At 72.3% G+C, this 56,739-nt stretch carries 51 protein-coding genes and 1 pseudogene (1 of these 52 only partly in view); 13 read left to right on the top strand and 39 right to left on the bottom strand.

Annotated features, from left to right (window positions below; genetic code table 11):
* Positions 1-849, bottom strand: the start of a protein-coding gene (locus AFL01nite_RS15735; protein ID WP_146827318.1) for an esterase-like activity of phytase family protein. The gene continues 1,374 nt to the left of window position 1, outside the view; 849 of the gene's 2,223 nt are visible here — the first part of the coding sequence; its start codon is at positions 847-849; its stop codon lies off the left edge, out of view.
* A gap of 278 nt (positions 850-1,127) precedes the next feature.
* On the opposite strand from AFL01nite_RS15735, the gene AFL01nite_RS08855 reads away from it, so the two are divergent.
* Complete coding sequence (locus tag AFL01nite_RS08855; RefSeq protein WP_146827317.1) at positions 1,128-2,087, top strand: putative endonuclease domain-containing protein; 960 nt, start codon at positions 1,128-1,130, stop codon at positions 2,085-2,087.
* Positions 2,088-2,174: 87 nt separating this feature from the next.
* Here the strand turns inward: AFL01nite_RS08855 and lepA are convergent, their stop codons facing one another.
* Together lepA and AFL01nite_RS08845 are read right to left on the bottom strand one after the other, a co-directional pair.
* Positions 2,175-4,034 carry a translation elongation factor 4 gene (gene lepA, locus AFL01nite_RS08850; RefSeq protein ID WP_146827316.1) on the bottom strand — a complete coding sequence of 620 codons (1,860 nt, stop codon included), beginning with the start codon at positions 4,032-4,034 and terminating at the stop codon, positions 2,175-2,177.
* Between the two features lie 45 nt (positions 4,035-4,079).
* Positions 4,080-4,421, bottom strand: a complete 342-nt coding sequence (locus AFL01nite_RS08845) for a hypothetical protein (protein ID WP_146827315.1) — start codon at positions 4,419-4,421, stop codon at positions 4,080-4,082.
* A gap of 145 nt (positions 4,422-4,566) precedes the next feature.
* On the opposite strand from AFL01nite_RS08845, the gene rpsT reads away from it, so the two are divergent.
* Positions 4,567-4,827, top strand: a complete 261-nt coding sequence (gene rpsT / locus AFL01nite_RS08840) for a 30S ribosomal protein S20 (RefSeq protein WP_146827314.1) — start codon at positions 4,567-4,569, stop codon at positions 4,825-4,827.
* 51 nt (positions 4,828-4,878) lie between these two features.
* On the opposite strand, the gene holA is transcribed toward rpsT, so the two are convergent.
* From holA to nirB, 9 genes are all read right to left on the bottom strand, one after another.
* Entirely contained in the window at positions 4,879-5,856 is a 978-nt protein-coding gene (gene holA, locus AFL01nite_RS08835; protein ID WP_186813881.1) for a DNA polymerase III subunit delta, read from the bottom strand.
* A gap of 14 nt (positions 5,857-5,870) precedes the next feature.
* The gene (locus tag AFL01nite_RS08830; protein WP_146827312.1) at positions 5,871-8,090 is read right to left on the bottom strand and encodes a ComEC/Rec2 family competence protein; all 2,220 of its coding nucleotides are present in this window, start codon (positions 8,088-8,090) and stop codon (positions 5,871-5,873) included.
* Positions 8,071-8,796 (bottom strand): ComEA family DNA-binding protein, encoded by a 726-nt coding sequence (locus AFL01nite_RS08825; RefSeq protein ID WP_146827311.1) that lies wholly within the window; start codon positions 8,794-8,796, stop codon positions 8,071-8,073. Before AFL01nite_RS08825 ends, AFL01nite_RS08830 begins: the two co-directional genes overlap by 20 nt.
* Before the next feature lie 91 nt (positions 8,797-8,887).
* Positions 8,888-9,730, bottom strand: coding sequence for a DegV family protein (locus AFL01nite_RS08820; protein ID WP_146827310.1), 843 nt, complete (start codon positions 9,728-9,730; stop codon positions 8,888-8,890).
* Between the two features lie 16 nt (positions 9,731-9,746).
* Positions 9,747-13,610: a bifunctional nitrate reductase/sulfite reductase flavoprotein subunit alpha gene (locus AFL01nite_RS08815; protein ID WP_146827309.1), complete on the bottom strand. Its 3,864-nt coding sequence runs from the start codon at positions 13,608-13,610 to the stop codon at positions 9,747-9,749.
* Between the two features lie 2 nt (positions 13,611-13,612).
* A complete protein-coding gene (locus AFL01nite_RS08810; RefSeq protein WP_222593458.1) occupies positions 13,613-14,332 on the bottom strand; it encodes a sirohydrochlorin chelatase in 720 nt (239 codons plus the stop codon).
* Positions 14,314-15,456, bottom strand: a complete 1,143-nt coding sequence (locus AFL01nite_RS08805; RefSeq protein ID WP_146827308.1) for a uroporphyrinogen-III synthase — start codon at positions 15,454-15,456, stop codon at positions 14,314-14,316. Before AFL01nite_RS08805 ends, AFL01nite_RS08810 begins: the two co-directional genes overlap by 19 nt.
* Entirely contained in the window at positions 15,453-15,803 is a 351-nt protein-coding gene (gene nirD / locus AFL01nite_RS08800; protein WP_146827307.1) for a nitrite reductase small subunit NirD, read from the bottom strand. Before nirD ends, AFL01nite_RS08805 begins: the two co-directional genes overlap by 4 nt.
* Complete coding sequence (nirB, locus tag AFL01nite_RS08795) at positions 15,800-18,364, bottom strand: nitrite reductase large subunit NirB (RefSeq protein WP_146827306.1); 2,565 nt, start codon at positions 18,362-18,364, stop codon at positions 15,800-15,802. The genes nirD and nirB overlap by 4 nt, the downstream gene beginning before the upstream one ends.
* A 191-nt stretch (positions 18,365-18,555) precedes the next feature.
* Between nirB and AFL01nite_RS08790 the strand changes: the two genes are divergently transcribed.
* Positions 18,556-19,881, top strand: a complete 1,326-nt coding sequence (locus AFL01nite_RS08790; RefSeq protein WP_146827305.1) for an MFS transporter — start codon at positions 18,556-18,558, stop codon at positions 19,879-19,881.
* Between the two features lie 10 nt (positions 19,882-19,891).
* Here AFL01nite_RS08790 and AFL01nite_RS08785 read toward each other — a convergent pair whose 3' ends face one another.
* The 6 genes and pseudogenes from AFL01nite_RS08785 to AFL01nite_RS08765 form a co-directional block, all read right to left on the bottom strand.
* Positions 19,892-21,490, bottom strand: coding sequence for an ABC transporter permease (locus AFL01nite_RS08785; RefSeq protein ID WP_146827304.1), 1,599 nt, complete (start codon positions 21,488-21,490; stop codon positions 19,892-19,894).
* Positions 21,487-22,377: an ABC transporter ATP-binding protein gene (locus AFL01nite_RS08780; protein WP_146827303.1), complete on the bottom strand. Its 891-nt coding sequence runs from the start codon at positions 22,375-22,377 to the stop codon at positions 21,487-21,489. Before AFL01nite_RS08780 ends, AFL01nite_RS08785 begins: the two co-directional genes overlap by 4 nt.
* Before the next feature lie 27 nt (positions 22,378-22,404).
* Entirely contained in the window at positions 22,405-24,732 is a 2,328-nt protein-coding gene (leuS, locus tag AFL01nite_RS08775; RefSeq protein WP_371862820.1) for a leucine--tRNA ligase, read from the bottom strand.
* Positions 24,706-25,200, bottom strand: a pseudogene (locus tag AFL01nite_RS15790) (class I tRNA ligase family protein); the annotation flags it as partial. The pseudogene AFL01nite_RS15790 and the gene leuS, both read right to left, overlap by 27 nt.
* A gap of 79 nt (positions 25,201-25,279) precedes the next feature.
* Positions 25,280-25,954 (bottom strand): potassium channel family protein, encoded by a 675-nt coding sequence (locus tag AFL01nite_RS08770; RefSeq protein ID WP_146827301.1) that lies wholly within the window; start codon positions 25,952-25,954, stop codon positions 25,280-25,282.
* The gene (locus tag AFL01nite_RS08765) at positions 25,947-27,302 is read right to left on the bottom strand and encodes a TrkH family potassium uptake protein (protein WP_246119653.1); all 1,356 of its coding nucleotides are present in this window, start codon (positions 27,300-27,302) and stop codon (positions 25,947-25,949) included. The genes AFL01nite_RS08770 and AFL01nite_RS08765 overlap by 8 nt, the downstream gene beginning before the upstream one ends.
* 49 nt (positions 27,303-27,351) lie before the next feature.
* Between AFL01nite_RS08765 and AFL01nite_RS08760 the strand changes: the two genes are divergently transcribed.
* The 4 genes from AFL01nite_RS08760 to AFL01nite_RS08745 are packed head-to-tail and all read left to right on the top strand — an operon-like array spanning position 27,352 to position 32,461.
* Positions 27,352-29,139: a CDP-glycerol glycerophosphotransferase family protein gene (locus tag AFL01nite_RS08760; RefSeq protein WP_146827299.1), complete on the top strand. Its 1,788-nt coding sequence runs from the start codon at positions 27,352-27,354 to the stop codon at positions 29,137-29,139.
* A gap of 2 nt (positions 29,140-29,141) precedes the next feature.
* Positions 29,142-30,104, top strand: coding sequence for a glycosyltransferase (locus tag AFL01nite_RS08755; protein WP_186813880.1), 963 nt, complete (start codon positions 29,142-29,144; stop codon positions 30,102-30,104).
* Positions 30,097-31,266, top strand: a complete 1,170-nt coding sequence (gene glf / locus AFL01nite_RS08750; protein WP_146827297.1) for a UDP-galactopyranose mutase — start codon at positions 30,097-30,099, stop codon at positions 31,264-31,266. Before AFL01nite_RS08755 ends, glf begins: the two co-directional genes overlap by 8 nt.
* Positions 31,259-32,461, top strand: coding sequence for a CDP-glycerol glycerophosphotransferase family protein (locus tag AFL01nite_RS08745; RefSeq protein ID WP_146827296.1), 1,203 nt, complete (start codon positions 31,259-31,261; stop codon positions 32,459-32,461). The genes glf and AFL01nite_RS08745 overlap by 8 nt, the downstream gene beginning before the upstream one ends.
* A 9-nt stretch (positions 32,462-32,470) precedes the next feature.
* Here the strand turns inward: AFL01nite_RS08745 and AFL01nite_RS08740 are convergent, their stop codons facing one another.
* Positions 32,471-33,739, bottom strand: a complete 1,269-nt coding sequence (locus AFL01nite_RS08740) for an HNH endonuclease signature motif containing protein (protein WP_146827295.1) — start codon at positions 33,737-33,739, stop codon at positions 32,471-32,473.
* A 105-nt stretch (positions 33,740-33,844) separates the two neighbouring features.
* On the opposite strand from AFL01nite_RS08740, the gene arr reads away from it, so the two are divergent.
* Entirely contained in the window at positions 33,845-34,258 is a 414-nt protein-coding gene (arr, locus tag AFL01nite_RS08735; RefSeq protein WP_146827294.1) for an NAD(+)--rifampin ADP-ribosyltransferase, read from the top strand.
* 4 nt (positions 34,259-34,262) lie between these two features.
* Here arr and AFL01nite_RS08730 read toward each other — a convergent pair whose 3' ends face one another.
* Positions 34,263-34,853 (bottom strand): TIGR03086 family metal-binding protein, encoded by a 591-nt coding sequence (locus AFL01nite_RS08730; protein ID WP_146827293.1) that lies wholly within the window; start codon positions 34,851-34,853, stop codon positions 34,263-34,265.
* A gap of 75 nt (positions 34,854-34,928) precedes the next feature.
* Between AFL01nite_RS08730 and AFL01nite_RS08725 the strand changes: the two genes are divergently transcribed.
* Positions 34,929-35,270 carry a DUF2200 domain-containing protein gene (locus AFL01nite_RS08725; RefSeq protein WP_146827292.1) on the top strand — a complete coding sequence of 114 codons (342 nt, stop codon included), beginning with the start codon at positions 34,929-34,931 and terminating at the stop codon, positions 35,268-35,270.
* 1 nt (position 35,271) lies between these two features.
* On the opposite strand, the gene AFL01nite_RS08720 is transcribed toward AFL01nite_RS08725, so the two are convergent.
* Complete coding sequence (locus AFL01nite_RS08720) at positions 35,272-35,853, bottom strand: TIGR03086 family metal-binding protein (RefSeq protein WP_146827291.1); 582 nt, start codon at positions 35,851-35,853, stop codon at positions 35,272-35,274.
* A gap of 59 nt (positions 35,854-35,912) precedes the next feature.
* Here AFL01nite_RS08720 and AFL01nite_RS08715 point away from each other — a divergent pair, with 59 nt between their 5' ends.
* Entirely contained in the window at positions 35,913-36,305 is a 393-nt protein-coding gene (locus tag AFL01nite_RS08715) for an ASCH domain-containing protein (RefSeq protein WP_146827290.1), read from the top strand.
* 4 nt (positions 36,306-36,309) lie between these two features.
* On the opposite strand, the gene AFL01nite_RS08710 is transcribed toward AFL01nite_RS08715, so the two are convergent.
* Positions 36,310-37,896, bottom strand: coding sequence for an FMN-binding glutamate synthase family protein (locus AFL01nite_RS08710; RefSeq protein WP_146827289.1), 1,587 nt, complete (start codon positions 37,894-37,896; stop codon positions 36,310-36,312).
* Between the two features lie 125 nt (positions 37,897-38,021).
* On the opposite strand from AFL01nite_RS08710, the gene AFL01nite_RS08705 reads away from it, so the two are divergent.
* Positions 38,022-38,363, top strand: coding sequence for a YciI family protein (locus AFL01nite_RS08705; protein ID WP_146827288.1), 342 nt, complete (start codon positions 38,022-38,024; stop codon positions 38,361-38,363).
* Here the strand turns inward: AFL01nite_RS08705 and AFL01nite_RS08700 are convergent.
* From AFL01nite_RS08700 to AFL01nite_RS08675, 6 genes are all read right to left on the bottom strand, one after another.
* On the bottom strand, positions 38,343-38,894 hold the full coding sequence (locus tag AFL01nite_RS08700; protein ID WP_146827287.1) for a nucleotidyltransferase family protein: 552 nt from the start codon (positions 38,892-38,894) through the stop codon (positions 38,343-38,345). The two genes, AFL01nite_RS08705 and AFL01nite_RS08700, sit on opposite strands and share 21 nt — an antisense overlap.
* Positions 38,887-39,687: an ABC transporter permease gene (locus AFL01nite_RS08695; protein WP_222593457.1), complete on the bottom strand. Its 801-nt coding sequence runs from the start codon at positions 39,685-39,687 to the stop codon at positions 38,887-38,889. Before AFL01nite_RS08695 ends, AFL01nite_RS08700 begins: the two co-directional genes overlap by 8 nt.
* Entirely contained in the window at positions 39,684-40,472 is a 789-nt protein-coding gene (locus AFL01nite_RS08690) for an ABC transporter permease (protein WP_146827286.1), read from the bottom strand. Before AFL01nite_RS08690 ends, AFL01nite_RS08695 begins: the two co-directional genes overlap by 4 nt.
* Positions 40,462-41,298 carry an ABC transporter ATP-binding protein gene (locus AFL01nite_RS08685; protein WP_146827285.1) on the bottom strand — a complete coding sequence of 279 codons (837 nt, stop codon included), beginning with the start codon at positions 41,296-41,298 and terminating at the stop codon, positions 40,462-40,464. The genes AFL01nite_RS08690 and AFL01nite_RS08685 overlap by 11 nt, the downstream gene beginning before the upstream one ends.
* An 8-nt stretch (positions 41,299-41,306) precedes the next feature.
* Positions 41,307-42,368: an ABC transporter substrate-binding protein gene (locus AFL01nite_RS08680; RefSeq protein ID WP_146827284.1), complete on the bottom strand. Its 1,062-nt coding sequence runs from the start codon at positions 42,366-42,368 to the stop codon at positions 41,307-41,309.
* Positions 42,369-42,497: 129 nt separating this feature from the next.
* On the bottom strand, positions 42,498-42,974 hold the full coding sequence (locus tag AFL01nite_RS08675) for a nucleoside deaminase (RefSeq protein ID WP_146827283.1): 477 nt from the start codon (positions 42,972-42,974) through the stop codon (positions 42,498-42,500).
* 107 nt (positions 42,975-43,081) lie between these two features.
* Between AFL01nite_RS08675 and AFL01nite_RS08670 the strand changes: the two genes are divergently transcribed.
* Positions 43,082-44,011, top strand: a complete 930-nt coding sequence (locus AFL01nite_RS08670; RefSeq protein WP_146827282.1) for an XdhC family protein — start codon at positions 43,082-43,084, stop codon at positions 44,009-44,011.
* Here AFL01nite_RS08670 and AFL01nite_RS08665 read toward each other — a convergent pair.
* Genes AFL01nite_RS08665 through AFL01nite_RS08615 form a run of 11 tightly spaced genes read right to left on the bottom strand, consistent with a single transcriptional unit; the run spans position 43,980 to position 56,439 of the window.
* Complete coding sequence (locus AFL01nite_RS08665; RefSeq protein ID WP_146827281.1) at positions 43,980-46,706, bottom strand: molybdopterin-dependent oxidoreductase; 2,727 nt, start codon at positions 46,704-46,706, stop codon at positions 43,980-43,982. The genes AFL01nite_RS08670 and AFL01nite_RS08665 overlap by 32 nt on opposite strands.
* On the bottom strand, positions 46,703-47,479 hold the full coding sequence (locus AFL01nite_RS08660) for an FAD binding domain-containing protein (protein WP_146827280.1): 777 nt from the start codon (positions 47,477-47,479) through the stop codon (positions 46,703-46,705). Before AFL01nite_RS08660 ends, AFL01nite_RS08665 begins: the two co-directional genes overlap by 4 nt.
* A 1-nt stretch (position 47,480) precedes the next feature.
* Positions 47,481-48,320 (bottom strand): MurR/RpiR family transcriptional regulator, encoded by an 840-nt coding sequence (locus AFL01nite_RS08655; RefSeq protein WP_146827279.1) that lies wholly within the window; start codon positions 48,318-48,320, stop codon positions 47,481-47,483.
* Positions 48,317-49,552, bottom strand: a complete 1,236-nt coding sequence (locus AFL01nite_RS08650; protein WP_146827278.1) for an allantoate amidohydrolase — start codon at positions 49,550-49,552, stop codon at positions 48,317-48,319. The genes AFL01nite_RS08655 and AFL01nite_RS08650 overlap by 4 nt, the downstream gene beginning before the upstream one ends.
* Complete coding sequence (locus AFL01nite_RS08645; protein ID WP_222593456.1) at positions 49,549-50,763, bottom strand: pyridoxal-phosphate-dependent aminotransferase family protein; 1,215 nt, start codon at positions 50,761-50,763, stop codon at positions 49,549-49,551. Before AFL01nite_RS08645 ends, AFL01nite_RS08650 begins: the two co-directional genes overlap by 4 nt.
* Entirely contained in the window at positions 50,760-52,109 is a 1,350-nt protein-coding gene (allB, locus tag AFL01nite_RS08640) for an allantoinase AllB (protein WP_146827277.1), read from the bottom strand. Before allB ends, AFL01nite_RS08645 begins: the two co-directional genes overlap by 4 nt.
* 10 nt (positions 52,110-52,119) lie before the next feature.
* The gene (pucL, locus tag AFL01nite_RS08635) at positions 52,120-53,025 is read right to left on the bottom strand and encodes a factor-independent urate hydroxylase (RefSeq protein WP_146827276.1); all 906 of its coding nucleotides are present in this window, start codon (positions 53,023-53,025) and stop codon (positions 52,120-52,122) included.
* Positions 53,026-53,027: 2 nt separating this feature from the next.
* Positions 53,028-53,333 (bottom strand): hydroxyisourate hydrolase, encoded by a 306-nt coding sequence (locus AFL01nite_RS08630; RefSeq protein WP_146827275.1) that lies wholly within the window; start codon positions 53,331-53,333, stop codon positions 53,028-53,030.
* Positions 53,330-53,821: a 2-oxo-4-hydroxy-4-carboxy-5-ureidoimidazoline decarboxylase gene (gene uraD / locus AFL01nite_RS08625; RefSeq protein ID WP_146827274.1), complete on the bottom strand. Its 492-nt coding sequence runs from the start codon at positions 53,819-53,821 to the stop codon at positions 53,330-53,332. Before uraD ends, AFL01nite_RS08630 begins: the two co-directional genes overlap by 4 nt.
* A gap of 48 nt (positions 53,822-53,869) precedes the next feature.
* Positions 53,870-55,390 carry an AtzH-like domain-containing protein gene (locus AFL01nite_RS08620; protein ID WP_246119652.1) on the bottom strand — a complete coding sequence of 507 codons (1,521 nt, stop codon included), beginning with the start codon at positions 55,388-55,390 and terminating at the stop codon, positions 53,870-53,872.
* Positions 55,387-56,439: an acetamidase/formamidase family protein gene (locus AFL01nite_RS08615; RefSeq protein ID WP_146827273.1), complete on the bottom strand. Its 1,053-nt coding sequence runs from the start codon at positions 56,437-56,439 to the stop codon at positions 55,387-55,389. The genes AFL01nite_RS08620 and AFL01nite_RS08615 overlap by 4 nt, the downstream gene beginning before the upstream one ends.
* Before the next feature lie 82 nt (positions 56,440-56,521).
* Between AFL01nite_RS08615 and AFL01nite_RS08610 the strand changes: the two genes are divergently transcribed.
* On the top strand, positions 56,522-56,739 hold a 218-nt coding region (locus AFL01nite_RS08610), incomplete at its 3' end, for a DUF1275 family protein (protein ID WP_246119651.1).

Below are 56,739 nucleotides of genomic sequence, written 5' to 3'. Positions count from 1 at the left end.
GGCGTCGGTGTCGGCCTCGTACGACCAACGCTTCGCGGTGTAGCGGTTCCGGCGGGTGTCGAACTCGTGCACCCACCGGCGTCGCGGCTGGCTGTCGTCGGTGCGGGCGCCCTCGAGGATCGGGTACAGGTACCGGCCGTCGGCACTGGCCGCCATGGCCTCGAACCCCTTGCTGTTGGGCAGGTTGGGCGTCGCGCCGGCGGGGTTCGACGGCGACTGCACGCCCGGCAGCGGCACCGGCTTCTCCAGCAGCACGCCCGTGGCGTCGACGTGCAGCAGGAACGGGCCGAACTCCTCACCGATCCAGAACGTGCCGTCCTTCGCGCGGACGATTGACTCGACGTCGAAGTCGGCTCCCGTGAGCAGCCGGTCCTTCGTCGCCTCGTTGACGATCTCGAAGCCGGCCTTGCGCCGCGGGTCGCGCAGCGAGACGTGGCGCTCGACCTCGATCTCGCCGGCGCCGCCCTGCGCGGTCTGCCACCGCGGGCGGACCTGGTAGATCCGCAGCAGGAAGTCCGCGGAGTTGGCCTTCGAGCCGAAGCCGTTGTCCGGCAGCGCCCAGAAGGTGCCGTCGCGGTTCTCGATCATCGCCGAGAACCCCGGGATGACCTGCCCGGCGAACGGGCCGGTCCGGCCGTTGGCCGCGGTGGCCTTCGCCCCGGACGGCGGGCCCTCCTCGAGGTGATCGGCCGAGAGCGTCGCCCGGGCGACGAGCGTCGGCACGACCGTGGTGCCGCGGTTGCGCGACGCCTCGGCCGCTCGGGCCGACGTCACGGAAGCCGCCACCATCGTGGCGGCGAGACTGCTGGTGAGCAGGATGCGGGCTGCTCGTCCCCCCAGATGCGTCATGGCGCCGACGCAACCGCATCACCCCGACCCTGGCGGAAGGAGCAGGTGAAGCCCGGGTGAACCTTCCGGCACGCCGCCCCCACGTCGACCCCTCCCCTCCCCACTCCCCCTCTCCACTTTTGGAACTGGATCCACGTCGATCTCGCCGTGGGACGTGGATCCAGTTCCAAAAGTGGGTGCGGCGAGCGGCATGCACAGGCACGGCGGGCGGCGCGCCCGTGTCCACAGGCCGTTCGCGAGGACTCCCGCTCGGGCCCCGGCCCTCGGACGCTCGAGTCATGCCACCGGTTCCCGACAGCCTGCGCGGACGCGCCTTCACCACGGCCGAGGCCCTGGCCGCCGGGGTCACCCGCCGGATGCTCGAGGGACCAAGGTTCGAGGCGGTGCACCGCGGACGCGGGATCTGGGCCGCGTCGGGCGAGCCGCGCGACCTGGCGTTCCTGCTCCACGCGGACCGACTCGTGCTTCCGCCGGACGCGGTGGTCAGCCACGTCACCGGTCTGCGCCTCCACGGCGTCGACATCGGTGGGTCGCGACGACACTGGTCGACCAACGCTCCTCGGCGGAGCAAGCTCGCATCGGTGGTGCTGCATCGCCGGCAGGCGCCACTGGCTGCGACGATCGTCGGTGGCTTCCCCGTACTCCCGCCCGAGCGCTGCCTCGTCGATGCGGCCATCGAACTCAGTCACCGCGACATCGTCCGGGCGGCTGACGCCCTGATCGCCGCGGGTGCCATGACGCCGGAGTCGTTCGCGCGGTTCGCCCTGACCCGGCACCTGCACGGTGTCCGCCGGTCACGCGCGAACGCGGGTCGCACGCGGGAGCGGGTGGCGTCCTTCCGCGAGACCGACCTGCGGCTCCTGCTCGCCGTGGCGGGCCTGCCCGAGGCGGAGGTCAACCTCGACATCTTCGACGCACACGGAACGCATCTGGCCTGCGGCGACCTCGTCTACGTCCAGCGCCGGATCGTGCTCGAGTACGACGGCTGGTACCACGACCGGACGGCCTCCCAGCGACGGAAGGACCTCATCCGGAGGGAGAATCTCGAGGCCGACGGCTGGCTGGTGATCGTGATCGTGTCGGGAGACCTGGACCACCCGGCCCATCTCATCGGGAGGGTGTGGCGCGCGCTCGCGTCGCGCGGACACACCGGACCACCGCCACGGTTCCATCCCTGGGAGCTCGAGGAGCTCGCTCGGCACCCGAAGGCTCAGCGCTCCGGCTCAGCCGCACGATGAGGCACTTTTGGTCCCGGATCCACGTTCTCCGGCCGGATCGACGTGGATCCAGTTCCAAAAGTGGTGAAGGAGCGCGCCCGGCCGGGGTCAGGTCTGCTTGGTCTCGCCCGTCGAGAGCGCGGCGATGAACGCCTCCTGCGGGACTTCGACGCGGCCGACCATCTTCATGCGCTTCTTGCCCTCCTTCTGCTTCTCGAGGAGCTTGCGCTTGCGGCTGATGTCGCCGCCGTAGCACTTGGCGAGCACGTCCTTGCGGATCGCGCGGATGTTCTCGCGGGCGATGACCCGCGCGCCGATCGCGGCCTGGATCGGCACCTCGAACTGCTGGCGCGGGATGAGCTCCTTGAGCTTGCCGGCCAGCGCGACGCCGTACGAGTACGCGTTGTCGCGGTGCACGATGGCGCTGAACGCGTCGACGACCTCGCCCTGCAGCAGCACGTCGACCTTGACCAGGTCGGCGGCCTGCTCGCCGGACAGCTCGTAGTTGAGTGAGGCGTAGCCCTTCGTGCGCGACTTCAGCGCATCGAAGAAGTCGAACATGATCTCGCCCATGGGCAGCGTGTAGCGGATCTCGACCCGGTCCTCGGACAGGTAGTCCATCCCGCCGAGCTTGCCGCGGCGCGCCTGGCACAGCTCCATGATCGTGCCGATGTAGTCCGTCGGCGCCAGGATCGTCGCCGAGACGACGGGCTCGAAGACCTTCTGGATCTTCCCTGCGTTCGGGTACTCGCTGGGGTTGGTGACGACGTGCTCGCTGCCGTCCTCCATCTCCACGCGGTAGACGACGTTCGGTGCGGTCGAGATGAGGTCGAGGTTGAACTCGCGCTCGAGCCGCTCGCGGACGATCTCCAGGTGCAGCAGGCCCAGGAAGCCGATGCGGAAGCCGAAGCCCAGCGCACCCGACGACTCGGGCTCGTAGACCAGGGCCGCGTCGTTGAGCTGCAGCTTCTCCAGCGCGTCGCGCAGCGTCGAGAAGTCGTCGCCGTCGATCGGGTACAGGCCGGAGAACACCATCGGGTTGGGGTGCTGGTAGCCGCCGAGGGCCTCCTCGGCCGGCCGCGACGCGGACGTCACGGTGTCGCCCACGCGGCTCTGACGGACCTCCTTCACGCCGGTGATGAGGTAGCCCACCTCACCGACGCCGAGATGGTCGGCCTTCATCGGCTCGGGGCTGATGACGCCGACCTCGAGCATCTCGTGCACGGCGCCGGTGGACATCATCTTGATCTTGTCGCGGTGGCTGAGCTTGCCGTCGAAGACGCGGACGTAGGTGACGACGCCGCGGTACGTGTCGTAGACCGAGTCGAAGATCAGCGCGCGCGGCGGCCCGTCGGGGTCGCCCTGCGGCGGCGGGACCTCGTCGACGATGAGGTTGAGCAGCTCGCGCACACCCTGGCCGGTCTTGGCCGAGACGCGCAGGACTTCGTCGGCGTCGCCACCGAGGATGCCGGCGATCTCCTCGGCGTACTTCTCGGGCTGGGCGCCGGGCAGGTCGATCTTGTTGAGCACCGGGATGATGTGCAGGTCCGCGGCCATCGCCAGGTAGAGGTTCGCCAGCGTCTGGGCCTCGATGCCCTGGGCCGCGTCGACCAGCAGGATCGCGCCCTCGCACGCCTCCAGCGAGCGGCTGACCTCGTACGTGAAGTCGACGTGGCCGGGCGTGTCGATCATGTTCAGGACGTACTGCGTGCCGTCGTCGTCACCGTCGGACTTGGTGAACGGCATGCGCACGGCCTGGCTCTTGATCGTGATGCCGCGCTCGCGCTCGATGTCCATCCGGTCGAGGTACTGGGCGCGGGCCGCACGGTCGTCGACGACGCCGGTCAGTTGCAGCATCCGGTCCGCGAGCGTCGACTTGCCGTGGTCGATGTGCGCGATGATGCAGAAGTTCCGCAGCAACTCGGGCGGCGTGCTGCCGGGGCGAGGGGCGGGGGTGGGGCGCGTCATGGTGACTCCATTGTCCACGACCCGCGCACGGGTCGTGACAACCGATCAGCGCCAGGCGTACGCGATGACGACGTTGACCACGACGAGCGCGGCCACCACGTGGCCCCACGGGTTCGGCGCGGGCAGCTTCTGCTTCATGAACGCCAGTGCGGTCGCGACCGCCGCGATGACCAGCTTGACGCCCACCTTGGCGTTGTTGGGGTCGTCCACCGCGTCACTGGCCGAGGCGATCCCCGTGAGCACGATCCCGATCACCAGGGCGGTGGCGACGGCGTGCGCCATCCCCTTCGGGACGCGCGGGGCGCGCAGCGAGAGCGCCCACAGCACGAGGGCGGCGGCCCAGCAGGCGATGTGGACCCAGACGAGGATGTCGTAGAACGTGTGCACGGTGCGAGCCTACGAGACGGAGCGGATTTGAGGCAGGGGCGCTGTCGCTGGTAGAGTTGGTCCTTGCGTGTCCAGCCCACCGTACGACGGGCTCGGGCGCGACCAAGACTTCTCATCACCGGAACGACGAAAGAACAGGTTTGCCGTGGCGAACATCAAGTCGCAGATCAAGCGCAACCGGCAGAACGAGGCCGCTCGCGAGCGCAACAAGTCCGTGCGCTCGGCCCTGAAGACCTCGGTTCGCCGCTTCCAGGAGGCCCTCGAGGCCGGCAAGACCGACGAGGCCAAGGCTCTCGCCGCCGACACCGCGAAGAAACTCGACAAGGCTGCTTCGAAGGGTGTCATCCACAAGAACCAGGCCGCGAACCGCAAGTCCGCGATCGCCAAGAAGGCCGCCGCTCTCTGAGCCGCTGAGCAAGGCCCCGCACCCCCTGGGTGCGGGGCCTTTCCCATGCCCTCAGGAGGTGCGGGAGCGGGCCACCGCGACGTCGATGATCATCCGCTCGACGGCGTGGGCGGGCTCGGCCGAGCCGCCCTTGACCTGCAGGTCGGCGTGCGCGACCGCGTCGAGCGCGTGGCGCAGCGAGGTCTCGTTCCAGCCGCGGGCACTCTGGCGCAGGGCGCGGATCTTGAACGGCGGCGCCCCGATCTCGCGCGCGAGGTCGGCGTCGCGCAGGCCGGGAGCGGCCGTGACCACCCGGGCCAGCTGGCGCAGCCCCGAGGCCAGGGCCGCCGTGATCAGCAGCGGAGCGACCTTGGCCGCCTCGGCCCACCGGGCCCGCTCGAGCGCCAGGTCCAGCCGCCCGTCGAGCGCGGCGTCGGCGATCTCGTAGCCGCGTACCTCGGCCCGTCCGCCGAAGTACCGGCGCACCACGGCGGCGTCGAGGCGCTCGCCCTCGGCCAGCGTGGTGACGAGCTGGTCGACCGCCGCGGCCAGGGATCGAAGGTCGGACCCGACGGCGGCCACCAGCACCGCGGCGCCCTCGTCGTCGATCGCCCGGCCCAGGTCGCGTGACTCCTGGCGGACCCAGGCGATGAGGTCGCGCTCGTACTTCGGGGCCTGCTGGGCCACCTCCGAGACGGCCGGGGTCTTGCGCAGCTTGTCGAGCAGGCCCTTGCCCTTCACTCCCCCGCCGTGGATCAGCACGACGGAGGTGTCGTCGGACGGCGCTGCCGCGTACGCGAGGAGCTCGCCGGCGACCTGCTCGCCGAGGTCCTGCAGGTCGGTGAGGACGACCGCGGTGGCCTCGCTGAACAAGGAGGCGCTCGTGAGGGCGGTGAACTCGCCCGGTGCGAGGGACGAGGCGACCGCCTGGGCGACCTCGGCCGCGGGAACGGCGGCGCGGATCTGGTCGACCGCCTGGCGCCTGGCCCGGTCGGACAGGAACTCGGAGTTGCCGGTGATCAGCAGGATCTTGCCGAACGGGTTCGCCACGTCCCGAGGATAGGTCACCGCGCCGACACGATGAGCCGCCCGTCGCGATCGACCACGGCGACCGTGCCCGACCGGTCGGTGCGCCACACCGCGGCTCCGACGTCGGCCAGGGTCGCCAGGGCCGCGGGCGCGGGGTGCCCGTGCGGATTGTCGGCGCCCACGCCGATCAGCGCGACCGCCGGAGCGGCCCGCCGCACCAGCTCCGGCCAGTGGTCGGCGCTGCCGTGGTGGGCGACCTTGAGGACGTCCGCGGCCAGGTCCGGGTGCAGCCGCGTGACGCCACGCTGGGCCTCCTCCCCCAGGTCGCCGGTGAACAGGACCCGGCGGCCCCGCACGGTCGCGCGGACGACGACGCTGGCGTCGTTGCGCGCCTCGGCCGGCACGCGCTCGGCGTCCTCGCGGGGCCACAGCACCTCGAGCAGGACGCCCCGGACCGTGACCCGGTCGCCGGCGAGGAGTCGGACCCGGCGTCCGGCCGGCACGTCGGGGCCGCCCGACGGCCCGTCGGCCAGCACGTCGACCCGCCGCCCCCGGACGGCGCCGCGCCAGCCCTCGACGTGGTCGGCGTCGCCGTGGGTGAACAGCAGCAGCGCGATGCGGTCGATCCCCAGGGACGTCAGGCAGCGGTCGATCGGTGCGGGCTCCTGGCCGACGTCGATGACGATCGCCTCGCCCGGAGCCGTGGGCACGACGAAGCCGTCGCCCTGCCCCACGTCGCACGCCACCACGACCACGCCGTCGGGCGGCCAGCCCGGCGACGGCGGCCGCAGCACGGCCAGCAGGAGGCCGAGGGTGACGCCGACCGCCAGGGCGGGCCGCCGCGCCAACCGCCACAAGCACCAGCCGGCGATGACCGCCACCGGGACGAGCGTCCACGCCGGCCACGGCCAGGAGACGGCCGCTCCGGGGGCGCTCGCGCCGATCCGGGCCACACCGACGATCACCGTCGCCGCCACCCACGCGACGGTGCCCGGAACGGCGCCGACGGCCGGGACGACGAGGTCGGCCAGTCCGGCCGCCAGCCCCGCGACGGTGGCCGGCGCGACCGCGGGCGCGACGACGACATTGGCGAACACGGCCACGAGGGACACCTCGCCGCTCAGCGACGCCACGACGGGCAGGCAGGCGAGGTGGGCGGCGATCGGGACGGCGACGGCGGTGGCCACCGGCCCCGGCAGCCACGCCAGCCGACGGGCCAGCGGCGGAGCCAGCACGATGATGCCGGCGGTGGCCGAGACCGACAGCACGAAGCCCGGTCGCGTCGCCAACCACGGGTCGAGGACCAGGAGCACGATCACCGCCCAGGCCAGCGCACGCAGGCCTGCGCCGGCCCGCCCGACCAGCAGGCCGGCGAGCGCCACCGAGCCCATGACCGCGGCGCGTTGCACGCTCGGCTCCGGTCGGGCGACCAGCACGAAGGCGACCACGGTCAGCACCCCCGCCACCAGCAGGACCCGTCGTGTCGCGCCCAGCGCCCGCAGGCCCAGCAGCACGACGCCGAGCACGATCGTCAGGTTGGCCCCGGAGACCGCGAGCAGATGGGTGAGACCCGTCCGCGCGAACGCGTCCCGGGTCTGGTCCGTCAGGCGGGACTCGTCGCCCGCCACGAGCGCCGGGACGAGAGCCGCGGCCTGGTCGTCGCGATGGTCGACGCCGTCGCGGATGCCGTCGCGCACGACCTCCGACCCGCGCCACCACCACGGGCCCGAACCGATCGGGCGCCAGTCCAACACGCGGAGGAGGGCCGCCTCGTCGCTGCTGTCCGCGGGCTCGAGGTCGGCGCGGACCGCCAGCCGGGTGCCGGTGACGAAGCGATCGGCGGGCCCGTCGACGAAGGCCGTGGCGCGCACCCGCACCCGCCACGTCCGCTCCCCCGACTCGACGACCCGGACCGTCACGGGCACCACGACTCCCGTCCCACCCGCGGTGGCATGGGCCCGGCCGTCCTCCCGGACGACGACCTCGGCGCGGACGACGGGTCCCGCCTCCGCCAGGCGGGCGACGGGCGAGGCCTCCACGGCGGCCCCGCGCCACCCGCAGCACACCGCCGCCAGGACGAGGCATGCCGCCGGGAACGCGATCGCGGGCCGTCGCCGTCCCCACGTGCCCAGCAGCGCCACCACCGCAGCCACGCCGAACGCCCAGCGCACGTCGACGTGCGTCAGGGCCGCGGCCGTTCCCCACACCGCGACCCCGGCCGGGACGACCCGCAGGTCAGACCGAGACGAGGTCACGCAGCTCGGCCAGCGTCGCCTCGCCGATGCCCTTGACGTCGAGCAGGTCCTCGACCGATCGGAACGGCCCGTTCTCCTCGCGCCAGGACACGATCGCCTGCGCGGTCACGGGACCCACGCCGGGCAGCTCGTCCAGCGCCACCAGGTCGGCCGTGTTGAGGTTCACGAGTGCCGCCGGCGTCCCCGACGGACCACCAGCAACCGCGGGCGGTGCCGCTCCGGACGGACCGCCCACCACCACCTGCTCACCGTCGTTGAGGACCCGCGCCAGGTTCAGGCCGGTGGTGTCGGCCTTGCCCTTGAGCCCGCCCGCCGCGGTGATCGCCTCGTGGACGCGCGATCCCGGCGGGAGCGTCACGATCCCGGGCCGCCGGACCTTCCCCGCGACGTCGACGACGAGCTCGGCACCGGGGCTCGCGGTGGGCGCGGCGTCGGCGACCTGCACGCGTGCCGCCGCCGGCACCGGCACCTCCTGCGGGCGCCCGGCCAGGAGCCACCACACCGTGAGGACCGCGGCCACCCCGGCCGTCACGCCGGCGAACCGGACGTGCGCCGGGCGCAGCGCTCTCCGCACGGCGCTCGGGCGACGCCGCCGCCCGGGTGGCGGCTGATCGGGATCGGGCAGGGAGGCGTCGAAGGTCGCGGCGAGCTCGGCGAGTCGCTGCCGGGCGACCTGGGCGCGGGTCTCGGGCGGGACGGGAGCCATGCCGTGACCCTAGGAACTTCGGATCACCGCACGGAAGCACCCGCGAAGGGGCTGTGGACGACGCAACCGCGAACCCGCCCGCTGTGGACGGTCAGCGAGCGCTGACGGTGACCGCGATCATCCCCGGCCCCACATGGGCGCCGATGTCGGCACCGACCTCGTCGACGGCGATCTCGGCGCGACCGAGCGTGCGCGCCAGCGACTGGGCCACCGACATCGCGACGGACTCGCTGGCCAGGTGCAGCACCCCGATGTCGTAGGGCCCGTCGTGCGACTGCGCCGCCTCGATCCCGAGGGCCTCGAGGCGGGCCAGCGCCTTCGACGACGTGCGCACCTTCTCCAGGGGGGTCACGACGCCGTCCTCGAGGGTCAGGATCGGCTTGACCGCCAGCGCCGAGCCGATCAGGGCCGCGGCTCGACCGATCCGGCCACCACGGCGCAGGTACTCGAGGGTGTCGACGTAGAGCAGGACGCGCGCCGACTCGGCGGACCGGCGGGCCGCCTCGGCGACCGACTCGGGCGAGGCGCCGGCCGCCGCCGACCGGGCGGCACACCCGGCGGCGAACCCGGTGGCGACGCCCACCTGCAGGGTGTCGACGACGTGGACGGGGACGTCGACCCGCTCGGCGGCGAGCCGGGCCGCGTCGACCGTGCCCGAGACCTTGGAGCTGAGGTGGACCGAGACGATCGCGTCGGCGCCGGTGGACGCGAGGGCCCGGTAGACCGCCTGGAACGTCTCGGGCGACGGGCGCGACGTGCTGACGGGGACCGAGTCGGTCAGGGCGTCGGCGATCATGTGGGACGTCACGTCGACGCCCTCGGTGTAGACCCGGGCGCCGATGATGACCGTCGTGGGCACGACCGTGATGCCCCCCCGGGCGGCGTCGTCGGGGTCGAGGGACGCCGTCGAGTCGGTCACCACGGCCACGGTCATGGCCGAAACCCTACTGTCAGTACACGTCCTTGGCGTAGCGGCCGACGGCGGCGAGATCGGCCAGCCACCGGCGGGCGCCCTCGCGGTCGAGGCCGCCGTGCCGCTCGGCGACGTGCAGCAGGGTCGCCTCCACGTCCTTGGCCATGTGCACCCGGTCTCCACAGACGTACACGTGGGCCCCGTCCGCGAGCCAGCTCCACAGCTCGGCCCCGTGCTCGCGCATCCGGTCCTGCACGTAGATCCGCCGGTCCTGGTCGCGTGAGAACGCGGTGTCGAGGCGGGTCAGGACGCCGTCGCGGCGCAGGCCCTCGAGCTCGTCGCGGTACAGGAAGTCGGTGGCCGCGTTCCGGTCGCCGAAGAAGAGCCAGTTCCGGCCGGCGTGCCCGGCCAGCGCGCGGTGGCGCAGGAACCCGCGGAACGGCGCGATGCCGGTGCCGGGGCCGACCATGATCGCGGCGGCGTCCGGGTCCGCCGGGGGTCGGAAGTGCCGCTGGCGCTGGACGTGCACGGTGACGCCGTCGGCCGCCCGGTCGGCCAGGTGCGTCGAGCAGACTCCGTGGCGCCACGACCCGTGCACGCGGTGCCGCACCACCGACACGGTCACCTGCGCCTCGCGCGGGTCCTCGAGCGGGCTCGACGAGATCGAGTACTGACGGGGCGCGAGCGGGCGCAGCGCGCCGAGCCACTGGTCGAGGCGGGCGAGGGTGGGGTGCTCGCGCAGCACGTCGACCGCCTGCCTCCCCCACGACCACGCGTCGAGCGCCTGGCGGTCGTCGGGGTCGGGCAGTCCGGCCGGAAGGACGCCGTGGTGCCGCTCGGCGACGAGCCGCAGCACCTCCGGCGTGATCGCCACCGGGTCGTACCGCTCGGCGAGTGCGTCGAACAGCGGCACCGACTCACCGTCGACGTCGACCGGGGCCTCGCCGTCGAGGCCGGTGAGGGTCAGCCACGCGTCGACGTAGGCCGGGTCGACCCGCGGCGCGACGGCGAGGGCGTCCCCCGGCTCGTACGCGAGGGTCCCCTCGGGCAGGTGGAAGCCGAACCGCCGGACCTCCTTCGAGGACCCGGGCGTCGTCAGCAGCTCGTTGCGCGTGAGCCGGGTGAGCAGCGTCGTGGGCTTGACCGTGACCGGTGCCTCGATGGCGGAGGCGCCCAGGGCACGGCCCACGGCGTCGAGCCAGCGCGCGGCCGGCGCGTCGACGTCCGGCTCGCAGTCGATGCGGTCGGCGAGGCGCTCGGCCCCGAGCTCGGCGAGGCGCGCGTCCAGTCGGCGCCCGAAGCCGCAGAAGTCGGCGTAGGCCGAGTCGCCGAGTGCCAGGACGCTGTACCGCAGGCCCGCAAGGTCGGCCGCGTCCCCAGCGGCGAGGTCGCGCCAGAACGCCTCGGCCTCGCTGGGCGGGTCGCCGTCACCGGTCGTGCTGGTGACGAACAGGACCGAGCCGCGCAGGTCGCCCGGGCGCACCGTCGCCAGGGACCGGTGGGCGGCCGCCACGCCGCCCACCGTGAGCGACCGCACCAGCTCGGGCACGAGCCCCTCGACGCGACCGGTCTGCGACGCGGACAGCACCGTCACTAGGCCCTCGTCAGCCGCGTCCGCGGGCGGGGCGACGGCCGCGAGCACCTCCGCGAACCAGTCACGCAGCGCCGGTGAGACGGGCGCGGACGCCGGCAGCGAGGGGGCGCCGTGCGTGATCGCGGCCAGGTAGCCCGCCAGCCAGGCCGTCTCGGCCTCCGTCGGCTGCGCGTCGGGCGGGGGCGGCTGCGGCAGCCGGATGGGCGCGCGCTCGAGCCGGACGGCGCAGACCTTGTACTCCGGCTGGAGGGAGTCCGGATCGACCGCGTCGTTGGTGAGGGCGTTGACCGCCAGCCCCTCCCCCGTCAGCTCGCCCCAGTGCATCGGCGCGAACGACGTGCCGGGGAGGACGCGGTCGGTGACCACGGCCGGGAGGACGGCCTCACCGCGTCGCGAGACCACCCGCACGGACGACCCGTCGCCGAGGCCGAGGCGCGCGGCGTCGGCCGGGTTGACCTCGATGAACGGGTCCGGGTTGAGCCGGTTCAGCCGCGCGACCTTCCCGGTCTTCGTCATGGTGTGCCACTGGTGCGGCAGCCGACCGGTGTTGAGCACGACCGGGAACTCGTCGTCGGGCAGCTCGGCGGCGTCCAGGTGCGGCCGTGCGTGGAACACCGCGCGGCCGTCGGCGGTGGCGAACCGGATCCGCCCGTCGTCGACGTAGCGCACCGGGTTGCGCCGCGCCCCGCCCGGCGGGCAGGGCCACTGCAGCGGCCCTCGCCGCAGGCGCGGGTAGTCGGCGCCACGGAGGTCGTAGCCCGTGGCGGGGTTGGCGAAGGCGCGGATTTCCTCGAAGACCTCCTCGGCACTGGCGTAGGAGAAGGCGTCGCCGAACCCCAGCCGCGCGGCGATGTCGGCGATCAGCCGCCAGTCGGGACGCGCGTCACCGGGCGGCGACCCGGCCGGCCGGCACAGCGTGAGGTTGCGCTCCGAGTTCACCATCACGCCCTCGGACTCGGTCCAGAGCGCCGCGGGCAGGGCGATGTCGGCGTGGGCGAGCGTCTCGCTCGCGGCGTACGCGTCCTGCACGACCACGACGTCGGCCGCGGCGAGGCCCGCGAGCACGGTCGATCGGTTGGCGACCGAGTGCACCGGGTTGGTGCAGATGATCCAGGCCGCACGCACCTCACCGGCCGCGAGCTGCTCGAAGAGGTCGATCGTGCCGCGACCGACGTCGCTGCGGATCGCTCCGGCCGGCAGCCCCCACGCCTGCTCGCAGAACGCACGGTCGTCGGCCGAGACGACCGAGCGCTGGCCCGGGAGCCCCGGTCCCATGTAGCCCATCTCGCGCCCGCCCATGGCGTTCGGCTGGCCGGTCAGCGAGAACGGACCGGAGCCGGTGCGGCAGATGGCGCCGGTGGCCAGGTGCAGGTTGCAGATCGCGTTCGTGTTCCAGGTGCCGTGCGTGGACTGGTTCAGGCCCATCGTCCAGCAGCTCATCCAGTCGCCGGACGCGGCGATCCACGCGGCGACCGTGCGCAGGTCGTCCTCGGCGATCCCGGTCAGCGCGGCGACGCGGGCCGGCGGGTAGTCGGACAGCATCGCCTCGACCTCGTCCCACCCGCGGGTGTGCGTGTCGATGAAGTCACGGTCGACGGCGTCGGCCTCGACCAGCAGGTGCAGCAGCCCGTTGAGGAACGCCAGGTCGGTGCCGGGGCGGATCTGGCAGAACAGGTCGGCCTTGTCGGCGGTGGCGGTGCGCCGCGGGTCGACGACGACGAGCCGGGCACCGGCCTTGACCCGCTCCATCATCCGCAGGAAGAGGATCGGGTGGGCGTCGGCCATGTTCGACCCGATGACCAGGAACACGTCGGCATGGTCGAAGTCGTCGTAGGAGCCCGGCGGGCCGTCCGACCCGAGCGACTGCTTGTAGCCGGTGCCGGCACTGGCCATGCACAGCCGCGAGTTCGACTCGATGTTGACGGTGCGCAGGAAGCCCTTGGCCAACTTCGTGGCCAGGTACTGCGCCTCGAGCGACATCTGGCCCGAGACGTACAGCGCGACGGCGTCGGGACCGTGCTCGTCGATCACGGCGCGGAACCGGGCGGCGGCCTCGTCGAGCGCGGCCTCGATGCCCACCTCGACGCGGTCCGAGCCGCGGTCGGAGCGCACGGACGCCTTCTCCATCCGACCGGGCGCGTTCAGCAGGTCGGCGGTGGTGGCGCCCTTGGTGCACAGGCGCCCGCGGTTGGCCGGGTGGTCGGCGGTGCCGACGGCACCCGTGACCCGCGGCTCGCCGTGGCGGCGCTCGATCTGCAGCGTCAGGCCGCACCCGACGCCGCAGTACCCGCAGACCGTCTCGACCATGCTCAACCCGCTGCCGCCAGCCCGCGCCCCAGCGCCTCGGCGTACCGCCGGACCACGAGCGAGACGAGCCGCGGGTCGGGGCGACGCTCGTCCAGCAGCGGCGCGGTGACCGCGTCGGCACCGGTGCGCGCGATGGCGTCGTGGAAGTGACCCGGGGCCAGCAGGTGGGTGGCGACGACGACGCGACGGCCATGCCGCCGCACCCGGGCGACGACGTCCGACAGCTGCGCACCGCAGTGGCCGACGTGCCCGAGCTCGACCGGACGGCGCAGCCGGGCCGACAGGGCCGCGGCGGTGGCGCGCAGGTCCTCGAGCGCGCGGGGATCGCTGGACGCCGACGCCCCGAGGACCACGACGTCGTCGGCGGCGAGTCCCTTTTCCGCGAGGCGGGACACGAGCAGGTCGGTGACGACGGGGTCGGGTCCGAGGGGCCGCGCGGCGACATGGCCGGGGCGCGCTGCGACGGCGGACGCGATGTCGTGGTGGACGTGGTAGCCGGCCGACAGCAGCAGTGGCACGACCACGGCGGGACGGTCGGCCACGCGGTCCGTGACCTCGGGCAGTGCGGGCTCCTGCACGTCGACCCAGGTCCCCACGACCTCGGTGCCGTGCATCGCACGACGCACGGCCTCCACGAGGTCGGCCACCGCGGCGGCGCCACGGGCCGACCGGGTGCCGTGGCTGCAGGCGATCAGCACCGGACTCATCGGACGGACGACCATGACAGCTCCTCCCGCTCGAGCGGCGCCAGGCGGAAGCCCCGCTTGACGACGGTCTTGACCAGCTCGCGGTCGCCGAGCGCCTCACGCAGCCGACCCACCGCGACGTCGGCGGCGTGGGGGTCGGCGGTGGCCCGCGGCAGCACGGCCAGGACCTGGTCGCGCGTGAACACGGCGCCGGGCTCCGACGCCAGCAGCCGCAGCACCGCCAGGGCGGCGGGCGAGAGGGCGAGGACCTCGTGATCGAGGGTCGCGGCCGTCCCGTGTACCCGCAGCCGGCCCCCGACGACGTCGACCCCGAGGTCCTCGCGGCCGAAGTGGACGACGATCGATCGCACGAGCGCGCCGAGGCGGCCCCGGTCGGGCACGAGCGGCTGGAAACCGGCGACCACGAGCGGCTCGGCGGTGACCGGTCCGACGGCGGCGAGGACGAGCCGGCCCGTGCGCGCGAGCTCCAGCAGCGCCGGCAGCTCGCCGAACTCGCGCACCACCGTGAGCCAGGCGCTCGCACCGGGCGCGGAGGTGAAGACGATGGCGTCGAAGCCGCCGGCCCCGGCGTCGCGGACCGAGCGCTCGACCGCCTCGGGGTCCGGCGGCGGCCCCCACCGGTAGACGACGAGCGTCACCGTCGAGGCGCCGGCGGCGATCACGGCCGACTCGAGGCCGTCGTCGCCGGCTCCGTGGTGCTGGACGGCGATGCGCTGGCCGTCGACCCCCTCGGCCACGAGGTACTCGGCCATCTCGCGCGACGTCTCGGACTCGGCGATCCAGTCGGCCACGAGCCCCGCGGCCTGGATGGCGCCGCGGGCCTTGGGCCCGCGCGCGACGATCCGGGCCTGCGACAGCACGTCGTGCAGCGGCTCGAGCAGGCCCACCGACTCGGCGGTCTCGAGCCAGCTGCGGAAGCCGATCGCGGTCGTCACCACGAGCACGTCCGGCGGGTCGTCGATGAGCTGCTGCGTGCGCCGCACGAGCGTCTCCTCGTCGATGTGCGCCTCGACCCCGAGCGTCGCGGCCGTGTGCACCTGAGCGCCCCGGCGGACCAGCGCGCTGGCCAGGTCGGTGGCGCGGCGCTGGGCGGTGACGAGGATGCGGGTGCCGGCGAGCACGGGTCCGTGGGGCGTCACGCGTCACCCCGTCGCAGCCACACGACGTCGTCGACCACCCGGACGTCCCACCGGCCCAGCGTGACCTCGGGGTCGTCCAGGCACTGCCCGGTCCGCAGGTCGAACACCTGCTTGTGCAGCGGCGAGGCGACCGTCGGCACGTCGCCGCGCGAGCCCACGAGCCCGCGCGCCATGACGTTCGAGCCCGTGAACGGGTCGCGGTGGCCCACGGCGAGGATCTCGTCGGCGAGACGGAAGATCGCGACCTGCTCGCCCTCGACGAGGGCTGCTGCGCCACGGTCGATCCAGAGCCGGTCGACCGTGCACACCGCGATCCACGCCGCTTCGGGCACCAGTGCGGCACTCATGCCGAGACCTCCTTCGTACGGACGGACAGCTCGGTCCCGGCGATCACGACGGGTCCGGCGGGTCGGCGCTGGCCGCGCTCCTCGACGTACGCCAAATCGGGATCCGGCGTGTCCGGGGCGTTCACGAAGGACCCGAACTGGGCCAGCTTCTCGGGGTCGGCCAGGGTCTGGGCCCATTCGTCGGCGTAGTTCTCGACATGCGCGGCCATCTGCGCGTCCAGCTCCTCCCCCAGACCGAGCGAGTCGTTCAGCACGACGTCGCGCACGTGCTCGATGCCGCCCTCGATCGACTCGATCCAGGGCGCCGTCCGCTGCAGCCGGTCGGCCGTGCGCACGTAGTACAGCAGGAATCGGTCGATGGCCCGGACGAGCTCCTCGGTGGTGAGATCCTCGGCGAACAGCTGGGCGTGCCGGGGCGTGAACCCGCCGTTGCCGCCGACGTACATGTTCCAGCCGTGGTCGGTGGCGATCACGCCGACGTCCTTGCCGCGGGCCTCCGCGCACTCGCGCGCGCACCCCGAGACGCCGAGCTTGATCTTGTGCGGCGACCGCAGGCCGCGGTACCGGTTCTCCAGGTCGACGGCCAGCCCGACGGAGTCCTGCACGCCGTAGCGGCACCAGGTCTGGCCGACGCACGACTTCACGGTGCGCAGGCTCTTGCCGTAGGCGTGACCCGACTCGAAGCCCGCGTCGACGAGCCGCTTCCAAATGGCCGGCAGCTGCTCGATGCGGGCGCCGAAGAGGTCGATCCGCTGGCCGCCGGTGATCTTCGTGTAGAGGCCGAACTCGGCGGCGACCTGACCGATGACGATGAGTCCCTCGGGCGTCACCTCGCCGCCGGCGATGCGCGGGACGACCGAGTAGGTGCCGTCCTTCTGCATGTTGGCCATGACGTGGTCGTTGGTGTCCTGCAGCCGCGCGTTCTCGCGGTCGAGCACGTGGCCGCGGCCCAGGCTCGACAGGATCGAGGCCGCGACCGGGCGGCAGATGTCGCAGCCGCTCCCCCGGCCGTGCTTCTCGATCAGCTCGCTGAACGAGCCGATGCCGGTGACGGCGACGATCTCGTACAGCTCGCTGCGGCTGACGTCGAAGTGCTCGCACAGGGCGTTGCTGACGGTGATGCCCTGGGACTCCAGTTCAGCGTTGACGATCTGCTTCACCAGCGGCACGCACGAGCCGCAGCTGGTGCCCGCCTTGGTGCAGGACTTCACCCCCGCGAGGTCGGTGCACTCGCCGCCGCTGATCGCGCAGCGGATCGTGCCCGCCGAGACGTTGTTGCACGAGCAGACCGTGGCCGTGTCGGGCAGCGCGCCGGTCGAGGGCGGCTCGACGCCGTCGGGCATGAGCCACGCGGCCGGGTCGCTGCCGAGCTCGTTGTCGACCATCGGCCGCAGGCTCGTGTACGCCGAGGCGTCGCCGACGAGCATGCCGCCGAGCAGGGTCGAGGCGTCGTCGCTCATGACGAGCTTCTTGTAGACGCCGGCCAGCGGATCGGCGTAGACGACCTCGAGGCTGCCGCCCTTGGCGGCGAACGCGTCGCCGAAGCTGGCGACGTCGACGCCCATGAGCTTGAGCTTCGTCGAGAGGTCGGCGCCGGTGAAGGCGGCCGCGCCGCCGAGCATCCGGTCGGCGACGACCTCGGCCATCGTGTAGCCCGGGCCCACGAGGCCCCAGACCCGGTCGGCGATGCACGCGACCTCGCCGATCGCCCAGATGTGCTCGTCGCTGGTGCGGCAGGCCTCGTCGGCCATGACGCCACCGCGCGGGTGCACCTCCAGCCCGGCCTCCCGGGCGAGCTCGTCGCGGGGGCGCACGCCGGTGGCGAAGACGACGACGTCAGCGGGGATCGTCTCGCCGTCGGCGAAGGTCATGCGGCCGACCTTCTTGGTGCCGCGACCGGTGCGCACGGACGTGGTGGCCGTGGACGTGCGCACCTCGACCCCGAGGCCCTCGATCAGCCGGCGCAGCGCCTGGCCGCCGGCGAGGTCGAGCTGGACGGGCATGAGCCGGTCGGCGAACTCGACGACCGTGCACTCGGCGCCGAGCTCGCGCAGGGCGCCCGCGGCCTCGAGGCCGAGCAGGCCGCCGCCGATGACCACGCCGCGGGCCGGATGGCCCAGCTGCTGCCCCCGGTCGCGCACCCAGGTGCGCAGCTCGGTGACGTCGTCGACCGTGCGGTAGACGAAGCAGCCGGGCAGGTCCGCCCCGTCGACCGGCGGCACGGACGCGTAGGAGCCGGTCGCGAGCACGAGCTCGTCGTAGTGCTCCTGCTTGCCGTGGACCGTGACCGTGCGGGCCTCACGGTCGATGCCGGTGACCCTCGCGTTGCGGTGCAGCCGGACCCCCGGGGCACGCCACAGGGCCTGGTCGCCCAGCAGCAGCTCGTCGGGGTCGGCCACCGTGAAGAAGGAGGTCAGCGCGACCCGGTCGTACGGCGGCCGGCTCTCCTCGCCGAACACGTCGACGTCCCACTGGGCGGTGGCACCCCGCTCGACGAGGGCCTCGACCAGACGACGGGCGACCATGCCGGCACCGACCACGATGAGTCTCTTGCGTTCCATGCCTCCAGCGTCGTCGGCCCAGGTTTCCGGCCCGAACAATGCATGTAACGGACGATGACATCCCTGTCACGACCGCACCGTGGCCGCTGTGAGCAGAACGTTCCCGCCCGGTTACCGGCAGGCGCGGTCGGGTGAAACGCGCCGTTCCTACCGTCGTCGGCATCCGACCCCGCCCTGCGTCAGGAGCGCTGATGACCACCGTGAACAACACCGACCTCTCGACCGGCCTCGTCCACCGCAAGGGGCGCTGGATCGACGGCTGGAACCCCGAGGACGAGTCCCAGTGGGAGGGCCCGGGCCGGGCCATCGCCCGCCGGAACCTCGTCGTGTCCGTCTTCGCCGAGTTCTTCGGCTTCATGATGCTCGGCGTGTGGAGCATCGTCGTCCCGAACCTCGGCGACGCCGGCTTCGACTACACGAGCGACCAGCTGTACTGGCTGATCGCGCTGCCCGGCCTGACGGGTGCGGCCATGCGGATCCTCTACACGTTCATGGTCCCGGTGTTCGGCGGCCGCAACTGGACCGTCATCTCCTCGCTGCTGCTGCTCATCCCGGCCGCGGGCCTGGCCTGGGCCGTGAGCGACCCCTCCACCCCGTTCGCCGTGATGCTGCTGATCGCGTCGCTGGCCGGCTTCGGCGGCGGCAACTTCGCCTCCTCGATGGTCAACATCTCGTTCTTCTACCCGCAGCGCGAGAAGGGCAAGGCGCTCGGCATCAACGCCGCCGGCGGCAACCTGGGCACCGGCATCGTGCAGCTGGTCGTGCCCCTGATCATCACCTCCGGTGCCGGCATCGCGCTGGAGCGCGCCGGCCTGATCTTCATCCCCGCGGCGATCCTGTCGGCGCTGGCGGCCCTCCTGCTCATGAACAACCTCTCCAACGCGGCGTCCGACCTGCGCAGCTACGCCCTGGCCGTCCACAACCACCACACCTGGGTGATCTCGTTCCTGTACATCGGCACGTTCGGCTCGTTCCTAGGCTTCTCGCTGACGTTCCCGACGCTGATGAAGGCCATGCACCCCGACGTGCCGATCGCCGTCGCGTTCCTCGGCGCCGCCACCGGCGCGCTGATGCGCCCGTTCGGCGGCGCGCTGGCCGACCGCCTCGGCGGCACCCGCGTGACGATGGCCTCGTACCTCGCGATGGGCGTCGGTGTCGTCGGGCTCGTGCTGACCCTCGACGACGCCGGATTCGGGCTCTTCCTGGGCCTGTTCCTGCTGCTCTTCGGCGCCGCGGGCATCGGCAACGGGTCGGTCTACCGGATGATCCCGATCGCCTTCCAGATCGGCGTGCGCGACGTCGAGGGACGGGCCCGCGGGCACCGCGCCGCCGCCGGCTGCATCGGCATCGCCGGCGCCGTCGGAGCCCTGGGCTCGTTCTTCGTGCCGCGGACGTTCGCCGAGCTGGGCATCACGGGCGGGCTGTGGGCCTTCGCCGCGGTCTACGCGGTGATGCTCGTCGTGGCCTGGGGCGTCTACGCCCGACCCGGCACCGACACCCACGCGGCCCGGGTCTGAGACGCGCGGGTCACGGCGTCGTGACGTCGCGGCGCCGGAAGGCCCACAGGCCCCACCCGACCGCGCCGGCCGCCAGGGCGAGCTCGACCAGGCCGGGAACCGGGTCGAAGTCCTCGACCGGCACCTCCGGCAGGTGCGAGAACGGCGAGACGGCGTCGACCCAGCTCGGCAGCCGGAGCGTCTCTCCCAGGAGGACCTGGACGACGACGAACGCCACCACGGCCCACGCCAGGAGGGACCGGCGCGGCCACAGCCCGACGACGGCGACCGCAAGGGCGGCCACGACGAGCACCCCCGGCAGGTAGCTCGTCTGGCCGCCCACGTGCTCGACGACCCGGTCCCACTCCCCCGTCCCGACCGCGTAGCCCACGGCCAGGCCCAGACCCATCAACAGCGTCAGCAGCAGGACACCGGCGAAGGCGACCACCGCGGCCGCGGCCATCCACGACGTCCTCCTGACTCCGGTGGCCAGCACCAGCTCGGCGCGACCGGACTCCTCCTCGGCACGCAGGCGGAGCACGGAGGTGACCACGAAGCCGCAGGAGGCCGCGGCCATGAACAAGAAGATGTACCGCAGGAACGCGTCGGTCAGCGCCTGCTCGACGTCCGGGGACGCGCCGATGACCTCGGCGATGTCCGGGTTCGACGCCACCAGATCGGGAATGGTCGGCATCACCGCGCCGTAGAGCAGTCCGAGCGCCGTCAGGCCGACGGCCCACCCGATGAGCAGGCCCCGTTGGAGACGCAGGGTCAGGCCCAGCGGTGTGCCGAGGAAGCGCGAGGCACGCGGCCGGCCGGGGCGCGCCGGAAGCACGCCGCCCGCGAAATCGCGATGGACCGTCAGCCAGCCGGCCACGCCGAGCAGCGCCGCCGTCAGCAGCACGACCGGCACCGCCGGCCACCACTGCTCGGCACCGAACGCGTCCATCCGTTGCGCCCAGCCGAACGGCGACACCCACACGAGTGCGTTGTCCTGCATCGCGCCCACGCCCCGGACCAGGTACCCGACGGCGATCGCGGCGCCCGCGAGCCCGAGCGCCTCACGGGCCGACGTCGCGACCTGCACGGCGACGAGCGTGATCGCGACGTAGCAGAGGCCGAGCAGGGTCAGCCCGGCACCGTAGGTCACGCTGCCGAGGAGGCCCAGATCCACCGCGAGCATCGAGACGGTCGTGACGAGGCCGATCACGAGCGCCGCAGCGACGCCGTAAAGCAGCGCCGCGAGGGTGGCGGCGTGACGACCCACCACGGTCGAACGGACCAGCTCGGCCCGGCCGCTCTCCTCCTCGGCCCGGGTGTGCCGCACCACCAGGAACATCACCATGAGGCAGATGCCCAGCTGGGCCACCTGCGAGATCTCGTTGGCGACGATGCCACCCAAGGTGTCGATGCCCGCCTGACGACCGGACATCAGATGGCTGACGGGACTCGTCCCGACCGCGCCCGCGTACCCGGCGACCTTCTCGGGCGTGTCGTAGAACGATGGGACGGCCAGCGCACTGGCGGTGATCGTTCCCCCGAGACCGACGATCCACGCGGGCAGGATCCAGCGGTCGCGGCGCAGGATGAGCCGGACGAGGTGCCTGGTCCCCGTGAAGGGCGAGCTCACGCCGTCGCCTCCTCGCCGTACTGCCGCAGGAAGAGCTCCTCCAGCGTCGGCGGGTGGACGGAGAGGGAGCGCACCCCGAGCGGTGCGAGCGCCTGCACGGCCGCGTCGAGGTGGACGGAGTCGACGTCGAAGGTGATCCGCGCGCCGACGAACCGCGGGTGGTGGACCCCGTCGACCTCGGCCAGGTGCGCGGCGGACCGGGCGGTCTCGGCGATGACCGTCGTGCGAGTGAGGTGGCGCAACTCGGCCAGCGAGCCGCTCTGCACCACCTGTCCCGCCCGGATGATGCTGATCCGGTCGGACAGCGCCTCGGCCTCCGCCAGGATGTGCGAGCTCAGCAGCACGGTCGCGCCCTCGTCCTTCAGCTCGAGCACAGCCTGCTGGAACTCCTTCTCCATGAGGGGGTCGAGTCCCGAGGTCGGCTCGTCGAGCAGGTAGAGCTCGGCCCGGCTGGCCAACGCGGCGATGAGCGCGACCTTCTGCCGGTTCCCCTTGGAGTAGGTGCGGCACTTCTTCGTCGGATCGAACTCGAACCGCTCGATCGTCTCGGCGCGGCGCCGCTCGTCCAGGCCTCCCCGCAGGCGGGCCAGGACGTCGATGACCTCGCCGCCGGTGAGCCCGGGCCACAGGGCCACGTCGCCGGGCACGTACGCGATCCGCCGATGCAGCTCCGCCGCCTCGCCCCACGGGTCCCCGCCGAGCAGGGTGGCCCGGCCGGAGTCGGCCTTCAGCAGCCCCAGCAGCACGCGGATCGCGGTCGACTTGCCGGCCCCGTTGGGCCCGAGGAAGCCGTGGACCTCACCGGCCTCGACCGTCAGGTCGACACCGTCCAGGGCGCGTACGGCTCCGAAGGTCTTGACGACCCCCTCCAACTCGACTGCGGCCACGCCCTCATCGTGGCACGGCGAGGGTCCTCAGACGACGACGCTAACCAGCTTCGGCGCGCGCACGATCACCTTGCGGACCTCGCGGTCGCCGATCGTGCGGGCCACGTTGGGCTCGGCCAGCGCGAGGGCGGTGAGGTCCTCGTCGCTGATGTCGGCGGGGACCTCGACCTTGCCCCGGACCTTGCCCTGGATCTGCACGACGCAGGTGACGAGGTCCTCGACGAGGTACTGCGGGTCGGCCACCGGCCACGACTCGTAGGTCAGCGTGTGCTCGTGGCCCAGCCGCGACCACAGCTCCTCGGCGACGTGGGGCGCCACCGGCGCGAGCATCAGCACGAGCGACTCGATGACCGAGCGCGAGCGGACCGACTCCTTGGTCAGGTGGTTGGTCAGCTCGATCAGCTTGGCGATCGCGGTGTTGAAGCGCAGCTCGCCCATGTCCTCGGTGACGCCGTCGATCGCCCGGTGCAGGGCGCGCAGCGTGGCGGTGTCGGGCTCGCTGTCGTCGACGACGACCTCACCGGACTCCTCGTCGACGACGAGACGCCAGACCCGCTGCAGGAACCGCTGCGAGCCGACGACGGCGCGCGTGTCCCACGGCCGCGACTGCTCGAGCGGGCCCATCGACATCTCGTACACGCGCAGGGTGTCGGCGCCGTAGGCGTCGTACATGTCGTCGGGCGTGACGGAGTTCTTCAGGCTCTTGCCCATCTTCCCGTACTCACGGTTGACCGGCCTGCCCTCGAAGAACCACTGGCCGTCGCGCTCCTCGACCTCGTCGGCCGGGACGTAGACGCCGCGCTCGTCGGTGAACGCGTACGCCTGGATGTAGCCCTGGTTGATGAGCCGCTGGAACGGCTCCTCGGAGCTGATGTGGCCCAGGTCGAACAGCACCTTGTGCCAGAAGCGCGCGTACAGCAGGTGCAGCACCGCGTGCTCGACGCCGCCGACGTAGAGGTCGACGCCACCGGCCTCGCCGGGGGCCTTCGGGCCGAGCCAGTAGCGCTCGTTCTGCGGATCGGTCAGGACGTCGGTGTTGGTCGGGTCGGTGTACCGCAGCTCGTACCAGCTGGAGCCGGCCCAGTTCGGCATCGTGTTGGTCTCGCGGCGGTAGCGCTTCGGGCCGTCGCCGAGGTCGAGCTCGACCTCGACCCACTCGGGCACGCGGGCCAGTGGCGGCTCGGGCATGCTCGTGGCGTCGTCGGGCTCGAACGTCTTGGGCGAGTAGTCGGGCACCTCGGGCAGCTCGACCGGCAGCATCGAGTCGGGCAGCGCGATGGCGCGGCCGTCCTCGTCGTAGACGATCGGGAAGGGCTCGCCCCAGTAGCGCTGCCGGCTGAACAGCCAGTCGCGCAGCCGGTACGTCGTGGTGCCCTCGCCCAGCCCGCGCTGCTCCAGCCACGCGATGATCGCGCTCTTGGCCTCGTCGACACCCAGGCCGTCGAGGCTGACGCCCTCGTCGCCGAACGTGTCGGTGTTGTCGGAGTTGATCGCGACGCCGTCGCCGGTCCAGGGCAGGACCTCGTCCTCGGGCGACTGCACGACCGGGACGATGCGCAGGCTCAGCTCGGTGGCGAACTCGAAGTCGCGCTCGTCGTGCCCGGGCACGGCCATGATGGCGCCCGTGCCGTAGCCCATGAGGACGTAGTCGGCGATGAAGACGGGGACGGCCTCGCCGTTGACGGGGTTGGTGGCGAAGGAGCCGGTGAAGACGCCGGTCTTCTCCTTGTTCTCCTGGCGCTCGACGTCGGTCTTCGCGGCGGCCGTGCGGCGGTACTGCGCGATCGCGGTGATCGGGTCGGGAGCGCCCCCGGTCCAGCGCTCGTCGACGGCGTCGGGCCACGTCTCGGCGGCCAGGTCGTCGACCAGCGGGTGCTCGGGCGCCAGCACCATGTACGTGGCGCCGAACAGCGTGTCGGGACGCGTCGTGAAGACCTCGACGGGCCCGGCGGCGGACTCGAAGCGCACCTGCGCGCCGTGCGAGCGGCCGATCCAGTTGCGCTGCATCATCTTGACCGGCGTGGGCCAGTCGACCCGCTCGAGGTCGTCGATCAGCCGGTCGGCGTACGCCGTGATCCGCATCTGCCACTGGCGCAGGTTGCGCTTGAAGACCGGGAAGTTGCCGCGCTCGCTGCGGTTGTCGGCCGTGACCTCCTCGTTCGCCAGCACGGTGCCCAGGCCCGGGCACCAGTTGACCGGCGACTCGCTGATGTAGGCCAGCCGGTACTGGTCGATGACCGCGGGGTCGTCGGTGCCCAGCTCGTCGATCAGCTCGGCGATGGGGCGCGCCTTGCCCTGGTCGGCGTCGTACCAGGAGTTGAAGATCTGCAGGAAGATCCACTGCGTCCAGCGCATGAACTCGGGATCGATCGTGGCGAAGGAGCGGCGGTTGTCGTGGGCCAGGCCCAGCCGGCGCAGCTGACGCCGCATGTTGGCGATGTTCTCGAGCGTCGTCTCGCGCGGGTGGCGGCCGGTCTGGACGGCGTAGATCTCGGCCGGCAGGCCGAAGGCGTCGTAGCCCAGCGCGTGCAGCACGTTGTCGCCCTGCATCCGGCGGAAGCGGCCGACGACGTCGGTGGCGATGTAGCCCAGCGGGTGGCCGACGTGCAGGCCCGCACCGGAGGGGTACGGGAACATGTCCATCAGGAAGTACTTGGAGCCGTGCGCGTTGTGCCGCGGGTCGTCGGTGGCGAGCTCGCCGACGGGGTTGGGCGCCTCGAACGTGCCCTCGGCCTCCCAGCGGTCCTGCCACGCCGTCTCGATCCGGCCGGCGTACTCACTGGTGTACCGATGTGCCGCACCCTCCGGTGCCGCGCCCTCCACACTGTCCTGGTTGCTCACCGGTCAAGGTTATCCGCAGGCCTCCCGGCTCCCGCGCGCGCTCCGCGTCGTCCGTCGCCTCCTACGAGTTGCCCAGTGCGCAGAAGGTCTCGACCTTCTTGGTGGGCCCCGACACGATCAGCTCGTCGGACGCCGCGATCGACGTCTCGGGCCGCGCGTACGTGAAGTCCTCGCCGCGGCGCTTGACGCCGACGACCGTGACGCCGAACCGCGCCCGCAGCTGCGACTCGAGCAGGGTGCGCCCCGCCGCCAGCCGCGGTGCGCGCGTGCGCGCGATCGAGAAGCCGTCGTCGAACTCGATGTAGTCGATCATCGCGCCGGTGACCATGTGGGCCACACGCTCGCCCATGGCCGACTCGGGTCGCACGACGTGCGTGGCGCCGACGCGCTCGAGGATGCGGGCGTGCTTGGCGTTGATCGCCTTGGCCCAGACCTCCGAGACGCCCAGCTCGACGAGGCTCAGCACCGTGAGGACGCTGGCCTCGATGTCGGTGCCGATGCCCACGACGGCGCGGTCGAACTGCTCGGCGCCGATCTGGCGCAGGGCCTCGGTGTCGGTGGTGTCGGCCGACACGACGTGGGTGAACTCGCTGGCGAAGCGCTGCACCAGGTTGGCGTCCTCGTCGACGCCCAGGACGTCGTGGCCGAGCCGGACCAGCGACCGCGCGACGGCGGAGCCGAACCGACCCAGTCCCACGACGAGGACGGGCGCGGTGAGGGAGTCGTTGTTAGCCAATGATCGGTTGCTCCTCGGGAAGGTGATACCTGGATTGGCGTCGCCGCAGCACGAACGCGGAGGCTGCCGTAATCGTGCCCACTCGGCCGATGAACATCAAGACGATGAGCACCAGGCGTCCGGGCAGATTGAGGTCGGGGGTGAGGCCGGTCGACAGACCCACGGTGCCGAAGGCCGACGCGGACTCGAACAGTCCGTCGGCGAACGTGACGGCCGAGAACATCATCAGCAGCATCGCGCCGGCCGTCACGAGGCCCACGGCGATCAGGGCGATGCTCAGCGCCGTGCGGATCGTGCGCGAGTTGATCGCCCGGCTGCCGATGCGCACCTGCTCCTCGCCGCGCAGCTCGGCCAGGATGACGTAGCCCAGCAGCAGGAACGTCGTGACCTTGATGCCGCCCGCGGTCGAGGCGCTGCCGCCGCCGATGAACATCATGATGACCGCGGTGAACAGCGTGACCGGCTCGACCTGGCCCCAGTCGAAGCTGTTGAAGCCGCCGGACCGCGGCATGATGCCGCCCTCGACGCCGGTGACGAGCTTGTCGATCGGGCTCAGGCCGCCGATCGTCGCGGGATTGTTCCACTCGACCGCCACGAACAGGGTCGAGGCCACGACCAGCAGGAACAGCGATCCCCACACCGTCAGGCGGGTGTGGATCGTCCAGGTCCTGGGCGAGCGCCACTCCTGGTAGAGCTCGGCCAGGACGGGGAAGCCCACGCCGCCGGCGAAGACCGCCACCGAGATCGGCAGGATCACCGCGTAGTCGCCGGCGTAGCCGGTGAGGCTGTCGGCGTGCAGCGAGAAGCCGGCGTTGTTGAAGGCCATGACGGCGTCGAACACGCCGTGCCACAGCGAGTAGGCGAACGAGTCGAAGTAGTGCGTCGAGTACCGCAGCGTGAGGACGACCGCCGTGACGCCCTGGAACACCAGCATCGTGAAGGCGACACGCTTGAACAGCGGGCCGACGTCGCCCAGGCTCACGACGTGCATGTCGGTCTGGGCCGCGAGCCGGGTGCGCAGGCCCAGGCGCCCACCGACGAACAGGCCCAGCACGGTCGTCATGGCGATGATGCCGATGCCGCCGATCTCGACGAGCACGAGGATGATCGCGTGGCCGATCGGCGACCAGTAGCTGCCGGTGTCGACCGTGGCGAGGCCCGTCACCGTCACCGCCGAGGTGGCCGTGAAGAAGGCGTCCATGAACGACGGATCGCGCTCTCCCTCACGCGCGAAGGGCATGAGGAGCATCAACGTGCCGAGCACGATGAGCGAGAGGAAGGCCAGCGGCAGCAATCGCACGGGGTGGGCGATCGACGCCGGGAGGCGAAGACGACGGCGCCAGGGCACGCCCCGACGGTACACGGGTCCGTCGGGACCGACGCGGTAGATTGCCGCCATGGCTTCCCCGGCTCGATTCCTGCGTGTCCTCGCGTCTCGAGTGGGTCACAGCTCGGAGCTGCCGGGACTGTTGCTGGTCAACGTGCTGCCCCTCCTGGCGTTGCTGCTGGTGATCGTGGGACAGGACCTCGCCGCCGTCATCGCCGTGCTCGCCTCCGCCGCGGCCGAGTGGTGGCTCGAGCGCCACTCCCCCGTGTCGGCGATGCTGCTGCGCCAGGCCACCGCCGGACCGCCGCTGCGCTTCGCGGTGCGGGTGCTCATCTCGCTGCTGGCGACGACGCAGTTCCACGACCGCGCGGCGCAGGACGCCTTCGCCGTCGTCGCGATCCTCGTCGTCTCGGGCCTGTGCGGCCGTGCCCTGCACGCCGAGTACCGCCGGATCGGCCCCCTCAAGCCGATGCGCACCCGGCACATCCCCGGCGCCACGCGCATCGACGAGGAGCCGACCAGCCGGCCCGCCCTCGCGACGCTGGTCCAGCTGGCCGCCCTCGCGCCCGCCGTGCTCGGTGCGACGTGGTGGGTGGTGCTGCTCGTCGGCGTGGCCGCCTTCGCCGCCCTGCTGGCCGGCACGATCCCCGACTTCCTCACCAGCTGGCGGATGCGGACGGCCAAGCGCGCCACCGGGTTCACCCCGCAGCTGTCCGCCGTCCAGGCGTTCCTCGACGAGTACCGGCCCGAGGTCATCGTCCACCTCTCGGGTCCCGACACCGCGGCCTACCAGATCAACACGTGGATCGAGTCGCTCGAGGCGCTCGACCAGCGGGTGTTCGTGGTGCTGCGCGACCATCCCCTGTTCGAGAAGATGGCCGCCTCCACCCTGCCGACGCTGTCGCTGCCGGCGCCTGGCGAGCTGCTCATGCTCGACTTCTCGATGGCCAAGGTCGCGCTCTACCCGGCCAACACCGGCAACAACATCCACCTGCTGCGCCTGCCCACGATGATGAGCGCGTTCATCGGGCACGGCGACAGCGACAAGAGCGCCTCCAACAACCCGTTCTCGCGGGTCTACGACGAGCTCTGGGTCGCCGGTGAGGCCGGCGCCGACCGCTACCGCCGATCGGGCCTGCACATCCCCGAGGACCAGTTCCGGTTCGTCGGGCGGCCGCAGGCGCACGCGATCCGGCCGACCCCGCGCGTGGGCGACGCCGAGGTCCCGACCGTGCTCTACGCCCCGACCTGGGAGGGCGTGAACCAGCACCAGGAGTACTCGTCCCTGCGCGCCATCGGCGTGAAGCTCGTCGACGCCCTGCTCGCCGACGGCTCGGTGCGCGTCGTCTACAAGCCGCACCCGTTCACCGGCCAGCGCGACGCCAAGTACCGGGCCGCGCACGCCGCGCTCGTCCGCCGCCTGGACGAGGCGAAGCTGCGCACCGGCATCGACCACCGGGTCGTGATGAAGGGCTCGCTGACCGACTGGATGAACCAGTCCACCGCCCTGGTCAGCGACATCTCCAGCGTGCTGTCGGACTGGCTGGCCGGCGAGAAGCCGTACGCGGTCTTCAACCACACCGGCGTCAGCACCAAGCAGTTCCGCGAGGAGTACCCGTCGAGCGCCGCCGCGACCCTCCTCGACCGCGACGCGCACGGGGTCGACGAGCTCCTCGAGGTCGTCACGGGTCGCGGGCCCGACCAGCTCTCGGAGTACCGGTCCAAGCTCGCGACGTACCTGCTCGGGCCGCCCGAGCAGCGCACGATCGAGGCCTTCCGCGAGGCCGTCACCGCCTTCGTCGCCCGCTCCGAGCGTGAGCGGTCCGTCTACCGGACGGACCTCACCGATAGCCTGTGACGGTGAGTTCGACGACCGGCCCCCTGGCGATCGCCATCGTCACGTTCAACCGATCCGCACTGCTCGACGAGCTGTTGCAGAGCGCGTCGACGATGACGACGGCGCCCGATCGCATCATCATCGTCGACAACGCCAGCACCGATGACACGCAGGCCGTCGTCGCCGCCTGGCAGTCGCGGTTCAACCCCGGCGTGGTCGTCAACCACCGCATGGAGACCAACACCGGCGGCGCCGGCGGCTTCAGCGAGGGCACCAAGGTCGCCCTCGAGCTGGGCGCCGAGTGGGTCTGGCTGATGGACGACGACGTCGAGATCCTGCCCGACGCGCTCGAGCGCTTCGCCCCGTGGATGGAGCGGTTCAAGGTCATCCACGGCCGCCGCTACGACGTCGACGGCACCCCGTTCTACTGGCAGGCCAAGTTCAACCAGTTCCTCGGCGTGCCGCTGCCCTACTCGGTGAAGACGTTCAACACCGACGGATACGCCGTGACCAACTCCGGCACCTTCGAGGGCATGCTCGTGCACGCCGACGTGGTGCGCCGCATCGGCCTGCCCGACCCGCGCTTCTTCATCTCGTGGGACGACGCGATCTACGCCTGGCTGGCCTCGCTCGAGACCGAGGTCGTCTACGTCGACGAGTTCGTGCTGCAGAAGAAGCGCGAGCAGAAGCAGGTCAGCCTCGGCGTGCGGCACCTCAACGACTCCAGCCCCTTGGCGAAGTACCACGTGATGCGCAACCGGGCCTACGTCGGCCGGTACTTCGAGCAGCACGGCCACCTCAACCGGGTCGGCTTCGCGCTCGGCACCTTCCTGACGTTCGCGAAGGAGATCGTGCGGCTGATCGTGGTCGAGCGCTCCGCCAAGGGCTTCCTGTCGCTGGTCCGGGGATGGCGCGACGGCCGCAAGATCTGGGCCGACCGCTCGTGGCAGCCGATGCCCGCGCTGACGGAGGGCGGCCATGACTGACGTCCTCGTGGTCGGGTCGGGCTTCTTCGGCCTCACCGTCGCCGAGCAGCTGGCCAACGACCCCGGGCTCAAGGTGCACGTCATCGACCGGCGCTCGCATCTGGGCGGCAACGCCTACAGCGAGGCCGAGCCCACCACGGGCATCGAGGTGCACCGCTACGGCGCCCACCTGTTCCACACGTCCAACGAGCGGGTCTGGGACTACGTCAACCGCTTCACGACGTTCACGGGCTACCGCCACCACGTCTACTCGACGTACCGGGGCGAGGTCTACCCGCTGCCGATCAACCTCGGCACGATCAACCAGTTCACCCGGTCGGCGATGGGGCCGGACGCGGCGCGCGAGTGGGTCGCCGAGCAGGCGGGCATCGGTCTCTCGGGCGGCGCCGCGGCGGCGACGAACCTCGAGGAGAAGGCGATCAGCCTGATCGGGCGTCCGCTCTACGAGGCGTTCATCCGGGGCTACACCGCCAAGCAGTGGCAGACCGACCCCACCGAGCTCTCGGCCGACATCATCACGCGGCTGCCCGTCCGGTACACGTACGACAACCGCTACTTCAACGACACGTACGAGGGCCTGCCCACCGACGGGTACACCGCGTGGCTCGAGCGCATGGCCGACCACCCGAACATCACGATCGGCCTCGACACCGACTTCTTCGACGAGAGCCAGCCGTACAACAAGACGTCCAGCGTGGGCCAGCTGCCGGTGATCTACACGGGCCCGCTCGACCGGTACTTCGACCACGCCCACGGCCCGCTGGGCTGGCGCACGCTCGACTTCGAGTCCGAGGTGCTGCCGATCGGCGACTTCCAGGGCACGCCGGTGATGAACTACGCCGACGAGGACATCGCGTACACGCGCATCCACGAGTTCCGGCACTTCCACCCCGAGCGCGACTACCCCACCGACGCCACCGTGATCATGCGCGAGTTCAGCCGCTTCGCCAACGCCGGCACCGACGACGAGCCGTACTACCCCGTCAACACCGCCGCCGACCGCACGGCCCTGAAGGCCTACCGCGAGCTGACCCAGGCCGAGTCCGGCGTGCACTTCGGCGGGCGCCTGGGCACCTACCAGTACCTCGACATGCACATGGCGATCGCGTCGGCGCTCTCGATGGTCGACAACGTCCTGAGGCCGGGACTCGTCCGTGGCTGACTCGCGGGTGGGCCTGGTCCCCCGCCTGCGCCAGTGGGCGATCAGCCGGATCCGGCACTCGCGCTTCCTGCCCGTCGGCATGCCCGACAAGCGCACCGACCAGCACCGGCTCGGCCGACCGTTCACGCAGTCGGTGCTGGTCTACTTCCCCAACGGCGCCGACGCGCTGTACCAGCTGCGCCCGTGGTTCGCGGCCCTGAAGGCCCTCGATGCGGCGCACGGTGTGGTCGCGGTGTTCAAGGACTCGCGCACCGCCGCCGTCGTACGGGCCGAGTCGGGCCTGGACTGCGTCACCCTGGCCCGCTACGGCCAGCTGGACGAGATCCTCGCCCTCAGCGACGTGAAGCTGGCGCTGTACGTCAACCACGACCCGGTCAACTTCGAGTGCCTGCGGTTCACCTCGCTCGTGCACGTGTACCTGGGGCACGGCGACAGCGACAAGGGCGTGTCGGTGTCGAACCAGGTCAAGGCCTACGACTTCTGCTTCCTGGCCGGACAGGCGGCACTGGAGCGCACCAGTGTGGGCGTGATGCTCTACGACGCGCCCGAGCGCTCGGTGCTGATCGGCCAGCCACAGCTCGACGCCCCCGCGCCCGCCGGCCGGCCCGACCCGTCCCGCCGCACCGTTCTCTACGCACCCACGTGGGAGGCCTCGCAGCCGTCGGTCTCGTACGGGTCGCTCGTGACGCACGGCGCCGGGATCCTCGACGCCCTCGCGGGCACCTACCGGGTGATCTACCGCCCGCATCCGCTCAACGGCGTGATCGACTCGGCCTACGGCGAGGCCGACGCCGCGGTGCGGGCTCTCGCCGACCGGGTGGACACGGACGTGCCGTTGGAGCGCTCGTTCGCCGACGCCGACCTGCTGATCACGGACGTCTCGGCGGTCACCCTCAACTGGCTGCCCGGCGGCAAGCCGGTGCTGGTCACCCGCCCGCGCGTGCCCGTGCCGCCGTCGCGCCTCATGGACACGCTGCCCCTGCTGGCGGCGGACGCGGATGTGGCCGCCGCGGTGGCCGAGCACCTGTCCGCCGACCCCACCGCGGCCGCGCGCCGTGAGCTGATCGAGTACTACCTCGGCGACACGAGCCCCGGCGTGGCCACCGCCAACTTCCTCGCCGCGTGCGCGCGGCTGATGGACCTGCGGGACTCCACCTGGACCGCCCACCGCGCCCGAGGCGCGACGGGTCCCTGACTCACCTCGTCAGGCGGCGAGGGGTCGGTAGCGGTGGTTGCGTTGCCAGCTGCCCTTGAGGCGGAACTCGGGCATGCCGTCGGTGAAGCGGATGGGGATGCCGACGTCGTGCACCCGGTGGTGATGGTGGCTGCACAGCAGGACTCCGCTGTCGAGGTCGGTGGGTCCGCCGTGTGACCACGGGATCGTGTGGTGCGCCTCGGTCCATCCCGGTGGCCGGTCGCAGCCGGGGTACGCGCACCCGTGGTCGCGCTGGGCCAAGGCGATCCGTTGGGCGGCGGTGTGGTGTCTCTTGGCTCGGCCCTCGTCGAGCACCTGGGACTGGCCGTTCATGACCACCGGCAGGATCCCGGCGTCGCAGGCCAGCTTGCGGAGCTGCCCGGCGGAGATGCTGGTGCCGAACTCGGTGACGCCGGCGCGGTCGGTCTCGCCACGGAGCGTGGCCTCGTCGACCGTGACGACGAGGGTGGCGGCGACACCGCCGTGGTTGCCGTAGCAGTCACGGGGCAGGTGCCGGATGACCTCGGCGAACGCCTCCCCGGCCCTCTCCCGCGGGGTGCAGGCCGCATCGTCAGCAGCGGCCTCGGTGAGGGCGCGCCTACGGGGGCTGGTCTTGGAGTCGATCACCGCGCGCAGCATGTCGGCCGTCACGGCATCGGTCTTGCCGCCGAACGACACCAGGCCGGTGTGCTCGTCGGGGCGGCCGATCCAGAACTCCCTCAGGTGCCGCTGCGCGGACTCCTCACGCTTCAGCGCGGCGTCCTCGATCGCATCGGCGCGCTTGACGTCGATGATCTCGATCGCGCGCTTGGCCTTGCGGGTGAGCTGTTCGGCCGACATCACCTGAGCTGCGGCCGTCAGGTCGGCCTCGACCTGGTCGCGCTGCCCACGCGTCAACCCCGCGGGCAGCTCCTCCAGCGCATCGGTGACGATCGCCGCCTTGCGCGTCGACATCCCCGGCTTGGCCAGCGCCTTCTTGACCTGGGGTGCGTCCTCGACCCGGTTCGCGAGCCGGATCTGCTGTGCCGCCTCACGACGCGTCACCCCCGACCCGTCGGCGACCAGGGCCGTCAGATCGGAAGCATCCGTGACGCGGTGAGCCTTCTGACGGCCCGCCTCCGCCAACAGCGCCAGGTTCAGCGCATCCGCCTCACGGCGGATCGCCTGGACGGCCGCGGCCTCCTCCGTCAGCTGCTCCGGCGTCAGGACGCTCAGGTCACGCGAGCGCGCTTCAGCCAGGAACCGCTGTCCCGACCTGAGCCCGCCGATGACGTCCACGAAATCCCCCGATTCCTTCGAACTGATGTTCCAAGACTAGGCGGTTGGGCCCAACAGGGCAAGCATTCCTTGCGGGCGTCTCGAGTCCTGGGACATCATCTCTGGATGACTGCTCTGGGACCCGATGACGGACCGTTCTTCCACGGCACGAAGGCCGCTCTCGCGCCGGGCACGCTCCTCGTGCCGGGACGGACCTCGAACTTCGGTGAGAACCGCACCGCGGGCCACCTCTACTTCGCCGCCACACTGGACGCAGCCGTCTGGGGCGCGGAGCTGGCTGCCGGGGCGGGACGCGGGCACGTCTACCGGGTGGAGCCGACGGGCCCGTTCGAGGACGACCCGAACCTGACGGACAAGAAGTTCCCGGGCAACCCGACGCGCTCGTACCGCAGCAAGGACCCCGTCCGTGTCCTCGAGGAGGTCCCGGAGTGGGAGGGTCACGCGCCGGAGGTGCTCCAGCACATGCTCGACATGCTCGCCGAGCGCCGGCGCACCGGCGACTGGGACATCGACGACTGACGCGTCAGCTCGGCGACCACTGCGGATCGCGCCCCGAGAGCGCGACCATGCGGTTGAAGACGGAGACGTCGTCATCGGCCCCGGCAGCCGGTTGCCCCTCGGGCACCTCGTCGTGCTCCACGGCCTCGAGGAACTCCAGCGACGCGGCGAAGACCTCGGGGTCGATCGAGTCGATCGGATAGTCCTGCCCGGTAGCCCGAGCGAGGTCCCAGCCGTGCAGCACCAGCTCGTCGAGCGTGATCCGCCCCGCGGTCTCCGCAGGTCCCTCGAGCCCTCCTCCCCTCGTCGTCCCCCCCCACGCCGACTCCTCCCGCCAGGCCTGCACCAGTTGGGGCACCTGCTCCTCGATCGCGGCGCGCCAGCCGTCCTCCAGCCCGGGCCAGTCGTTCACGTGGAGATTCACCTCCGTCAGCGGACCGAAGTCCTTCTCCGCCGTGGCTCGGAGCACCCGGGTCACCGTGACGAGGTGTTGGAGCAGCTCCCCCACGGTGCGGTCGTGGTACGGCGTCGGTCGGTCGAGGTGCTCGTCCCGGACCCCGGCGAGGATCGTCAGCAGGGTGGTACCGGCGGGTTCGAGGTCGATTCGATGGGTCATGTCTTGCAGTCTCGCCCGCGAACGTGCTCAAGGGAACCCTCAGTCCGTCGCGACGGCGCGGCCTACACTCGCCAGATGAGCAGGATCTTCACGATGAGCGTCGCGTCGGTGTACCCCCACTACGTCACCAAGGTCGAGAGGAAGGGCCGCACGACGGCCGAGCTGAACGAGGTCATCGAGTGGCTCACCGGCTTCGACGAGTCGGCCCTGCAGCAGCACCTCGACGCCGGGACGACGTTCGAGGAGTTCTTCGCGGCGGCGGACGTCAACCCGAACGCCTCGCTGATCACCGGCGTCGTGTGCCACGTGCGGGTCGAGGACGTCGAGGACCCGCTGATGCAGAAGATCCGCTACCTCGACAAGCTCGTCGACGAACTGGCGAAGGGCAAGGCCATGGAGAAGGTCCTGCGCCGCTGACTCAGCTCGGCGCCCACTGCGGGTCGCGGCCGGCGCGAGCGACCAGCCGGTCGAGCAGCGGCGCGTCGTCGGCGACCTCCACCGCCGGGCCGAAGAGTCCCGGCGTCCCCGACGCCTCGAAGGTGCTGACGAACCCCAGGCACGCCTCGGCGGTGTGGTCGTCCAGCTCGTACGACTGCCCGGTGGCGCGGGCGAGGTCCCACCCGTGCAGCACCAGCTCGTCGAGCGCCACCCGACCGCACACCTCCCCCGGCAGGTCGATGCCGCCGGCGCGCGTCATTCCCTGCCACGCGGACGTGCGCCGCCACGCCTCCACCATCGCGGGCACCTGCTCCTGCAGGGCCTCACGCCAGCCGTCCTCCAGCTCGGGCCAGCCGTCGCCGTCGGGACTCGTGTCCGTGAGGGGGCCGAAGTCCTTGCCGGCTGCCGCCCGGAAGGCGAGCGACAGTCCGACGAGGTGCTGGATCAGCTGCCCGACGGTGCGGCCCTCGCAGGGGGTCTCGCGGTCGAGGTCGGCGTCGCTCACCCGGGACAGCGGTGCGAGGAGGGCCAGTCCGGCCGGTCCCAGGTCGATGGTCGTCATGGTGGCAGTCTGACCCGAGACGATGGTCGGCGAAAGTTCTGGCGGGTAGCGTCGCCACCATGACCTGGCCGCGCGTGGGAGAACTGCGCTCACTCGAACTCGGCGCACCCGGTGAGATGCGCGCCCGCCTCAACGGCCTCGTGCTGGCCGGGCAGAAGCGCGCGACCGCCGGACTCCTGCGCGAGTACCGCGAAGAGGACGAGGAGTTCGAGCACGTCGGCGAGCGCCTCGCCCTGCTGGACGACGACGGCCGGCAGATCGCCACGATCGAGGTCACCCGGGTCGAGCAGCACCCGTTCGGCGAGGTCCCGTGGGAGTTCGCCGCGGCCGAGGGCGAGGGTGACGCCGACATCGACCAGTGGCGCGCGGGTCACCGGGAGTTCTGGTCGTCCTTCGGCACCCCCGTCGAGGACGACGAGACGACCGTCTGCATCTGGTTCCGGCTGGTCTGAGCGGTCAGGAGCGGTTCTCGCCCTCCCGTTGGTCCTCGCCCTGAGCAGCCATGACCTTGACGAGCTCGTCCTGCAGGTGCGGGCCCAGCTCGCCCCAGCCGGGCTCGTAGCCGTAGAGCTCGCGCAGCGACACCGCGGAACGCTGGCCCTCGAGGATGTCGATGTCGTCGGCGGTGATCATCCCCGGGTGCACGACGCCCACGGCCTCGGCGACCTTCAGCAGGTCGCGCCGCAGCGACAGGACGTAGTTCGCCAGCCGCTGCTTCTTGAGCGTGGGGTCGAGCCCGCGGGTGTAGCGCGGGTTCTGGGTGGCGACGCCCACGGGGCAATGGTCGGTGTGGCACTTCTGCGCCTGGATGCAGCCGATCGAGAGCATCGCCTCGCGGCCCACGTTGACCATGTCCGCGCCGAGGGCGAAGGCCACGAGCGCGTTCTCGGCCAGGCCGAGCTTGCCCGCCCCGATGAAGGTGACGTCGTCCGACAAGCCGGCGGCGTCGAACCGCTTGCGGACCTCGGTGAACGCGATCCGGAAGGGGTAGGCCACCGAGTCGGCGAAGATCATCGGCGCCGCGCCCGTGCCGCCCTCGCCTCCGTCGATGTTGACGAAGTCGACGCCCCGGGTGCGCGGCAGCATCTGCTCGACGAGCTCGTCCCAGAAGCTCAGGTTGCCGACGGCCGACTTGATGCCGACGGGCAGGCCCGTGGCGTCGGCGACGGTCTCGACGAAGTCCAGCATCGAGTCCACGTCGTGGAAGGCGGTGTGCCGGCTCGGCGAGACGCAGTCGACGCCCTCGGGGATGCCGCGGATCTCGGCGATGGTCCGGTCGACCTTGGCGCCGGGCAGCATGCCGCCCAGGCCCGGCTTGGCGCCCTGCGACAGCTTGATCTCGATGGCGCGCACGGGCGCCGACTGCACGAGGTCGACGAGGCGGCCCAGGTCGAAGCGCCCCTGCTCGTCGCGGCAGCCGAAGTACGCCGTGCCGATCTGGAAGATCAGGTCGCCGCCGTTGAGGTGGGCCGGCGCGATCGACCCCTCCCCCGTGTTCTGCATGCACCCGGCGATCGCCGCGCCCTGGTTCAGCGCCTGCAGCGCGGGGGCCGAGAGCGACCCGAAGCTCATCGCCGATATGTTGACGACCGACTGTGGCCGGAACGCCAGACGCCGTCCGCGCGGCCCGCCCAGCACCTTCGCGGACGGCAGGGGAACGCCCTCACTGCCGTGGCGGGAGGTCGTGGCGCCGGGCCCGGTGAACGTGCGGTGCTTGATGATCGGGTACCCCGACACCCGCTCGACGTCGTTGTCGGTGCCGAACCCGAAGTAGCTGTTCTCGCCCTTGGAGCTGGCGTACACCCAGCGTCGCTGGTCGCGCGAGAACGGGCGCTCCTCGTCGTTGCTGGTGACGATGTACTGCCGCAGCTCGGGGCCGACCGTCTCGACCCAGTACCGGAAGTGGCCGATGATCGGGAAGTTGCGCAGGATCGCGTGCTTCTTCTGGGTGAGGTCGTGCACGACGACCCCGCCGAGCGCGGCTGCCGCGACTCCCGCGATCTTCGCGCCCGTCCGACGTCCCGTCCCTGTGCCTGGTTCCATCCCTCAGGTCTAACCCCGCGCGCGGTCGCTGTCGACTTCAACGACCATCCGGACGTTCCGCGGGTCCACAATGGGCAGAAGCGGCCCGTCCCGGCCGGAGGCGGAAGCCGCAAAGGAGACGTGAGATGTCGAAGTTCCTGATCTCGTTCGCCGAGGGCGCGATGAAGATCCCCGACGAGGACGTACCTGCCGTGACCGGAGCGGCGCACGCGATCGTCGAGGAGGCCAAGCAGGCCGGCACCTGGGTCTTCGGTGGCGGCCTGCTGCACCACGAGGAGGCGTACACCGTGGGGCCCGACGGCGTCGTCGCCGACGGCGCCCATCCCGACCGGCGCGGTCACCTCGCCGGGCTGGCCGTCATCGACGTCGACTCGATGGAGGACGCCCTGGAGTGGGCGGCCCGGATCTCGGCCGCCTGCCGGTGCCACCAGGAGGTGCGCGAGTTCCTACCCGAGCGCGACGAGTGAGTGGTCGACGTCGTCTCCCCCGCCGAGCGCGGTGCAGTCGACCTCGACGGCCCCCAGCCCCGCGAGCACCTCGCCGGGACGACGGTCTCCGGTGAACGCGTCCCAGTGCCGCCTCCCGATCGCGACGGGATGACCGGGTCGTCCGGCGTAGGTGGCCCGGGCCACCGTCGCCTCGCCGGACCTCGCCAGCACCCGCGCCACCGCCTCCGGCACCAGCCCCGGCAGGTCGACCAGCGTCACGAGCGCGACCGAGGCGTCCGTGGCCCGCAATCCGGCCCGCAGCGACGCCGCGGTCCCCTCGGCCCAGTCCCGCGCCAGCACGACCTCGGCCCTCGGCGGCACGAGGTGAAGGGCCGCCTCGCCCATCGCGCCCAGCACCACCACGACGTCCTCGCAGCCTCCCGCGACCAGGGTGTCGACCGCGCGGGCGCACCAAGGCGTGCCGTCCGCTGATCGGGCCAGTGCCTTCGGCATGCCGAACCGGCACCCCTCCCCCGCCGCCAGGACCAGGCCGACCACCCGATCAGGCACGGCCCGCGTCCTTGCCGTACCGCGCCAGCACGAACGTCTCCAACACCTGCGCCAGCAGGTAGAGCAGTAGCGAGACGACCGTCACCACGATGACCAGCGCCCAGACCTCGTTGTTCTTGGACTGCCCGGCCGCCGAGACCACCGCGTAGCCGATGCCCCGGCCGGTCGCGAGCCACTCGGCGATGAGGGCGCCCGTGATCGCGCCCGGCACCGAGATGCGGATCGCCGCGAACAGCGACGGCAGCGCCGCCGGGAACGAGACCTTCAGCAGCACGTCGCGGTCGGAACCGCCGTACACGTGGACGACGTCGTGCATCTGCTTGCTCGACGAGCGCAGGCCGAACACGATGCCGACCAGCGCCGGGAACAGCACCACGATGCCGCTCATCACGGCCACCGCCGAGATCCCCCGGCCGAAGATCAGCACGATCACGGGCGCCATGGCGATCAGTGGGACCGCCCGCAGGATCATCGCCACCGGCATGACCGTCGACTCGACGCCGCGCGAGAGCACGATGGCGCCCGCCAGCACGATCGCCGCGAGCATCCCCGCGGTGAACCCGATCGCCGCGTCGCGCAGTGTCACGCCCAACTGCTCGAACACCGCGGACCGGTTCTCCGTCGCGTCCTCGCCGGTGAAGAGGAACTCCGCGACGTCGCCCGGGCCCTTGGCCACGAACGGGTTGTCGACCAGCTCGACCACGACGACCCACAGCAGGTAGACCATGACGATCACCAGCAGTGCGTTGCCGAGCGCCTTGCCGACCCCACGGCCGATGGCGAGCGCGGTCACGCCGTCGCTCCGGACGACCACGAGGCGAACAGGCGCCCCAGCAGTCCGAGCAGCGCGTACGCCAGACCCGCCACCAGCGCGCAGCCGAACATGATCCCCCACGCGCGCTCGACGTCGAGGTTCTGCTGCGCGTTGACCAGGGCCGGGCCGACCCCGCGATCGAGGCCGCCGATGTACTCGCCCAGGATCGCGCCGAGGAAGGCCGCCGGGGCCGCGACCTGCAGCGCCGAGATGATCGACGGGACGGCCGACATCAGCTGGACCTTCGTCATCTGCTTCCAGCGTCCGCCGCCGTAGACGCTGACGACGTCGAGGCTCGTCACGTCCGCCGAGCGGAAGCCCAGCACGGCTCCGACCACGGTCGTGAAGAACACGGAGACCCCGGCCAGCACGACCGCCGTCGGCGACGGGTCGGTGGCGGTCTCCGGCGGGCCCAGGATGATGTAGAGGATCGGCACGACCGCCACGATCGGCACGCAGTAGCTGATCACGGCGATCTGGGTGACGACCTTCTCGAACGCCGGCACCAGCAGCACGACCGCCGCCATCGCCAGGGCGATGAGGTTGCCCCAGAGGAAGCCGATCGACGCCTCGCGGATCGTGCCGGCGAAGTTGCTGCGGTAGAACTCGAAGCCGTCGTCGCCGAACCCGGTGATCACGCCCCACGGCGTCGGGATCGCCTTGTCGGCGAACACCGTCGCGGCGGTCACCGCCCACACCAGCACGATCCCCCCGAGACCGATCGTGCCGGTGAGGACGGCACGGCCGCGCGACTCAGTCGCCATCGGCCGTCGCTCCGTGAGCGCCGAACAGCAACTCCGACGCGTGGTCGTGCAGCGCGTGGAACTCGGGGGTCCGCATCATCTCGGGCACCCGCGGTCGCGGCAGGTCGACGTCGATGACCTCGGCGATGCGCCCTGGCCGCGCGCTCATCACCGCGACCCGGTCGGACAGGAAGATCGCCTCGGAGATGCCGTGCGTGACCATCAGCGTGGTCGCCGGCTTCTCGGTCCAGATCCGCAGCAGCTCGACGTTCAGCCGCTGGCGCGTCATGTCGTCGAGCGCGCCGAACGGCTCGTCGAGCAGCAGCACCGACGGCTTCACCACGAGCGCCCGCGCGATCGAGACGCGCTGGCGCATGCCGCCCGACAGCTGCGCCGGCTTGGCCTTCTCGAAGCCCTCCAGCCCGACGAGCCTGATCAGCTCGGCCACGAGGGCGTCGTCGGCCGTGCGCCCCGACACCTCGAACGGCAGCCGGATGTTCGAGATCACGCTGCGCCAGGGCAGCAGGGCCGAGTCCTGGAACGCGATGCCCAGCTCGTGGTTGCGGCGCAGCTCCAGCGGCGACTTCCCGTCCACCAGCGCGGTGCCGCTGGTGGGCTTCTCCAGGCCGGCCAGGATCCGCAGGATCGTCGACTTGCCGCAGCCCGAGGGCCCCAGCAGCGACAGGAAGCTGCCCTGGTCGGTGAAGAGGGTGGCGTCCTCCAGCGCGGTGACGCTCGTGCGCCCCATCGTGAACGTCTTGGTCAGGTTCTGCAGGCGGACGCCGGTGCCGAGGGAGCCTGCGACTCCCCCGGCACCGGACGCGGCCAGCACTTCTGGCGTGCTCATCGGTGTGCTCAGCCCTTGAGGTCGGGCTTCTCCTCGTACAGCTCGTCGAGCAGCGACAGGTCGAACACGTCGTCGGCCTCGACGTCGATGCCGGCACCGGCGAGCGACTTCAGGTTCTCGGCCAGCAGCTCGTCGCTGATCGTGAAGATCCCGTTCTCGGCGGTCTCGTCGGTGTTGATCAGGTCCTCGCACTGCACGGTGTTCTGCTCGATCTCCTTCTCGAGGTCGAGCTTGAGGTCCTTGCCGTACTCGTCGACGGCCAGCTTCGCGCCCGCCTCGAGGTCGGCGCAGGCGTCCTTCCAGCCCTTGATCTCGGCCTCGAGGAACGCCTTGACCATGTCGGGCTTGTCCTTGATGGTCTGCTCGGTGGCGATGATCGACTCCGCCACGAACGGCAGGCCGTTGTCGGCCATCGGCAGGTTCGTCACCTCGATGCCCTGGCTCGCGACCAGGATCGACTCGTTCGTCAGGTAGGCGACGAAGCCGTCGACCTCCTTGTTGACCAACGGGGCCGGGTCGTACTCGACCGGGACGATCGTGACCTCGGACTCCTCGATGTCGTTCGCGGCCAGCAGCGCCTTGAACAGGATCTCGTTGCCGCCGGCCTGGACGCCGATCTTCTTGCCCTTCAGGTCGGCCGGCGTCGCGATGTCGCCGGTGTCCTTGCGCGACAGGATCGTGAAGGGGTTCTTCTGGTAGGTCGTGCCGACGATCTTCAGCGGCGCGTCCTCCTCGGTGATGACCTGCGCGGCGGTGACGGCGTTCGTCAGGCCGAAGTCCGCCTTGCCCGAGGCGACCAGGTTCTCGGTGGCGCCGGGACCCGCGTTCAGCTTCACGCTGGAGAAGCCGGCATCGGCGAAGTAGCCCTTCGAGTCGGCCATGAACTCACCGGCGAACTCCGCGTTCTTGACCCACGAGAGCTGGACGGTCAGCGCGCCGAAGTCCTTCTCGCCGGAGCCGGACCCTGCGTCCTCCTCGGAGTCCGAGCCGCACGCGGCCAGGGTGAGTGCTGCGGCCGACAGCACGACGGCGAACCGCGCAGCATGACCTCGACGGAACGACAACTTCATGTGTGAACTCCCTAGTCCGAGCAGCCGGACGGCTGCGGCGACGAAACCCCCGTTACAGGCCGTGACGTTATGGACGGTTCGTTTCATCACCCGACGCGGCAGATGACGCGGGCGTTAATCATCGGGCGCTCAGTACGCGAGGCGGTCGGCGTGCGTCAGCCAGGCGTCGAAGGGTCGGTCCGCGTCGTCCGTGCGCGCGGCCTCGACGAGCGTCGCCCACGTCGCGCGGTCGCGGGCGAACAGCTCGTAGAACTCACGGTCGTCGAAGCCCCCGCGCGCGGCGTCGTCGCGGTCGGCGGCGTAGACGACCCTGTCGACGCGCGCCCACAGCGACGTGGCCAGGCACATCGGGCACGGCTCGCACGAGGTGTACAGCGTCAGTCCAGCCAGGGAGAAGTCGCCGATCGCCTGACACGCCGTGCGGATCGCCACGACCTCGGCGTGGGCGCTCGGGTCGAGGTCGCGGGTGACGCGGTTCTGCCCCGTGGCGACCAGCTCCTCGCCCCGGACGAGCACCGCACCGAACGGCCCACCGCCGGCGCCGACGTTCTCGACGGCGAGGTCGATCGCCATCGTCAACCACCGGGTGTCGTGCTGTCGCGTCATGCGGGGTTCCTCCTGGGCCGTCGGGAGCGCCATCGTCGCAAGCAGGTGTTTCCTGTCCGTTTCGTCGCTGTCCCTCCCGTGAAACACGCGTTCCCTAGTGTCGCCGCATGCTGGAGCTCGCCACCACCCTGCGCACCTGGGCGGCCGAGGGCCGTCGCGTCGCGGTGGCGACGCTGGTCGCGGTCGACGGCAGCGCCCCTCGCGCGGTGGGTGCGGCCCTCGCCGTCGACGACACGGGCCGGGTCGCCGGCAGCATCTCGGGCGGCTGCGTCGAGGCCGACCTCGTGGCAGAGTGCGAGCGGGTCCTTGCCGGCGGCCCGGCCTGCATGTGCCGGTACGGCGTCGGCGACTGGCTCGAGCCGGGACTCATGTGCGGGGGCACGATCGACGTGCTGATCAGCGACGTCGCCGTGCTCGACGAGCCCGCCTGGCACCAGGTCGAGCGTGCGGCGGCGGGGCTGGACGCCACCCTGGCCCTGGGTGCCGACGGCCGCCCGTGCACCGATCCCGTCGTCACCCTCACGGTCCGGCGGCCGCGACGGCTCGTGGTCGTCGGTGCGGTCGAGTTCGGGGTGGCCCTGTGCGCGCTGGCGGCCCGGGCCGGGTTCGCCGTGACGGTCGTCGACCACCGTGAGACCTTCGCCGCGAAGGAGAGGTTCCCCGACGCCACCGCGGTCGTCGTCGAGCGGGCCGCGCGGTGGATCGCCGCCCGGAACTGGAGCGACGACGACGCGATCTGCGTCCTGGGCCACGACCTCGCACACGACACCCCGGCGATCCTCGCGGCGCTGCGTGGGGGCGCCGGCTACGTCGGCGCGATGGGCTCGCGCACCACGCACGAGCGTCGCGTCGAGGCACTGGCCGCCCTCGGCGCCACGACCGACGAGCTGGCGTGCCTGCGCTCGCCCATCGGCCTCGACCTGGGCGGCTCGGCGCCCGAGCACACCGCGGTCGCGATCGTGGCCGAGATCCTCGCCGTCCGGCACGGCGCCACCGGCCTGCCGCTCAGCCGGGTGCCGGGACCGATCCACCGCTGACCCGCCGGGCCAGCCGCCACACCCGGTCCCGCGTCATCGGGAGCTCCGTCGGTCTGACACCGAGGGCGTCCGTGATCGCGTTGGCGAGCGCCGGAGCCACGGGGTTGTAGGGCGCCTCGCTCATCGACTTCGCGCCGCGGGGCCCGAGTGCATCGAACGTCTCGGCGAACAGCACCTCGGTGGGCGGGACGTCGGCCATCTGCGGCACGCGATAGTTGCGGAACGTCCGGGTGGCGACCTCGCCCTCGCGCACGACCATCTCCTCCTGCAGCGCCGAGCCGACCGCCTGGGCGACGCCACCCTCGATCTGGCCGCGCAGCTGCTCGGGGTTGATGACGACCCCGGCGTCGGCCGCGTGGACGGACTGCAGCACGCGCACCTCGCCCGTCGCGGGGTCCACCGCCACGCGGAAGCCGTGCACGTTGAACGCGACCGACCGGGGCGTGCCGTCGTGGCTGCCGTCGGCGGTCAGGCCGTCCGGGACGATCTCGGAGAACGGCACCAGCCTCCCGTCCGGCAGCACCACCCCGTCGCGATGGATCGAGCAGTGCCCGGTGGCCACGCCGGCCGCGCGCGCGGCGAGGGTCAGCAGCTCGGCGCGCAGTCGCTCGGCCGCGAGGTGGACGGCCTGGCCGGCGACGACCGACCCGGCCGAGCCGAAGGCACCGGTGTCGTAGCCGGACGCCGCGGTGTCGCTCTGTCGCACGCGCACCCGGTCAGGCGTCGTGCCCAGCTCGGTCGCGACGAGCTGGACGTGCACCGTCGTGGTGCCGTTACCGAACTCCGCGGTGCCGACCGCTGCGGTGTAGACGCCGTCGGCGTCGACCGAGACCGTGACGTGCGAGAAGTGCCCGCGCGGCGGGATCGTGGCGATCATCGCCATCGCGACGCCGCGGCCCGTCGGCCAGCCGGCCGGCGCGGGCAGGCCCCGGCCCGAGGACAGCGCCTCGTCCACGAGGTCGAGGCACTGGTCGAGGCCGTAGGAGCCGCCGTACTCGAGGTCGCCCGGCTCGTCCGCCGTCACGATGAACGGGTCGCCGGGCACGACGGCGTTGCGACGACGCAGCTCCAGCGGATCCATCCCGAGCTCGTGGGCGAGGTCGTCGAGTGCCGACTCGATCCCGAACATCACCTGCCCGAGCCCGTAGCCGCGGAACGCCCCCGACGGCAGCTGGTTGGTGTAGACCGCCTCGGCGTCGACGCGCTTGTTCGGGCACCGGTACTGCGCGACCGACTCGTGGCAGCCGTGGAACATCACGCCGACGGCGTGGTTGCCGTAGGCACCGGTGTCGCTGAGGACGTCGAGCCTCATCGCGACGAGCCGCCCGTCCGCGTCGGCACCGAGCGTGACGCCGACCCGCATCGGGTGCCGGCACGGCACGATCGTGAACTGGTCCTCACGACTCAGCTCGTACTGCACCGGGCGACCGGTGCGCAGGACGGCCAGACCGATCAGGTCCTCCACGAGCAGCTCCTGCTTGCCGCCGAACCCGCCGCCCACGCGCGCGGCCAGCACCCGCACCCGCTCGGCCGGCAGGCCGAGGATCCGGGCCAGCTCGGCCCGCACGAGGAACGGCACCTGGGTGCTCGTGCGCACGACCAGCGTGCCGTCGGCGTCGAGCCAGCCCATGCCGCCGTGGGTCTCCAGCTGAGCGTGCGACACCCGGCCCGTGCGCCACGTGCCGGAGACGGTGACGTGCGCCGATGCGAGCGCCGCCTCGACGTCGCCGTGCTCGTCGTGCAGCCGGGCGACGACGTTGCGCGCCGGCTCGGCGATCCGCGACGCGACCGGGTCCTTGTCGGCGTGCAGGAGCGGAGCCCCGGGCTGCCGCGCCTCGTCGGGGTCGAACACGGCGTCCAGCACCTCGTACTCGACGTCGACCAGCTCGAGCGCCGCCTGCGCCAGGCCCACCGACTCGGCCACCACCACCGCGACGCGCTGGCCGTGGAAGCGCAGCACCGGGTCGAGGATGCGGGTGTCGTCCGGGTCGTCGAGCCGGTTCTCGTGGCGAGCCGTCGAGAAGAGCACGTCCGGCACGTCGTGGTGCGTCAGCACCAGGTGCACCCCCGGGACCGCGACTGCGCGGCTCGCGTCGATGCGGACGATGCGCGCGTGGGCGTGCGGGCTGCCCAGCACCGCGACGTGCAGCAGGCCCTCCGGCGCCGCGAGGTCGAGCGTGTACGGCTCCTGACCGCTCACGATCCGGGTGGCAGCCGGCGAGCGCGTCGAGGTGCCGAACGCGGCGCCGTCGGCCGCGGCCTCCACGTTGGTGGTGCCGGCGAGCGCGTCGCGGATCGACCGGTACCCCGTGCACCGGCACAGGTTCCCCTTCATCGCCCGGCACAGCGACTCGCCCTCCAGCCCCTCGTCGAGCGTCGAGGCGGTGACGACCATCCCCGCGGTGCAGAACCCGCACTGGAAGCCGGCCGCGTCGACGAAGCGCTGCTGGGTCTCGTGGAGGGCGTCGGGGGTGCCGAGCCCCGCGGCCGTCGTGACCTCGCGACCCACGGCCCGCACGGCCGGGGTGACGCACGCGTGCACGGCCCGCCCGTCCAGCAGGACGCTGCAGGCACCGCAGTCGCCCGCGTCGCAGCCCTTCTTCACGTCGTGGTTGCCGTGCTCGCGCAGGAAGGTGCGCAGGCACTGGCCGGGACACGGCTGCGCGTCGACCGGGGCTCCGTTGACGACGGTCATGACAGCTCCTCCACGATCTCGCGCACGCAGCGCCGGGTCTGGGCCTCGCGCCAGTCGGGCGCGCCGTGGAGGTCGTCGTACCAGGGTGCGACGGCGTCGACGGCGTCATCCACTGCTTCCGGATCGACGTCGAGCACCCACGGCCGCGCGGTCGAGCCGGTGATGGTGAGGACGAACCGGTCGCCGACGCGACGGCCCACCACGACGCCGCCCGAACGGCCCATCGAGGTCAGTGAGAAGCGACGGCACGCGGCCGGCCGGGCGAGGACGTCGAGGTCCAGCTCCAGGGCACGCAGCACCTCGCCGGGTGCCAGCGACGTCGCCCGCACGCCCCGGACGAACGACGCCACCGACTGGCGCCGCTCCCCCGCCGGGCCGAGCACGACGGCGGTGGCGCCGAGCCCCGCGAGCAGCGACGTCATCGCGCCGGCCGGCAGCGCGAGGCAGACGTTGCCGCCCACGGTGGCGGCGCCCCAGATCTTCGTGGACATCACCAGGGACTCCGCGCAGGACCGCGCGACCGCCAGGGCGGGCAGGCCGGACGCCTCCGCCCGGGCGACCAGCTCGGCGATCGTGCAGGTGGCGGCGATGGTGAGCGTCGACTCCGACCGCTCCCAGGCCGGCCATCCCAGCGCGGTGAGGTCGACGAGGCCGCGGACGCCGGGCTGCGGCTCGGAGAACAGCCACGTGCCCCCGGCCACCCACGCCTCGCCTGCTCCGATCGCCAGGTCGGGCGCGGCGGGCCGGAACGTCTCGACGGTGTGCAGGTCCACGTCAGCCGCCCTCGATCTCGCCGACGAGGCGGTACGAGGCGTCGATCGCGGACGCCCGCGCCGAGGCGTCGGCGCCGAGCCGGTCGAGCACGCGGGCCGAGACGGCCGCCACGACGCTCATCGCCGCGGCGTAGCTGTCGAACGCCGTCTGCGTGGAGGCCCCGCACTCGAGCCACACGTCGCGGCTGTGGGCGAGCCGTCGCCCCGACGGGTCGCCGAGCAGCACCACGGGCGTGCCCTGCTCGCGCAGCAGGGCGAGCAGCCCACCGAGCTGCGGCGGACGACGACGGAACGCCACGACGACCGCGGCGTGCTGCGGTCCCAGGCCCACCACGTCGTCGGACAGCGACTGGCCCGGCGACGGCGAGACCCGCACGCCGGTGCGCGCCTGGCCCAGCTGCTGGGCCAGGTGCAGCGCGACCGGGTAGCTGTTGCGCAGCCCCACCACCGTGACGGAGGCGCTCGCCGCCAGCAGGCAGGCGGCGCGCTCGATCGCGGCCTCGGCCGAGTGCAGCACCCGGTGCAGGTGCTCGGTCTCGGCCTCCAGGTGCTGCTCGATCGAGGGCGTGCCGTCGATCGTGACGGGCACGCCCGAGCTGCGCAGGGCGCGGAGCTGCTCGCGCAGCTGCGTGAAGTCGTCGTAGTCGAGACGGCGGAACAGCCGGCTCATCGTGGCCTTCGAGACGCCGGCCAGGTCGGCCAGCTCGGCGGCGCGGTAGAGGGCGAGGTCGTCCAGGTGGTCCAGCAGCGCGTCGGCGGCGCGGCGCTCCTGCGGCGACAGCGTGGCGTAGCGCTCGGCGATCCGCGCCTCGATGGGCCGGGCGTCCACCGCGCCGGTCATCGCCGCTCCACCCGCTCGGCCACCGCCAGCACCGCGTGCTCGAGCGCGTCGAGGCCGCGGGCCACGTCGATCTCGCGCACCTCTTCGTCGGGGTGGTGGCTGACGCCGTCGGCGCACCGCAGGAACAGCATCGCGACGTCGGTGACGGCGCCCACGGCCATGCCGTCGTGGCCGGCCCGGCTCCACAGGCCCATCGGTGCGGGATCTCCGGCGGCCGCGATCCCCTCCACGACGGCCTCGGTCAGCCACGGAGCGCACGGCATCGCCGGGGCGCGGTGGTTCTCGACAACCTCGAGGCCGAGTCCTCGCGCCGTGCACAGCTCGTGCAGCTCGACGTCCAGCCGCTTCCACATGGCGTCGCGGTCCTCGTCGGTGGCGGCGCGCAGGTCGAGGGTGAAGTCGGCGCGGCCGGGGATGACGTTGACGGCGCCGGGGCGGACCGCGATCCGGCCGACGGTCGCGATGCAGCCCGAGGGGCGCACCAGGCGCTCGATCGCCGTGATGCACTCCGCGGCGCCGACGAGCGCGTCCTTGCGGCGCTCGTACGGCGTGCCGCCCGCGTGCCGGGCCTCACCGAGGACGCTGACCACGAAGCGGCGCGCCCCCGCGATGGCGGTGACGTAGCCCAGCGACACGTCCGCCTCCTCGAGGTACGGGCCCTGCTCGATGTGCGCCTCCAGGTAGCCGACCAGCTCCTCGGTGCGGCGGGCCGCCTCGCCGACGTGCGCGGGATCGAGGCCGAAGTCGACGAACGCCTGCCGCAGGGTGACGCCGTCCGCGTCCGCCAGGTCCCACCAGGCCGGATCCCACGTGCCGGCGGCGGCGCAGCTGCCGAGCAGGGCCTTCCCGAACCGAGTGCCCTCCTCGTCGCCGAAGCCCACCACCTCCAGCGCGAACGGCAGCGCCGCCGTCCGGTCGCCCAGCCGCTCGGCGACCGCGATGGCCATGACCACACCGAGCATCCCGTCGTACGAGCCGGCGTCCGGCACCGTGTCGAGGTGCGAGCCCAGCAGCAGGGCGGGCAGGCCGGGCGCGCGCCCCTCGCGGCGGCCGTACTGGTTGCCGGCGGCGTCCTGCCAGGTCCGCAGGCCTGCGTCGGCCATCCACCCGGCGACGCGCGCGTTGGCCGCCGCGTGCTGCGGGGTCAGGTGCACCCGCTCGAGACGGGTCGGATGGGCCGAGTGCCGGTCGAGCTCGGCGCAGCGGGCGAGGACCTCGGCGGCGGTCGTCACGCGTAGACCTCCTGCGCCGCGCCCACGCCGGCGCCGGCGGTGACGGGCACGCCCGCGGCCCGGAGCACCTGCTCCAGCGCCGCCAGCGTCACCAGCACCGCGTCCTTGCGCGCGTTGTGGCCCATCGTGCCGATCCGCCAGACCTTGCCGTGCAGGGGCCCGAACGACGTGCCGATCTCGATGCCGAAGTCCGTCAGGAGTCCCGCGCGCGTGCGGTCGCCGTCGACGCCGTCGGGGATGTGCACCGCGACGACGTTGTGCATCTTGTGCGCGACGTCGCCGAACACCTGCAGCCCGAGCCCCTGCACGCCCGCCAGCATCGCGGCGCCGTGCAGGCGGTGGCGCTCGACGGCCACGTCGACCCCCTCGTCGACGAGCAGCCGCGCGCACTCGCGGGCGCCGTAGAGCATCGTCGTCGCCTCGGTGTGGTGGTTGAGCCGGCGTGGGCCCCAGTAGTCGATGATCTGGGCGAGGTCGAGGTAGTTCGACGCGATCCGCACGCCCCGTCCGACGTCGCCGGACTCGGCGATGCCGGCCTCGACGTGACGCCGACCCTCGATCACCCGCACCGCCCGCGAACCGATCGTGATCGGGGCGCTGCCGGACGGACCGCCGAGACACTTCTGCAGGCCGGCCGAGGCCACGTCGACGTCCCACCCGTCGGTCTCGAACCGGTTGCCGCCGAGCGTCGCCGTCGCGTCGCAGTACAGCAGCACGTCGTGCCGGCGGCAGATCTCGCCGAGGTCGTCGAGCGGCTGGCACATCGTGGTGGCGGTGTCGCCGTGCACGACCGCGAGCACCTTCGGCCGCACGGCGAGCACGGCCTCCTCGACCTGCTCGGGGGTGAACACCGTGCCCCAGGGCGTCTCGATGGTGTGCACCTCGGCGCCGCACCGCTCGCCGATCTCGGCCAGCAGGTGGCCGAAGCGGCCGAAGACGGGCACGAGCACCCGGTCGCCGGGCTCGAGCAGCGACACCAGGGCCGCCTCGATGCCGGCGCGCGAGGTGCCGTCGACGAGGAGCGTCTGCTCGTTCGAGGTGCGGAAGACGTGGCGGTAGAGCTCCATCGTCTCGTTCATGTACGAGGTCATGGCGGGGTCGTACTGGCCCACGAGCTGGGCCGACATCGCGCGCAGGACGCGCGGGTCGGCGGTGATCGGGCCGGGGCCCATCAGCAGGCGGGGCGGCGGGTTCACGGACGCGGTCGTCATGGGTGCTCTCCGAGGTCGGGACGGGTCAGGGGACGGCCGTGGGTGGGGTCGGGCGCGGCGGCGTCGACGATCTCGCCGCGCACCACCGTGGTGGTGACGCGCCCGTCGAGGCGGAGGCCGTCGTACGCGGAGATCGGGTGGCGGTGCGCCAGGCTCGCGGCCTCCACGAGGTACGGCGTGGTGGGGTCGTACACGGCGAGGTCGGCGTCGGCGCCCACCTCGATCCGGCCCTTGCGGCCCAGGCCGACGAGGTCCGCGGTGTTCCGCGACATCCACGCGCTGACCCGATCCGGCCCGATCCCCCGGCGCCGTGCCTCGTGCGCCATCGCGGCGAATCCGACCTGCAGGCCCGAGATTCCGCCCCACGCCTGCATCAGGTCGCCGTCGCCGCGGTACTTCTCCGCGGGGCTGGACGGCGAGTGGTCGCTGACGACGCAGTCGATCAGTCCCTCGTCGAGCGCCTGCCACAGCGCCTCACGGTTGCCGGCGTCGCGGATCGGCGGGCAGCACGTGAACTCAGGCGCGGCATCGGGGATCGCGTCCGCGGTGAAGCACAGGTAGTGCGGGCACGTCTCGACGGTGAGCCGCAGTCCCTCGGCGCGGGCCTCGGCGATCACGTCGAGGGCGCGGGCGCTGGACAGGTGCAGCACGTGCACCCGCGCGCCCGTCTCGCGCGCCCCGTCGACGACCTGCCGGATCGCCGCCGCCTCCGCGGCGTCGGGACGCGAGGCGGCGAACTCGCGGTAGGACCGCGTGGCGGGTGCGGGGGTCGACTCGAGGATCGCGGCATCCTCGGCGTGCACGATCATCAGCCCGTCGAACCGGGCGATCTCGCGCAGCGCGGCCAGGAGCTCGGCACGGTCGAGCGGCGGGAACTCGTCGACCCCCGACGGCGACAGGAAGCACTTGAAGCCGAACACGCCGGCGTCCCACAGCGGCTCGAGGTCGCCGACGTTGCCCGGCACGGCCCCGCCCCAGAACCCGACGTCGACCAGCAGCTGGTGCTGCGCCGCCTGCTGCTTGAGCTCGAGGTGCGCGACGGTGGTGGTGGGCGGGATCGCGTTGAGCGGCATGTCGACGAGCGTCGTCACCCCGCCGAGCGCGGCGGCCTCGGTGGCCGACCGGAACCCCTCCCACTCGGTGCGTCCCGGCTCGTTGACGTGCACGTGGGTGTCGACGACGCCGGGCACGACGACGGCCGCGTCGGGGACGCGCAGGACGCCGTCGCCGGAGACGTCGCGGAACGGGTCGATCGACGCGATCCGGCCGTCGCGCAGCACCACCGTGGCCGGCCGGAACGCGCCGTCCACCAGCACCTGCCGGGCCGAGACCGCCTCGAGTCGCATGCGTCGCCGCTCAGCAGAACCCGGGCACGGTGGCCCAGGCCTGCGGCGCCTCGGGCGCGCCCTCGCGCTGGACGGTGGCCTGGATGAGCCCGTACGGACGGTCGGCGGCGAGGAAGACCTCGTTCGGGTTGTCGAGGCCGAACGGCGTCAGGTCGACCGCGAAGTGGTGCTTGTTCGGGCACGAGAGCTTGACCTCGGCGACCTCGGGGAACCGTTCCAGCACGGCGCGGCCCATCGCGAAGATCGTCTGCTGCAGCGCCAGCGAGTGCAGGCTCGCGAACGTCTCGAGCATGAGGTCGCGGATGGCCGCGTACCGCTCGTTCCAGTCGCCGAGGTCGGCTGACGTGTAGCGCCACCAGGCCGTGACCGACGTGGCCAGGATCCGGTCGTCGGTCTCGACGAGGGTCGTGTACCGGTCGCGCGGGAACCCGTGGAACTCCGAGCCCGTCGACTTCAGGACGGTGCAGTCGGTGAACCCCGCGAGCACCCACGTCTCGTCGCCGTCCTTCTGCACCAGGGTGGTGCGCACCTCGCGGCCCTCGCGGACGAACGCGTGGTCGTGCGGTCGTCCGTCGACCCCGATCCGGTCCCAGGCGTACAGCTGCGACTCCCAGCGCCCGCCGGTGACCTGCTCGAAGTCGTCGACGAAATGTCGGCCCAGCGTCATCAGGAACTGCTCGGGCGACCCGATCCCGTGCTCGCGGGCATACGCGTAGACCGTGTTCTTCTGGGTGTCGGTCGCCACGACGTGGGAGTTGTCGCCCACGACGTGGCAGTCGGTGAAGTCGCCGCGCAGCTGGGTCGTGACGTTGAGGTCCTCGATGCGGTGGACCGGGGTGTCGCGCGTGACCCGCACCAGCCGGCACTCGGCCTTCCCGTACTGGTTCGGCCCCAGGATGATGTCGCCCTGCGCCATGCTCAGCTCCCTCGGTAGGCGGTGTAGGAGAACGGGCCCAGCAGCAGGGCCACGTGCAGGTGCGGCCGGTCCGGCTCGACCACGAACGCCACGTGCGCCGAGGGGAAGAACGTGTCGCGGTACTGGTCGTCGAACCAGGCGCCGGTCGCGTACTCGAGGGCGTGCGGGCCCGCCCCGATCTCGCCGTCGAAGGCGATGCGGCCGTCGGTGTCCGTGGTGGCGGCGAGCGTGCCGTCGAGCGTGACCACCAGGCCGGCGGCGGGCCGGCCGCGCGCGGCGTCGAGGACGTGGGTGGACAGGGTGGTCATGACAGGATTCCCTCCAGCCGCAGGGCGGCGATCTCGCGGAGCTGGCCGGCGGTGACCGCCAGCTCGGTCTCGGGGTCGTTCTCGAGGCGGCGTTCGAGGTGCTGGAGGATCTCCTCGGCGCTGCGGCCCGCGGCCCGCACCAGGAAGATGCGGTCGAACCGCCGCTCGTAGCGGCGGTTGCCCGCGGCGAGGCGCACCGCGGTGTCGCGATCGGTGTCGACCCCCGACTGCTCGCTGCGCGAGAGCTCGGCACTCGCGCCGTCCCCGTGCGGCTTCTCGCCGATGCGGGGGTGGTCGGCCAGCGCCTCCGCGACCTCGGCCGCGCCCCACCCCGAGGCCAGCGCGTCGGCCTGCGCGAGCACCGCGTCGACGGTGCCGTACGGCCGTCCCGCGACGACGGCGGCGACCCACGAATCGACCTTGGCGCACGTGCGCACGAGCGCGGACGCCGTGGCCGCGTCGGCCGCGTCGAACGTCGTGATGTCCATGCGACCTGACGCTAGGCGGGCGGTGTTACGCCGGCTGCAACGATCGTTTCAGCGGCGTAAACGTTCTTCCCGGTCCCGGACGAAGCCCAGCAGGTCGCGGTCGCGGCCCGGACCGGCCACGAGGCCGACCCCGCACGGCAGGCCCTCCTCCGTCGCGCGGGGAACGGTCACCGCGGGCAGGCCCCCGAGCCCGGCCAGGCAGGTCAGCCGCATCGTCGCGTCGCGCACGGCCGAGACGTCCTCGGCGAGCAACGGCGCCACCGACGACGCGGACGGCAGCACCACCACGCGGTCGCCCACGAGGCGGCGGATCGTGCGGCCCGCCGAGGCGACGCCGATCGCGGCGGCCACGGCCTGCGCGGAGGTGATCTCCGCGGCGGCCTCGAACCGCGCGCGCACGTCGGGTCCGAGCGAGTCGAGGCGCGTGCGCAGCCACGGTCCGTGGGCTGCCCAGGCCTGGGCGGCCTGGTGCACGCGGAACGCCTCGCGCCAGGACTCGAGGTGCGCGAGGTCCCACGACTCGGTTGTGGCGTCCACGCTCGCAGCGAAGGCCCCGACGGCCTCCGCGACGTCCGGCTCGGCCAGGGCGAGCAGCTCGGGGACCACCACGATCTCGCGCACGGGGCGGGGCGCCACCTCCGGCAACAGCACGTCGCCCACCCGGGCGAGCAGCGAGGCCTCGCGAGTCAGCCAGCCGACGGTGTCGAATGTCGGCGCCAGCGGCAGTACCCCCGCTGTCGGGATCGCCCCGTGCGTGGTGCGGATGCCGAAGAGGCCTTGGTATGCGGCGGGCACCCGGATCGACCCACCGGTGTCGGTGCCGAGGCCGATCGCCGCGTGCCCAAGGGAGACGGCGCTCGCCGAACCCGAGCTCGAACCCCCGCTGATCCGGCCGGGGGCGCGGGGGTTGGGCGGCGAGCCGTGGTGCGCGTTGGCACCGGCCAGGCTGTACGCGAACTCGTCGGTGCGCGCGATGCCGCGCACGGCGGCACCGGCGCCCAGCAGGGTCCGCACGGCCCACGCATGGGTCGTCTCGACCGGGGCATGGCCGAGCCACGTCGGGTTGCCCGCGCCGACGGGCTGCCCGGCCACGGCGAAGAGGTCCTTGACCGCGACGTCGAGCCCGTCGAGCGGACCGGCGCCGGTGGGGCGCACGAGCGGGTCGCCGACCACCCGCCAGATCCGCGCGTCGTGTGCGGCGGCCGGCACGGTGACGTGCGCCGCCGTGACCTGCCAGCCGTCGGCACCGCGTTGCCAGACCTGGGTCTGCTGGCCCCGCCCGCCTCGCTCGAGCTCGGTGACCGCCACGACGAGGGCATGCTCGGCACCCAGCACGCGGACGTGCACGTCCAGCACGGTCCGGAGTCGCGCTCCCCCGCGCCCGCCGCGGAACCGGCGGATCTGCTCGTGCCCGACGAGCAGTCCGGCTGCGTCGCCGCGCAGCGTGTCGGGGCGGTCGGCGAACAGCCGGTCGAGCTGCTCGAGGTCGTTGGCCATGAGCGCGCGCTCGTACGCCCAGAAGGCGTCGAGGAGCCCGGCCGGCGCCGGATCGCCCAGCACCGCGGTCACGCGAAGTCCTCGATCCGGATGCGTGCGTGCACGCCCTTGACCAGGTCGACCACCTGGCTGATGTTGAAGTCCGTGGCGGCGCTCAGGTAGGCGTAGGCGTGCGCCGGGTGCATCCCGTACCGCGCCTGCAGCAGCCCGATCGCGGCGCGCACGCAGTTCTGCACCGCGACGTCGAGGTCGGGATCCATGCCGGTCGGCACGAGGAGGTCGCGGGTCTGCGCCAGCGGCCCCACGACCTCGCCGAACTCACGGACCGCGTCCTCGCGAGCCACGACGTCGAACCGCACCGTCGCGCGCAGCGAGGCTTCCATGGCGGTCAACGCGACCTCGCCGTCACCCTGGGCGAAGTGCGGGTCGCCGACGTACGCCAGGGCGCCGTCCACCTGCACGGGCAGGTAGAGCGTCGAGCCCGCGGTCAGCAGGTTGATGTCGATGTTGCCGCCGTGGCGGCCGGGCGGGACGCTGTGGGGACGCTCGTCGCCGGCGACGGCGACGCCCATGATCCCGAGGAACGGCGCCAGCGGGAACCGCACCGCGCGGTCGTCGCCGGGTCCGTAGGACATCGCGCCCCGGCCGTCCTCGACGCGGGCGAAGACGCTCATCACGTCGCCGTACGCCGGGTACTCCTCGGGCAGTGCTCCGCGCCCGTGTCGGTTGGAGACGACGCCGTAGGGCACGCGCGGCGTCGTCCCGACGACGGTCATGGCCAGCAGGTCGCCGACGCGGGCGCCGCGCACCGCCACCGGTCCGGTCACCACGTGCGGGCCGTCGGCGCCGAAGGTCCGCTCGACGTCGGAGGCGGCCAGCGCGACCGCGTCGTCGAGCACCTCGACGTCGTACGGCGAGAAGAACGAGCGCGGGTCGCGGCCCTGGTCCTCGAGGATCCCCTCGTGGCTGATGGTGTCGAACACGACCTCGGTGCCGGGGTCGACCGTGAGGACGGGGTCGTCGGCCGCGCAGGGCAGGCGACCCCAGCGGAGGTGGTCGACGGTGGAGGGCAGGTAGGTCGCCCCGTGCGGGACGTCGACGCCGGGGTGCAGGACGGTCACGCGCTGAGCGTAGGGAGGTCGTGTAACGCCGCCGTGACGCACCGATGACGTGCCCGTCGCCGCCGTGCAGCACGATCAGGGCGTGATCCGACGCCTCCCCACCGACCGCCAGCACCTCGTCCTGATGCTGGCCCTGACCTTCTCCACCGGCATCGTCGACGCCGTCGGCTACCTCGGCCTCGACCGCGTCTTCACCGGCAACATGACCGGCAACGTCGTCATCCTCGGCATGGCCGTCGTCGGCGCCGAGGACCTGCCGGTACTCGGACCGGTGCTGGCTCTGGTGGGCTTCATGGCGGG

The organism is Aeromicrobium flavum (genome assembly GCF_007992115.1).
Classification (GTDB): Bacteria; Actinomycetota; Actinomycetes; order Propionibacteriales; family Nocardioidaceae; genus Aeromicrobium; species Aeromicrobium flavum.
This window is presented reverse-complemented; position numbering and strand designations above follow the sequence as displayed.

What these genes read in the sequence shown, in the direction of transcription:
- AFL01nite_RS08825 (WP_146827311.1), bottom strand. Translation starts at nt 8,796, where the DNA reads ATGGCTCCCGTCCCGCCCGAGACCCGCGCCCAGGTCGCCCGGCAGCGA.
- AFL01nite_RS08710 (WP_146827289.1), bottom strand. Translation starts at nt 37,896, where the DNA reads ATGGAACCAGGCACAGGGACGGGACGTCGGACGGGCGCGAAGATCGCG.
- arr (WP_146827294.1), top strand. Translation starts at nt 33,845, where the DNA reads ATGACTGCTCTGGGACCCGATGACGGACCGTTCTTCCACGGCACGAAG.
- lepA (WP_146827316.1), bottom strand. Translation starts at nt 4,034, where the DNA reads ATGACGCGCCCCACCCCCGCCCCTCGCCCCGGCAGCACGCCGCCCGAG.
- AFL01nite_RS08790 (WP_146827305.1), top strand. Translation starts at nt 18,556, where the DNA reads ATGACCACCGTGAACAACACCGACCTCTCGACCGGCCTCGTCCACCGC.
- AFL01nite_RS08725 (WP_146827292.1), top strand. Translation starts at nt 34,929, where the DNA reads ATGAGCAGGATCTTCACGATGAGCGTCGCGTCGGTGTACCCCCACTAC.
- glf (WP_146827297.1), top strand. Translation starts at nt 30,097, where the DNA reads ATGACTGACGTCCTCGTGGTCGGGTCGGGCTTCTTCGGCCTCACCGTC.
- AFL01nite_RS08705 (WP_146827288.1), top strand. Translation starts at nt 38,022, where the DNA reads ATGTCGAAGTTCCTGATCTCGTTCGCCGAGGGCGCGATGAAGATCCCC.
- AFL01nite_RS08820 (WP_146827310.1), bottom strand. Translation starts at nt 9,730, where the DNA reads ATGACCGTGGCCGTGGTGACCGACTCGACGGCGTCCCTCGACCCCGAC.
- AFL01nite_RS08690 (WP_146827286.1), bottom strand. Translation starts at nt 40,472, where the DNA reads ATGGCGACTGAGTCGCGCGGCCGTGCCGTCCTCACCGGCACGATCGGT.
- AFL01nite_RS08720 (WP_146827291.1), bottom strand. Translation starts at nt 35,853, where the DNA reads ATGACGACCATCGACCTGGGACCGGCCGGACTGGCCCTCCTCGCACCG.
- AFL01nite_RS08715 (WP_146827290.1), top strand. Translation starts at nt 35,913, where the DNA reads ATGACCTGGCCGCGCGTGGGAGAACTGCGCTCACTCGAACTCGGCGCA.
- AFL01nite_RS08810 (WP_222593458.1), bottom strand. Translation starts at nt 14,332, where the DNA reads ATGGTCGTCCGTCCGATGAGTCCGGTGCTGATCGCCTGCAGCCACGGC.
- nirD (WP_146827307.1), bottom strand. Translation starts at nt 15,803, where the DNA reads ATGAGTGCCGCACTGGTGCCCGAAGCGGCGTGGATCGCGGTGTGCACG.
- nirB (WP_146827306.1), bottom strand. Translation starts at nt 18,364, where the DNA reads ATGGAACGCAAGAGACTCATCGTGGTCGGTGCCGGCATGGTCGCCCGT.
- allB (WP_146827277.1), bottom strand. Translation starts at nt 52,109, where the DNA reads ATGCGACTCGAGGCGGTCTCGGCCCGGCAGGTGCTGGTGGACGGCGCG.
- AFL01nite_RS08630 (WP_146827275.1), bottom strand. Translation starts at nt 53,333, where the DNA reads ATGACCACCCTGTCCACCCACGTCCTCGACGCCGCGCGCGGCCGGCCC.
- leuS (WP_371862820.1), bottom strand. Translation starts at nt 24,732, where the DNA reads ATGCGCTGGACGCAGTGGATCTTCCTGCAGATCTTCAACTCCTGGTAC.
- AFL01nite_RS08730 (WP_146827293.1), bottom strand. Translation starts at nt 34,853, where the DNA reads ATGACCCATCGAATCGACCTCGAACCCGCCGGTACCACCCTGCTGACG.
- AFL01nite_RS08670 (WP_146827282.1), top strand. Translation starts at nt 43,082, where the DNA reads ATGCTGGAGCTCGCCACCACCCTGCGCACCTGGGCGGCCGAGGGCCGT.
- AFL01nite_RS08760 (WP_146827299.1), top strand. Translation starts at nt 27,352, where the DNA reads ATGGCTTCCCCGGCTCGATTCCTGCGTGTCCTCGCGTCTCGAGTGGGT.
- AFL01nite_RS08815 (WP_146827309.1), bottom strand. Translation starts at nt 13,610, where the DNA reads ATGGTCGAGACGGTCTGCGGGTACTGCGGCGTCGGGTGCGGCCTGACG.
- uraD (WP_146827274.1), bottom strand. Translation starts at nt 53,821, where the DNA reads ATGGACATCACGACGTTCGACGCGGCCGACGCGGCCACGGCGTCCGCG.
- AFL01nite_RS08685 (WP_146827285.1), bottom strand. Translation starts at nt 41,298, where the DNA reads ATGAGCACGCCAGAAGTGCTGGCCGCGTCCGGTGCCGGGGGAGTCGCA.
- AFL01nite_RS08855 (WP_146827317.1), top strand. Translation starts at nt 1,128, where the DNA reads ATGCCACCGGTTCCCGACAGCCTGCGCGGACGCGCCTTCACCACGGCC.
- AFL01nite_RS08675 (WP_146827283.1), bottom strand. Translation starts at nt 42,974, where the DNA reads ATGACGCGACAGCACGACACCCGGTGGTTGACGATGGCGATCGACCTC.
- AFL01nite_RS08645 (WP_222593456.1), bottom strand. Translation starts at nt 50,763, where the DNA reads ATGACGACCGCGTCCGTGAACCCGCCGCCCCGCCTGCTGATGGGCCCC.
- pucL (WP_146827276.1), bottom strand. Translation starts at nt 53,025, where the DNA reads ATGGCGCAGGGCGACATCATCCTGGGGCCGAACCAGTACGGGAAGGCC.
- AFL01nite_RS08665 (WP_146827281.1), bottom strand. Translation starts at nt 46,706, where the DNA reads ATGACCGTCGTCAACGGAGCCCCGGTCGACGCGCAGCCGTGTCCCGGC.
- AFL01nite_RS08655 (WP_146827279.1), bottom strand. Translation starts at nt 48,320, where the DNA reads ATGACCGGCGCGGTGGACGCCCGGCCCATCGAGGCGCGGATCGCCGAG.
- AFL01nite_RS08680 (WP_146827284.1), bottom strand. Translation starts at nt 42,368, where the DNA reads ATGAAGTTGTCGTTCCGTCGAGGTCATGCTGCGCGGTTCGCCGTCGTG.